This window comes from Burkholderia sp. MSMB1459WGS (genome assembly GCF_001534535.1).
Classification (GTDB): Bacteria; Pseudomonadota; Gammaproteobacteria; order Burkholderiales; family Burkholderiaceae; genus Burkholderia.
This window is the reverse complement of the sequence record NZ_LPMU01000005.1, coordinates 1-56,096: the sequence shown is the minus strand read 5'-3', so window position 1 is coordinate 56,096 and position 56,096 is coordinate 1. Positions and strand designations below refer to the sequence as shown.

Below are 56,096 nucleotides of genomic sequence, written 5' to 3'. Positions count from 1 at the left end.
TTCCCGACCACCAGCGAATACTCGTCGCTGCTGCTCACCACCGCGACGTTCGGCGTCGCGTTCTTCATGCGCCCGATCGGCGGCATCGTGTTCGGGCTGTACGCGGACCGCGCGGGCCGCAAGGCCGCGCTGTCGCTCGTGATCCTGTTGATGACGGCCGGCATCTTCCTGCTCGCGATCGCGCCGCCCTATGCGGCGATCGGCATCGGCGGGCCGCTCCTGATCGTGCTCGGCCGCCTGCTGCAGGGCTTTTCCGCGGGCGGCGAGTTCGGCAGCGCGACGGCGCTGCTGATCGAAGCCGCGCCGTTCTCGAAACGCGGTTTCTACGGCAGCTGGCAGATGGCGAGCCAGGCGGCCGCGCTGCTGATCGGCGCGCTCGTCGGCGCGGCCGTCACGCGCGGGCTGTCGCACGACGCGCTGCGCAGCTGGGGCTGGCGCGTGCCGTTCATCCTCGGGCTCGTGATCGGCCCGATCGGCTTCTACATCCGCCGCCATCTCGCGGATTCCGAAGCATTCCTGCATGCGCAGCAAAGTGCGCGCCGCGCGACGCTCGGCGAAGTGTTCACGCGCCACCCGCGCGAGGTGCTGTGCGGGCTCGGCTCGGTGATCGCGCTCACGGTGACGATCTACGTGCTGATCAGCTATCTGCCGACCTTCGCGGTGAAGCAACTGAAGCTGCCTTATGCGGAATCGTTCTACGCGGTGATCGTCGGCAACCTGCTGCTGATGGTGCTGTCGCCGGTCGCGGGCGCGTGGTCGGACCGCATCGGCCGAAAAGGGCTGTCGCTGTGGTCGCTCGTGCTGACGCTCGCGCTGATGTATCCGCTGTTCGCGTGGCTCGACGCGGCGCCGAGCATCGGGCGGCTGATCGCGGTACAGGCCGTGCTGTCGGTGACGCTCGCGGGCTACTACGGGCCGTTCGGCGCGATGATCGCCGAACTCTTTCCGGCCAACGTGCGCTCGACCGGGCTGTCGATCGCGTACAACGTCGCGGTGATGCTGTTCGGCGGCTTCGGCCAGTTCATCGTCACGTGGCTGATCAAGGTCACGGGCACACCGCTCGCGCCGACCTACTACGTGATGGCGGGGCTCGCGCTGTCGATCGTCGCGGTCGCGTTCGTGCCCGCGCGCAGCGCCGATCTCGATGCGCCGGCGTGACGACATGACGATTCGAAGACGGTCATCGCATCGTTTCGCAAAACGCAATGATGTGCTGCGGAACGCGGGGGAAACGGTGCGTCGCCCCCTTCGTGTTCGCACCCGAATTGTTTAGTCGTCGAACGAAACATGCCGCGAAATGAACGGAATCGTCGCTCGCGCGCGTTGTCGCATTTTTTACCCACACTAAAAATCGGCAAAAACCCGGCGGGCATCTAGAAGAGTTTTTTCTCCAGCTTGTTGCCACATCGTTAGCTCAAGTAATATCCGCGTACGCCGGACCCTGGCGGGACCGGTTCCGATCTGGAGACCTGGAGGAAACATGGAATACAACCGTCTGTTGCACACCCTGCGTGTTACCGCCATGGCAGGCGTGGCAGCGGCATCGCTCGGCGTCGCGGGCTCTGCATTCGCACAGATCCCGAACAAAACGCTCGTCTACTGCTCAGAAGGCAGCCCGGCGGGTTTCGATTCCGCGCAATTCACGACCGGCGTCGATTTCACCGCCGCCACGTTCACCGTCTACAACCGCCTCGTCGAATTCGAGCGCGGCGGCACGAAGGTCGAGCCCGGCCTCGCCGAGAAGTGGGACGTGTCGTCCGACGGCAAGGTATACACGTTCCACCTGCGCCATGGCGTGAAGTTCCACACGACCGACTTCTTCAAGCCTACGCGCGAGTTCAACGCGGACGACGTCGTGTTCTCGTTCGAGCGCATGCTCGATCCGAACAACGCGTTTCGCAAGGCGTACCCGGTGTCGTTCCCGTACTTCACCGACATGGGCCTCGACAAGCTGATCACGAAGATCGAGAAGGTCGACCCGTATACCGTGAAGTTCACGCTGGCCGAGCCGAACGCGCCGTTCATCCAGAACATGGCGATGGAATTCGCGTCGATCCTGTCGGCCGAATACGGCGACCAGTTGATGAAGGCCGGCAAGGCCGCCGACATCAACCAGAAGCCGATCGGCACGGGCCCGTTCATCTTCCGCAGCTACACGAAGGACGCGACGATCCGCTTCGATGGCAATCCTGATTACTGGAAGAAGGGCGCGGTGAAGCTGTCGAAGCTGATCTTCTCGATCACGCCGGATCCGGGCGTGCGCGTGCAGAAGATCAAGCGCAACGAATGCCAGGTGATGAGCTATCCGCGCCCGGCCGACATCGCGACGCTGAAGGCCGATCCGAACGTCGACATGCCGTCGCAGGCCGGCTTCAACCTCGGCTACCTCGCGTACAACGTCGAGCACAAGCCGGTCGACAAGCTCGAAGTGCGTCAGGCGCTCGACATGGCGATCAACAAGAAGGCGATCCTCGAATCCGTCTACCAGGGCGCCGGCCAGGCCGCGACCGCGCCGATGCCGCCGACCCAATGGTCGTACGACAAGAACCTGAAGATGGCTGCCTACGACACCGCGAAGGCGAAGGCGCTGCTCGCGAAGGCAGGCTATCCGAACGGTTTCGAGATCACGCTGTGGGCGATGCCGGTGCAGCGCGCGTACAACCCGAACGCCCGCCTGATGGCCGAGATGATCCAGGCCGACTGGGCGAAGATCGGCGTGAAGGCGAAGATCGTCACGTACGAGTGGGGCGAGTACATCAAGCGCGCGCACGGCGGCGAGCAGGACACGATGCTGATCGGCTGGACCGGCGACAACGGCGATCCCGACAACTGGCTCGGCACGCTGCTCGGCTGCGAGGCGATCAAGGGCAACAACTTCTCGCACTGGTGCTACAAGCCGTTCGACGACCTGGTCCAGAAGGGCCGCACGACGACGGGCCAGGACGCGCGCACGAAGCTCTACACGCAGGCGCAGCAGATCTTCGCGCAACAACTGCCGTTCTCGCCGATCGCGAACTCGACGGTCTATCAGCCGGTGCGCAAGAACGTGGTCGACATGCGTATCGAACCGCTCGGCTATGCCCGCTTCGACGGGGTTAGCGTGAAGTAACACGCCTGTCGTAAGCTGTCGCGAAGACCGGCTAACTCATCCGGCGGCGGGAGGCCAAAAGCTTCCCGTCGCCGGTCGCACATTTCCCACAAGAAAATACGAGACGCATCATGTTCAGATTCGTGTTGCGCCGCGTGGGGATGGTGATCCCGACCTTCATCGGCATCACCATCCTGGCGTTTGCGCTGATTCACCTGATACCGGGCGACCCCATCGAAGTGATGATGGGCGAGCGCGGCGTCGATCCCGCGATGCACGCAGAGGCGATGAAACGCCTCGGGCTCGACGAGCCGCTGCCGCTGCAGTACCTCCACTACGTCGGCCGGGCGCTGCACGGCGACCTCGGCACGTCGATCATCACCAACACGAGCGTCGCGGGCGAATTCTTCGCGCGCTTCCCGGCGACCGTCGAACTGTCGCTGTGCGCGCTCGTGTTCGCGCTCGTCGTCGGCCTGCCGGCCGGCGTGATCGCCGCGCTGCGGCGCGGCTCGGTCATCGACCACGGCGTGATGGGCACCGCGCTCACCGGCTACTCGATGCCGATCTTCTGGTGGGGGCTGATCCTCATCATGGTGTTTTCGTCGTACCTCGGCTGGACGCCCGTGTCGGGCCGCATCGCCGTCGAATACGACTTTCCGCATCCGACGGGCTTCATGCTGATCGACGCGCTGCTCGCGCCCGACGAAGGCTCGTTCAAGTCGGCGGTGAGCCACCTGATCCTGCCCGCGATCGTGCTCGGCACGATCCCGCTCGCGGTGATCGCGCGGATGACGCGCTCGTCGATGCTCGAAGTGCTGCGCGAGGACTACATCCGCACCGCCCGCGCGAAAGGGCTGTCGCCCGTGCGCGTGGTCGTCGTGCATGCACTGCGCAATGCGCTGATCCCGGTCGTCACCGTGATCGGCCTGCAGATCGGCACGCTGCTTGCGGGCGCCGTGCTGACCGAGACGCTCTTTTCGTGGCCCGGCATCGGCAAGTGGCTGATCGACGCGATCGGCCGCCGCGACTATCCGGTCGTCCAGGGCGGCATCCTGCTGATCGCGACGCTCGTGATCGTCGTGAACCTGGTCGTCGACCTGCTGTACGGCGTGCTGAATCCGCGCATCCGCCACACGAGGTAATTCCATGAGCAATCTGCAAAACACCCTGCCGAGCGAATCCGCGCCGGCCGGCGGCCGTGCGCTCGCGCTGCGCGAGTTCTGGGCCAACTTCTCGCGCAACCGCGGCGCCGTCGGCGCGGGCATCGTCGTGATCGTGCTGATCGTCGTCGCACTGTTCGCGCCGCTGATTGCGCCGCACAGCCCGGTCGAGCAATACCGCGACTACGTGAAGATTCCGCCCGCGTGGCTCGCCGGCGGCAACTGGCAATTCATCCTCGGCACCGACGAAGCGGGCCGCGACATTCTTTCGCGGCTGATGTTCGGCGCGCGGATGTCGTTCTGGATCGGCTTCGTGTCGGTCGTGCTCGCGCTGATCCCCGGCATCGTGCTCGGCCTGATCGCCGCGTTCTTCCAGAAATGGGCCGACACGCCGGTGATGCGCATCATGGACGTGCTGCTCGCGCTGCCGTCGCTGCTGCTCGCGGTCGCGGTCGTCGCGATCATCGGCCCGGGCCTCACCAACACGATGTTCGCGATCGCGATCGTCGCGCTGCCGGCCTACGTGCGCCTCACGCGCGCGTCGGCGCTCGGCGAGCTGCAGAAGGAATACGTGACCGCGTCGCGCGTGGCCGGCGCCGGCACGTTGCGCCTGATGTTCTCGCAGGTGCTGCCGAACTGCACGGCGCCGCTGATCGTGCAGGCGACGCTCGGCTTCTCGTCGGCGATCCTCGACGCGGCCGCGCTCGGCTTCCTCGGTCTCGGCGTGCAGCCGCCGACCGCCGAGTGGGGCGCGATGCTCGCGTCCGCGCGCGACTACATCGACAACGCGTGGTGGATCGTGACGATGCCCGGGCTGTCGATCCTGATTTCGGTGCTCGCGATCAACCTGCTCGGCGACGGGCTGCGCGACGCGCTCGATCCCAAACTGAAGCGGATGGCGTGATATGAAACGACCCCCACACTCTCTTCGTTCGTTGCCCCCCAAGGGGGCGGTCATCCTCCTTGGGGCGGCCCGGCGGAGGACGACATGACCCAAAATCTACTGACTATCCGCAATCTCGCGGTGAACTTCAACGGCCTGCCCGCGGTCGACCGGATCAACCTGTCGGTCGCGCCGGGCGAGGTGGTGGGCGTCGTCGGCGAATCGGGCTCGGGCAAGAGCGTGACGATGATGGCGCTGATGGGCCTGATCGACGCGCCCGGCAAGGTGACGGCCGACGAGGTCACGTTCGACGGCGTCGACCTGCTGAAAGCGTCGCCGAAGGCGCGCCGCAAGATCGTCGGCAAGGACATCGCGATGGTGTTCCAGGACGCGCTGACGAGCCTGAATCCGAGCTACACGGTCGGCTACCAGATCAAGGAAGTGCTGAAGCTGCACGAAGGCCTGCGCGGCGACGCGCTGCACCGGCGCGCGCTCGAACTGCTCGACCAGGTCGGCATTCCCGATGCGAAGAACCGCATCGCGTCGTTCCCGCACCAGATGTCGGGCGGGATGAACCAGCGCGTGATGATCGCGATGGCCGTCGCGTGCAACCCGAAGCTCCTGATCGCCGACGAGCCGACCACCGCGCTCGACGTGACGATCCAGGCGCAGATCATGGATCTGCTCGTGAAGCTGCAGAAGGAGCGCGGGATGGCGCTCGTGCTGATCTCGCACGATCTGGCGGTGGTATCCGAGGTCGCGCATCGCGTCGCGGTGATGTACGCGGGCGAGGTCATCGAGACCAACCGCGTGCCCGACATCTTCCGCGCGCCGCATCATCCGTACACCGAAGCGCTGCTCGCGGCGATTCCCGAGCACAATCGGGGGGCGCGTCGCCTTGCCGCATTGCCGGGCATGGTGCCGGGCCGCGATGATCGCCCGTCCGGGTGCCTCTTCGCGCCGCGCTGCAAGTACGTCGTCGACGATTGCCGCAAGGCGCGGCCGGCGCTCGACACGCTGGTGCCGGGCAACGATGCGATGCGCGCGCGCTGCATCAAGCCGCTCAATGTTTCCAACCTCGACCTGACGGGAGGCGCACGATGAATGCAGTCCAGGATACGCGCCACGTGTCGCACGACGAGGACGTCCTGGTGGCCGACGGCCTCGCGAAGCACTATTCGGTGAAGCGCGGGATGTTCGGGCAGGGCACGGTGAAGGCGCTGAACGGCGTGTCGTTCTCGCTGAAGCGCGGCAAGACGCTCGCCGTCGTCGGCGAGTCGGGCTGCGGGAAGTCGACGCTCGCGCGCCAGCTCACGATGATCGAGACGCCCACGTCGGGCAGCCTGACGATCGACGGCAAGAACGTGGCCGGCGCGAGCCGCGACACGGTCGCCGACCTGCGTCGCCGCGTGCAGATGGTGTTCCAGAACCCGTTCGCGTCGCTCAACCCGCGCAAGACCGTCGAGCAGACGCTCGCCGAGCCGCTCGAGATCAACGCGAACCTGACGGCAGCCGAGCGCGCCGCGCGCATCGCGCAGATCATGCGCACGGTCGGGCTGCGGCCCGAGCACGCGAAGCGCTATCCGCACATGTTCTCCGGCGGCCAGCGCCAGCGGGTCGCGATCGCGCGCGCGATGATCCTCGATCCGCGCATCGTCGTCGCCGACGAGCCGGTGTCTGCGCTCGACGTGTCGATCCAGGCGCAGATCCTGAACCTGTTCATGGATCTGCAGGAGCAGTTCAAGACGAGCTACGTGTTCATCTCGCACAACCTGTCGGTGGTCGAGCACGTCGCGGACGACGTGATGGTGATGTACTTCGGCAGCGTCGCCGAGCTCGGCGACAAGGCGACGATCTACGCACGGCCGCGCCATCCGTACACGCAGGCGCTGATGTCGGCGACGCCGGCGATCTTCGAGGAAGACCGCCGCGTGCAGATCAAGCTGCAGGGCGAGCTGCCGTCGCCGCTCAATCCGCCGTCGGGCTGCTCGTTTCACCAGCGCTGCCCGTACGCGGTCGAGCGGTGCCGCGTCGAGGAGCCGCAATTGCGTGAAGTGGACGGCCGGCGCGTGGCCTGCCATCGCGCCGAGGAGGTCGGGGAGGAGAATGCCTGAAGCGTTGGCGGCGCGCGTGTCCGGCGTGCGCCGTGCGGGGGCAGGCGGCGCGCGCGCAATGCGCGCATACCGCTACGCGCGGCGCTGGAGCGTGCGCACCGTCACGGGCGCGGCGCTGGCCGGCGCGTGCGTGGCGGCCAGCGTCGTGGTGCCCGTCGAGCCGGCGCGCGCCGAAGGGCGTGCGCCGGCGACTTCGCCGATTCATCCGTCGCAGGTTCCGCCGCCCGGCATGAGCCTGCCGGGCTTCCATGCGCCGGCCGGATCGGACGGCACGGTGTCGCGCGGCACCGTGCGCGTGCAGCCGGCGCGCATGCCGTTCTACGTCGCGACCAAGGGCAAGGTCACGCTCTACGTGCTCGGCACGCTGCACACGGGCGATCCGTCCGATTACCCGAGCGCGCAGCCGTTCCGGCCGCGCATCCTCGCGGCGCTCGCCGCGTCGCCGACGCTCGCGCTCGAACTTTCGCCCGACGACCTGCTCGAATCGCAGGACGACGTGTCGAAATACGGCGTGTGTCGCTACCCGTGCCTGCAGCGCCTGCTGCCCGAGCCGCTGTGGCAGCGGCTCGCGGCGCGCCTGCGCGGCAATCCGGCCGCGCTCGCCGAGATCCGCAAGATGCGGCCGTGGCTCGCGGCGCTCGTCGTCGAGACCTACGATTCGCTGTCGGCGGGCCTGCAGACCGAATACGGCACCGAGGCGCAACTGCAGAACGTGTTCCTGAAGAAGAAGGGCGGCCGCGTGATCGGACTCGAGACGCTCGCCGAACAGATGCGCGCGTTCACCGGGCTGACGCTCGCCGAGCAGCGCGAGATGCTCGCGCAGGACATGGTGCAGACGCCCGCGCAGAACGCCGACGACATCAAGGCGCTGCACCGGCTGTGGCGAATTGGCGACGCCGATGCGATCTCCGCATGGGCCGTCGCGAAGAGCGAGCGGCTCGCGCATTCGAAGGCGTTGTCGGCGTCGCTCGACAACAAGATCGTGTACGAACGCAACCGGCGCTTCGTTGCACGGATGACGGCAATCGCCGCGCCGAACCGGCCGCTGTTCGTCGCGATCGGCGCGCTGCATCTGGGTGGCCCGCGCGGCGTGCTCGAATTGTTGCGCCAGCAAGGATACCGGGTCGACGCGAACTGATCGCGCCCGCCTGCCCGCATCGATCTTCCCCTGTTTGATCGACGTCGCACGCACGGCGCGCAGCGCCTGCGCAGTGGCGTCGCTCGATAAGGAAAACCCTTGAATCGTCGGAAAATAGCGTTTAAAACGATTGACATCCCGTTCGGCCGATATCTATTCTTCACCCCACAAGTTGAAAAAATGAAAAGAATAGATAAGTTCTACGGGGTAGCAGAAATAAAGCGCGGGGTGAGCGTCGCCGGCACATGAAGCATGTGCCGGCCGCGGAGAGTCTGCATGCACGGCGGGGCCAATCGTCGTCGAAAACACATGCATGCAGGCCGACTTGCACATAAGCGACGTTCCGCCGTCTGACCGGGGAAGGCAGTGATCGGGCGGCGGCGGACGTTTTTTAATCCGGAATATTTTTCCGGTCACCGTCGAAAGACGGTTTCGGGGGGCGAATCGACAGACGGCGAAGCCGCAGCGATTGCGCCAACGGAAAAGCGCCACGAGGGCGCTTTTTTCTTTGGTGCGACAAAACGCGCGACACGCGGGCGATGCGCCGGATGCTTCGTTACGCGCCTTCGTCGGCCTGCAGCGCGCCGGGCGCCACGACGTCGACGCCGGCCGCCTCGAGCGCCGCGCGAATCCTTTTCGCGAACGCCAGCGCATGCGGCCCGTCGCCATGCAGGCAGACGGTCTGCGCATTGAGCGGCACCCATTCGCCGCTCAATGCGCGCACCTGCCGGTTGCGCACCATGTCGAGCGTGCGCGCGAGCACCGCATCTTCATCGTCGATCAACGCGCCGGGCAGGCTGCGCGGCACCAGCGAGCCGTCCGCGCGATAGCCGCGATCGGCGAATACTTCCTCCACCGCCGCGAGCCCCGCATGTCGCGCGGCCGCGATGAACACGCTGTTCGCGAGCCCGAACACCGCGAGCGACGGATCGAAGTCGTGGATCGCGGATACCACCGCGTCGGCGATCATCGGATCGCGCGCGGCCTGGTTGTACAGCGCGCCGTGCGGTTTCACGTGCGCGATGCGCCCGCCCTCGGCCTGCGCGATCGCAGACAGCGCGCCGAGCTGGTACAGCACGCCCGCGTAGATGTCGCCGGCCGGCAACTGCATTTCCTTGCGGCCGAAATTCTCCGGATCGTGAAAGCTCGGATGCGCGCCGATCGACACGCCTTTCTGCACGGCCCAGCGCACGCAGTCGCGCATCGCATTCGCGCCGCCCGCATGCCATCCGCATGCGATGTTCGCCGACGTGACGAGGTCGAGCAGCGCCTCGTCCGATCCGCATCCTTCGCCGAGATCGGCATTCAGATCGATTTCCATAACGTTCCTCGTCCACTGATTGCGTGGCGCGTCCTCCGTGCCGCTTCCGTCATTGTCACGCCGCGCGCGTTTGGGCGGCGCGGCGCGCTTCCTCGCGCATCTCGATCGCGACGTCGATCTGCCGCAAGTACGCCCGTTCCGCGACGAGGGCGGCGCGTGCGGCGTCGAGCGTCGTGCGCACGAAGCGGATCGGCAGGTTGAGCCGCGCCTGCGCGAGCTTCCACAGGTCGGCGCGGATCACCGTGCCGATCTTCGGGTAGCCGCCGGTGGTCTGGGCGTCGTGCATCAGCACGATCGGCTGGCCGTTCGGCGGCACCTGGATCGTGCCGGGCAGCACCGCGTGCGACAGCAGCTCGACCGGGCGCTCGCGCACGAGCTCGGCGCCGGCGAGCCGATAGCCCATCCGGTTGCTGTTCGCGGTGACGAGCCATTCCTCGTCCCAGAACGCCTGCTGCGAATCGGCCGCGAACGACGCGTAGTCGGGGCCCGGCAGCACGCGCACGGGCATCGCCCACGGTGCGTGCGCGGGGCGGTGACGGCGCGGCGGCTCGTCGACGCGCACGAACGCGCACCACGCCGGCGCCTTCACGCCGAATTCGGGCGCATCGGCCGCGAGGCAACCCGCGCCGGCCGGCGGCACGCCGACCGGGAGCCGGTCGCCGTCGCGCAGCGCGCGGCCGCCGAGACCGCCGAAGCGCGACGCGAGATCGGTGCTGCGCGAGCCGAGCATCGGCAGCACGTCGATGCCGCCCGCGATACACAGGTAGCCGCGCATGCCGCGTTTCGCGGCCGGCAGCACAAGCGTCTGCCCGGCGCGGACCGGCAGGCTCCACCATGAGTACACGGGCTTGCCGTCGAGCGTCGCGCCGAATTCGGTGCCGGCGATCGCGATGCGCGTCGCGCGCGTGAAGCGGAACGTGGCGGGGCCGATCGTGATTTCGACGGCCGCCGCGTCGGGGCGGTTGCCGACGAGCCGGTTGCCGACCTCGAGCGCGAGGCCGTCGAGCGCGCCGCCTTGCGCGACGCCGAGATGGCGCGTGCCGCGGCGCCCGAGATCCTGCACGGTCGACAGCGGGCCGGCCCGCACGACCTCGATGGTGCCCGGTGCGTGGCTCTGGGTCATCGTGGGTCGACTCCCGCAACGGTGAAGCGTACGCGGTCGCCGGGCAGCAGCAGCGTCGGCTGCGGCCGCGCCGGATCGAACAGCGACTGCGACGTGCGGCCGATCAGTTGCCAGCCGCCGGGCGACGTGGCCGGGTAGATGCCGGTTTGCGCGCCGCCGATGCCGACCGAGCCGGCCGGCACCTCCAGGCGCGGCGCCGCGCGGCGCGGCGTGTGCAGCGACGCGTCGAGGCCGCCGAGATACGCGAAGCCCGGCTGGAATCCGACGAAGAACACGACGTAGGTGCCGGCCGCGTGGCGCGCGACGACCTCGTCGGCCGACAGGCCCGTGTGGGCGGCGACGGCGGCCAGGTCGGGGCCGGCGGCCCCGCCGTACTCGACCGGGATCTCGACCTCTTGGCCGTCCGCGTGCTCGACGTCGGCCGTCTCCCACGCGTCGCGCAGCGCGGGCGTGAGCGAGTCGGCCGTCGCGGCGAGCGCGTCGAACACGATGGTCAGGTTGTTCATGCCGGGGACGACGTCGATCACGTCGGGCCACGCGCGCGCGGCCTCGGCCACGGCCCAGACGCGGCGCTGGCAATCGAGCGTGGCGGGCGGCGGCACCTCGCAGACGAGGGCGGCATCGCCGAGCGGATAAATGCGGGGTTGCGTCATCGGACTGGCACGGTTCGGACGGCAATGTTAGCGCACATTGTCGACAAAATATCGACAACTTATCAATAAGCGTTTTTGCCTAGCCCGAAGGCCGGGGCTTCTGGCGTACACTCGGGCACATCCTGTCATCCGGCTTGCGCCGCCTTTCCATGAAGCGTCCTGCGACCAAGATCGTGTCATCCGAACACCTCGTTTCCGATTCGAGCGCGGAGCTGTCGGAGCTCGAATACGGGCTCATCATGGCCGGCAACGCGTTCAACCGCTGGATGGTGCGCTGCATGTCGGCGGCGGGGGCGAAGGACATGACGGCGGTCGAGGTCTCGCTGCTGCATCACGTCAGCCATCGCGAACGCAAGAAGAAGCTCGCCGACATCTGCTTCGTGCTCAATATCGAGGATACGCACGTCGCGACCTATGCGCTGAAAAAACTGATCGCCCGCGGCTACGTGAAGAGCGAGAAAAGCGGCAAGGAAGTGTTCTTCTTCGCGACCGATGCGGGCCGCGACCTGTGCCTGAAGTACCGCGAGGTTCGCGAGCACTGCCTGATCGAGACGCTGAAGGACAGCGGCCTCACCAACGAGCAGATCGGCGACGCGGCGCAGTTGCTGCGCCACGCATCGGGCCTCTACGACACGGCCGCGCGCGCGGCGGCATCGCTGTAAGCGCTGGCGGAAACGCCCGGGCGCGGCGACGCGCCCTCGGGCCGGCGGCGACGATCGCGGCGCCGTGCGCGGCATTATCCGGCGGCCGGGTAAAGCGCCCCGTCGGTGACGATCCAGCGCAGCGCGAGATCGTGCGCTTCGGCCGGCAGCGCATCGACGCGGCACGCTTCGTACGCGATGCCGACCGTCACGGGCAGCGTGTCGCCCGGCCATGCGGCGAGCGTGCGGTCGTAGTAGCCGCCGCCGTAGCCGAGCCGGTAGCGCTGCGGATCGAATCCCACGCAGGGAATCAGCAAAAGATCGGGCACGACGACGATTCCCGACGCCGGTTCGGGAATCCGGTGATGGCCTTCGCGCATCGGCGTGTGCGTGTCCCACGCGTGGAACGCGAGCGGCGTGTGACGCTCGCCGATCACCGGCAACGCGGCGCACCGGCCGGCACCCGCCGCGCACCATGCGAGCACCGCGTCGCGCGCATCGAATTCGCCCGGCAGCGGCCAGTAGAACCCGACCGTGCGCGGCGCCAGACGGTCGAGCAGCGTGCGCAGCCGCGCGTCGAGCGCGGCGTTCGCGGCGGGCTGCGACGCGGCGTCGCGACGGGCGCCGGACAGCGTTTTGCGCAGCGCAACCTTCGGGTTCGGCACAGGGTTGCGTGCTATGCTTTCGCTCACTTCGTGCTCCATTCATAACGATGTCGAACAGCCTTTTTCGAGTATATCGCGCGGTCGCGCTGATGCTTTCGGCCGGCGCGCTCGTCGCGGGCACGGCCGCGTGCGCCGCACCGAACGACGACACGCTCCCCGGGGATGACCAGATCTTCGTGCAGCTTCGCGAAGCCGCACGCCGCAACGACGCCGCGAAGGCCGCGCAGCTCGCGTCGATGATCCCGAACTATCCGGTTCCGTCCTACGTCGAGTATTTCCAGATCAAGCCGCAGCTGTTCGATTCGACGGGCCGCGCGCGCGTCGATGCGCCGGATGCGCCCGTGCAGTCGTTCCTGCAGCGCTACGATGGCCAGGCGATCGCCGATCGCCTGCGCAACGACTACCTGCTCGTGCTCGGCGCGCGCCACGACTGGCGCAATTTCGACGACCAGTACAAGCGCTTCGTGCTCGACGACGACACGCAGGTCAAGTGCTATGCGCTCGAATCGCGCGCGGCGCGCAACGAGAACGTCGCCGACGCGGCGCGCGCGCTGCTCGTCGAGCCGAAGAACTACGGCGACGCGTGCGTCGACCTGATCACCGCGCTCGCCGTCAACCAGCAGTTCACGAGCGACGACGTGTGGCAGCAGGCGCGCCTCGCGTACGAGCAGAACTACACGACGCTCGGCGGCAAGATCGTCGATGCGCTCGGCCCGCGCCCGGCCGGTTTCGACCAGGCGACGAGCGCGCCGCCGCTGTATCTCGCGCGCGGCGTCGGCCCCGATGCCGCGTCGCATCAGCTCGCGCTGATCGCGCTCGGCCGCATGGCGCGCAACGATCCGGACGCCGCCGCCGGGATGCTGACGACGGTCGCGCCTTCGCTGACCAAGCAGGAACAGGCGATCGCGTGGGGCGCGATCGGCTACCAGGGCGCGATCAAGCGCTCGCCGATGGCGTCGGTCTGGTATGCGAAATCGGCGAACGCGCCGCTGTCGAACCCGGGCTACGAATGGCGCACGCGCGCCGCGCTGCTCGCCGGCAACTGGCCGATGGTGCGCTGGTCGATCGAGCAGATGCCGCCGTCGCTGCGCAACGATCCGGCGTGGATCTACTGGCATGCGCGCGCGCTCAAGCAGAGCGGCGACACGCTGCAGGCGAACCAGGAATTCGAGCAGGTCGCCGGCCAGTTCAACTTCTACGGGCAGTTGGCCGGCGAAGAGCTCGGCCAGCGCACGACGATCCCGCCGCGCACGAAGGTGAGCGACGCCGAGATCGATGCGATGGGCAAGATCCCGGGCTTCGCGCTCGCGCAGCGTTTCTACGCACTGAACCTGCGCCTCGAAGGCAATCGCGAATGGAACTGGCCGCTGCGCGGGATGACCGATCGCCAGCTGCTCGCGGCCGCCGAATACGGCAAGCGCGTCGAGCTGCTCGACCGCACGGTCAACACGGCCGACCGCACGAAGGCCGAGCACGACTTCACGCTGCGCTATCCGTCGCCGTACCGCACGACCGTCGAGCGCTACGCGCAGTCGACGGGCCTCGACGTCGAGTGGGCGTACGGGCTGATCCGCCAGGAATCGCGCTTCATCATCAGTGCGCGTTCGTCGGTGGGCGCGGGCGGCCTGATGCAGCTGATGCCGGCGACGGCGCAGATGGTCGCGAAGAAGCTCGGCATGGGCACGATCTCGCGTGCGCAGATGCACGACATCGACACCAACATCCAGCTCGGCACCTGGTATCTGGCGGACATCTACAACAACTTCGACAGCTCGCCGGTGCTCGCCACCGCCGGCTACAACGCGGGCCCCGGCCGGCCGCGCCAGTGGCGCCAGGTGTTGACGCAGCCGGTCGAAGGCGCGATCTTCGCGGAGACGATTCCGTTCAACGAGACGCGCGACTACGTGAAGAACGTGCTGTCGAACACCGTCTATTACGCGGCGCTCTTCGAGGGCAAACCGCAGTCGTTGAAGAAACGTCTAGGCATGATCTCGCCCTGATATACGAACTGCCGCGCGAGACGCGGCAGTGTTTAAGGGGCTGTTCACGCTAATAACGGGCTTGCGAACGAGGCTGGCCGGCTGCAGTGCAAGAAGCAAGGAGCGCCGTTTGGCCGAGCCAAACAAGCGACGCGCGACGCCGCAATGCGGCCGGCCAGCCTCGTTCCCCTGACCGGAAAAAATCATGAATGGGGCTGGCCGCCAGAAGGGCCGATCGCTGCGTCATGCTCCTTGCGAATACGTCGAGTATTCGCTGCGTCGCAATCCTTGCGCTCGGCCCTTCTGGTGGCCAGCGCAAGCCCGTTATTAGCGTGAACCGCCCCTTAGAGGTCCCGAACATGGATCGCCAGACCGTCGCGCTGCTGGGTGGCACCGGCTTCATCGGCAGCCGGCTCGTCAATGCGCTGATTGACGCCGGCAAGCACGTGCGGATCGGCACGCGGCGGCGCGACCACGCGCGCCACCTGCAGATGCTGCCGGTCGACATCGTCGAACTCGACGCGCTCGATACGCGCACGCTCGCGCGCTTCGTCGCCGGCGCGCACGCGGCGATCAACCTGATCGGCGTGCTGCACGGCGGCCGCGGCACGCCGTACGGGCCGGGCTTCGAGCGTGCGCACGTCGCGCTGCCGGCCGCGCTGGCCGCGGCATGCGTCGAGGTCGGCGTGCGGCGCGTGCTGCACATGAGCGCGCTCGGCGCCGATTCGCGCGGCGCGAGCATGTACCAGCGCTCGAAGGGCGACGGCGAAGCCGCGTTGCATGCGGTCGCGGCCACCGATTCGCTCGCGCTGACGATCTTCCGTCCGTCGGTCGTGTTCGGCCCGGGCGACGCATTCCTCAACACGTTCGCGAAGCTGCAGCGCATGGCGCCCGTGCTGCCGCTCGCGATGCCCGACGCGCGCTTCCAGCCGGTGTTCGTCGGCGACGTCGTACGCGCGTTCGTCAACACGCTCGATCTCGCGGCCGCGCGCGGCAAGACTTACGAACTCGGTGGCCCGACCGTCTACACGCTCGAGCAACTGGTGCGCTATTGCGGCACACTGGTCGGCCGCCAGGCACGCATCGTGCGGCTGCCCGACGCGCTTGCGCGGCTGCAGGCGAGCGTGTTCGAATGCCTGCCCGGCGAGCCGGTGCTCACGCGCGACAATCTCGCGACGATGTCGGTGCCCAATGTGCTGTCGGGGCCGCTCGCGCCGGAACTCGGGATCTCGCCCGCGAGTCTGGAAAGCATTGCACCCGCGTATCTCGGCGAAGCGACCGGGCGCTCGCGGTTCGACTGGTTCCGCTCGCGTCGCTAGCATCCGCACGGGGCGCCGCGGGTCGGCCCTTTTCTTTTTTTACGTTTTTCGGAACCCCATCATGAAGCTCGTCATCGGAGACAAGAACTACTCGTCGTGGTCGATGCGGCCGTGGCTGCTGCTCGCGCATTTCGGCATCCCGTTCGACGAGATCGTGGTCGAACTGCGCCGCGACGACTCGGCCGCGCGCATCCGCGAATACTCGCCGACCGGCAAGGTGCCGTGTCTGGTCGACGATCACGGCATGGCGATCTGGGATTCGCTCGCGATCGCCGAGACGCTCGCCGAGCGCTATCCGCAATTCCCGATGTGGCCGGCCGACCCGCTCGCGCGTGCGCATGCACGCTGCGTATCCGCCGAGATGCATTCGGGTTTCGCGGCGCTGCGCACGCAGATGGGTATGAACATCCGCGCGTCGATGCCGGGGCGCGGCGCGACGCCCGAGGCGCTCGCCGACGTCGCGCGCATCGACGCGCTGTGGAGCGAATGCATCGAGGCATCGGGCGGCCCGTTCCTGTTCGGCGAATTCGGGATCGCCGATGCGATGTATGCGCCCGTCGTGATGCGCTTCAACACGTATGCGCCGGCGCTGTCGCCGGAAGCGGCCGGCTATGCGGCGCGCGTGACGGCGCTGCCGGCGGTGCAGCGCTGGATCGACGCCGCGCGCCGCGAAACCAACGTGATCGCCGACTACGAACCCCAGCCATGAACATCTACGCAGTAGGCGGAGCGATCCGCGACGAATTGCTCGGCGTGCCGGTGCAGGACCGCGACTACGTGGTGGTCGGCGCGACGCCCGAGCAGATGACCGCGCAGGGCTTCCGGCCGGTCGGCAAGGATTTCCCGGTGTTCCTGCATCCGCAGACGCAGGAGGAATACGCGCTGGCGCGTACCGAGCGCAAGACGGCGGCCGGCTATCACGGCTTCCAGTTCCATTACGCGCCGGACGTGACGCTCGACGAGGATCTCGCGCGGCGCGATCTGACGATCAACGCGATGGCGCGCGAAGTGAGCCCGGAGGGCGCGCTGGTCGGCCCGGTGATCGATCCGTTCGACGGGCAGGCCGACCTGCGCGCGCGCGTGTTCCGGCACGTGAGCGACGCGTTCGTCGAGGATCCGGTGCGGATCCTGCGCATTGCGCGCTTCGCCGCGCGGTTCGCGGAATTCACGGTCGCAAACGAAACGCTCGCGCTGATGCGGCGGATGGTCGACGCGGGCGAGGTCGACGCGCTCGTGCCCGAGCGCGTGTGGCAGGAAATCGCGCGCGGGCTGATGGAGGCGAAGCCGTCGCGGATGTTCGCGGTGCTGCGCGACTGCGGCGCGCTCGCGCGCATCCTGCCCGAGGTGAACGCGCTGTGGGGCGTGCCGCAGCGCGCCGATTACCACCCGGAAGTCGACACCGGCGTGCACGTGATGATGGTCGTCGACTACGCGGCGAAGCAGGGCTATTCGCTGGCGGTGCGCTTCGCGGCGCTCACGCACGATCTCGGCAAGGGGACGACGCCCGCGGACGTGCTGCCGCGCCACGTCGGCCACGAAAGCCGCAGCGTCGAGCTGCTCAAGCCGTTGTGCGAGCGGCTGCGCGTGCCGAACGAATGCCGCGATCTCGCGCTGGTGGTCGCGCGCGAGCACGGCAACCTGCATCGCGTGATGGAGATGGGCGCGGCCGCGCTGGTGCGGCTCTTCGAGCGCAGCGACGCGCTGCGCAAGCCGGCGCGCTTCGCCGAGCTGCTGCAGGCCTGCGAAGCGGATGCGCGCGGCCGGCTCGGGCTCGATGCGCAGCCGTATCCGCAGGCCGAGCGGTTGCGCGTCGCGCTCGCGGCGGCGCGTAGCGTCGACGCCGGCGCGATCGCGCGCGGCATCGGCGCCGACACGGAGAAGATCAAGGAAGCCGTGCATCGCGCGCGGATCCAGGCCGTCGCGCAGGCGCTCGCGATCGGCGACGAGTAGAGAGGAACAGCGCGCGCGGCGTGCGCGCCCGCCAGCGGTTACGGTTTCTTCGTGCGCTTCGACGTGGCGGCCGCCGGGCGCTTGCCGGCGGCGGCGTGCGGCTTCGCCGCCCCCTTCCTTTCGGCCGCGCCAACCGTGGACGGCCGCGCTGCGGCGGCGTCGCGCTCATCCCGTTCGGACGCCGGCGCACGGCGGCGCCCGCGCGGCTCGCCGGGCTTCGACTGCCTGATTTCCGCCGTCGCGGACACGGATTCCGCCGAACTGTCGTCGAACAGCGGCAGCGTGCTGACGGTGATCAGCTCGGCCGGCCCGTCGCCGACATTGGCTACGCGATGCCGCTTGCGCGCGTCGAAGTGCAGCGAGTCGCCGGGCGCCAGCGGGTAATTCTTCTTGCCGACCGTGTAGCAGATGCGGCCGGCCAGCACGTACACGAATTCGTCGCCGCCGTGCGCGACCCATTCCGACCGGTAGCCTTCCATCATCTGCACCTTCAGTGCGTTGATCTGGCTGCCGTCGAACGTGGTGGAGAGCCGCTCGTACCACTGCGACGCGGCGTCGAGCGCATAGGGCTTGCGACTGCCCTCGTGCGAATCGGGCTGCGTCTGGCGCGGCTGCGCGATCAGCGTGCCGAGCGGCACGCCGAGCGCCTTCGCGACGTTGACGAGCGACGACAGCGAGATGCCCGTCAGATGGCGCTCGACTTGCGACAGGAACCCGACCGACAGTTTCGCCTCGGTCGCGACTTCCAGCAGCGTCTTCTTCGCTTCCCGGCGCAGGCGGCGAATGCGCTGGCCGATACGCATGAGGTCTGAATCCATGAATCTCTTTCGTGGCAACGAGTCGGGGCGCGGGCGCAGCGACGGGGCGGTCGCCGGGGCGGAGGCCGGCGCATTGTACCGCGCGGTGTCGCCGGGCGAATCGGCGTTGTGCCGGGATCCGCAGGCTACGCGCCGATTTTAGTCCTACGAAAATTTTGGCTTGACCTCGATTTCGGCCTGCTCTAGATTCTGTCGCGCATCAAACAAAGTTAAGTGAGACGAAAATTTCCCGAGGGCGGGCCGCTGGAACCGCGGCGCGGCCCGGCCGCGCGTCGCGCCATGCGCGGGCCGCGGCGACGTGTGCGGGCGAGCAGGCGCGATGCCGCGACGCGCCGCCGGCCGCCGACAACAATGAATAACGGGCATCCGATGATCGATCGACTGAAATACAGCTTTTCCGGCCTTCCCCCGTACGACGCGTCCGTCGCCGAGACCCAGGCCGGCCTGTCGCGCCTGCTCGATGCCGCGCGACTCGACGCGGTGCTGATCACGTCGCAGGACGAATACGTGACCGAGTACCTGCCGCGCAGCAACAACCCGCGCTACGCGGTGTCCGGCTTCGACGGCTCGGCCGGCTGCGGGATCTTCCTGAGCGCGGCGACCGCGCAGGCGCTCGGCGTGCCGCCGTTCGTGCTGTTCGTCGACGGCCGCTATCACTTCCAGGCCGACGAGCAGTGCGATCCGGCGCGCGTGCGGGTGGAGAAGCTCGGCATCGACGTGACGATCTGGCAGGCGATGGCCGACTGGCTGGTCGTGCACGCGAGCCGGCTCGCGCGGGTCGGCTACGACGCGCGACGGATCAGCGTCGCGCAGCGCAACCGGCTGTTCGATGAGACGCAGGCCGCGTCGCTCGACTGGGCGAGCCTCGCCGATCGCGAGATCGATCGCGCGATCGCGCTGCCGGGCTGGAACGTCGAGCGGCCGATCTTCGAGATCCCGGCAACGGTGACCGGCCTGAGCGTCGCGCAAAACCTCGACGCGCTGAACCGCCGGCTCGCCGCGCATACCGGCGCGGCCGACGGCAGGACGGCGTTCTTCACCTGCGCATCGGACGATCTCGCGTATCTGCTGAACAGCCGCGGCTATCACATCCCGAATGCGTCGTCGCACCTCGGCTTCCTGTTCGCGATCGGCGACCAGGTGGCGCTGTTTTTGCCGGAAGGCTGCGACCGCTGCGAGGTCGCGCTCGCTTCGTATCCGGCGCTGCACGTGATCCGGCGCGACGTCGCGGCGCTCGAGCGCTTCCTCGCGCAGTTCGCGGTCGAGCACGTGTGCTATGGCTTCGAATCGGTGAACTGCGCACTCGTCGACGCGGTGAAGCGGGTGTGGCCGCACGCGCGGCACGCCGATTTCAACCCGGTCGAGGCGATGCGCGCGAGCAAGACGCCGGCGGTGCTCGAGCGCTTTCGCGACGCGTTCGCGCGCAGCTCCGCGGCGATCGCCGAAACGATGCGCTGGGCGAAGGCCGGCGAGCCGGGCGTGCGTCACACCGAGTACGATCTCGCACGCACGATCAACGACGCGTACGGCGCACGCTCGGCGGTCGCGCTGTCGTTTCCGTCGATCGCGGCGAATGGCGCGAACAGCGCCTTCGCGCATTACACGGCGGCGAGCGCCGACGTCGAGCTGACCGAAGGCGAACTCGTGCTGCTCGACAGCGGCGCGTATTACGAAGCCGGCTTCGCGACGGACTGCACGCGCGTGGTGCTGCGCCGCACGCGGCCGGACACGGTCGCGCAGCCGTGGCAGCGCGAGATTTACACGGTCGCGCTGAAGGCCTGCATCAAGGGGCTCGTCGCGCGCTTTCCGGCCGCCGCGACGGGCGGCGACGTCGATGCGCTGGTGCGGCAGGTGTGTCGCGATCATGGCTACGATTTCGGCCACGGCACCGGGCACGGCGTCGGGATTCACGTACACGAGGGCGGCGTGCGATTCGCGCCGGGCGCCCGGTACGGGCTGGTGCCGAATGCGGTGATTTCGGTCGAGCCGGGCATCTACCTGCCGGGCAAGGGCGGCGTGCGGATCGAGAACATCGTGATCGTGCGGCCGGACGACGCGCAGCCGGGCACCGTGACGTTCGAGAACATCGTGACGGTCGGCTACGACTGGGATCTGATCGATCTCGACCTGCTGGACGACGCCGAGCGTGCGTATCTGCGCGACTACGAGCGGCTGTGCGTGGAGCGCGGCACGCAGGTCACCGCGTGTCCGCTGCTGTAACGACGGGCAAGGCAGGGGCGCGGCCGCCGGGCGGCCGCGCGGCGCGACGTCAGCGCGTCAGCGCCGAGACGCGTCCGTCGGGGCCGTACACGCCGGCCGGCGCGGGCGCCGAGCGCAGCACCGCGAGCGCGCGCTCGTTGTAGTCCATCCGGATCCGGATCAGCATCCCGTTGTTCGCATTGGCCTGGCGCGCGCGTTCGGCGGCCTGTTGCAGCAGTTGCCAGCGGCTCGCGAGGCGCGCATCGCGTTCGGCCGCCTGGTCCATGCCTTTCTTGCCGGCCGGAAAGCCGAGCGCGGAAAGTTGCGTGTCGCGCGTGCGTTCGAGCTGCGCGAGCCGGTCGATCAGCGCGCTTTTCTTCTCGACGATCCCGGGCAGCATCTCGAGCGGCTCGGCCGTCGTCAGCGCCTTTTCCTCGTAGACGAGCAGGGACGCGAACGCTTCGACCGTCGCGTGTTCGTCGTTGACCGTGGCCAGCAGCTCTTCTCTCATCGCGTCATGCTCGTCACGCCGGTGCGTGCAGTGCTGCGCGCGCCGGCAAACCGGGTGAACCGGCCACGAGGCCGGGATTAGCTGCCCTGCGGGCGCTGCTGCTGCAGCAGTTCGCGGGCGGTGTTCAGTACGCCGTCGGCAATCTTGTTCGCGTCGATCGTCAGCGTGCCGTCGTTCAGCGCGTCCTTGATCGACTGGACCAGGCCCGTGTCGATATCGGCGTCGCCCGACGCGGATATCGAACGCAGCTGGCCCGACAGACCCGACAGGTTCACGGTCGTGTCGCCGCCGGTCGATCCTGCGTCGGCTGCCTGCCCGGACGACTGGGCCGTGCCGGACTGCGCACGGGCCGCGCCGGTGCCGGTCGGCGCGAGGGGGCTCGGTTTCGGAGTGGAATCGATCTTCACGATGGGTTTCCTGTACGGTTTGACCCAGATAACGGCCGGGTCGGCCCGAACTTTAGCATCGCGAGCCCGAAATGCTCCGAATAAACAATTCTTTACATTCTTGCGGCCGATCCGTCCCTACAGCGGGATTTCGACGGTGCCGGCGTCCTTGACGATCGCCGTGACGATCTGCCCGGCCGCCATCCGCACCCGCACCGACTGGCCCGGCGCCGCATTCGCGAGCGCGCTGCCCTCGGCCGAAATCGTGAAGCCGGGGCCGGCCGCGACGACCCGCACCGTCTGGCCGGCCGACACCGATGCCGCGCTCTTCAGCATGTCCTGCCGCAGCGGCAGTCCGGCCGAGATGCGTGCGAGCGCGGTCGCGCCGATCGCCTGCGCCGGATCGGTGATCACCGCGAGCGGCAGCACCGTCAGGTCGCCGTCGCGCGCGACCAGGTCGGCCGCGGACAGCGGCTCGCCGGGCGCGATCTGGCGCGCGGCGACGTAATAGGTGGCCTGCACGGCGACCTTCGCCTGCAGGTAGACGGTCCACGGCCGCTCGCCGGCGCAGCGCACGCCGACCGTCGTGCGGCCCCACAGGCGCGCGCCGGTCGGCAGGAACGGTTCGAGCGTCGTGCACGCGGCGAGCCCGCGCGGAAAGGCGGTCGTGACGGTCGCGGTGGTCTTGCCGGGCAGGCCGGCGATCTGCTGCTGCAGGAACGCGAGCGCCGCGCGCCGGATCGTTTCGGGGTCTTGCCGGCCGGGCGGCGTCGGCTGTGCCGCGGGCTCGGCCGCCGCCGGCGCACGCGGTGCCGGCGCGGATGAAGCGGCGCGCGCCGCGGCGATACGGGCGGCAAGCGCCTGCCGGGGATTCGACGCGGCTTCGGCGGCACCGGTGCCGGCAACGACGGTCGCGACGCCGCCGGGATCGACAGCGCGTGGCGCGCCGTAAGCGGCGTTTGCGGCATTCGCGCGGGCTGCTGCGTAGACGGGGCGTGGTGCTGGCACCGGTACCGGTGCAGGTGCCGGAACGCTCGTCACCCCCATCGATCCGGCCGGCTGCGCCGTGTAGCCGTTGGCGGCCATGCCGACGGCGCCGGGCATGCCCGAAGCGCCGCCAGCGGCTGCACCGGCCATGCCGACCATGCCGACCATGCCGACCATGCCGCCGGCACCGCCCGCCGCACCACCCATGGCCGCATCCGCGCCCGTACCCGCTTTCCCGCCGAACTGCCCGCCGCTCGCCGCATTCGCATGCGCGAGCGCGGTCTCTGCCGTCTCGCCGCGGCCGGGAATCACGATCATCCCGTCGTCCGCGTGCGCGGCCGGCACCGCGGCCCACAGCGCCGCGGCGAGCGCGAGCGCACGGCGCAGGCGTGTGCCGCGTCCGGCGTATTCGCGAAATGCGCTGTGTGCCATCGCCGTGTCCTCGAAGCCGTTGATCCGCTTCGCATTCTAGGGAGCGGGGGCGGCGCGCAAACGATGAATAGAGGGGGGCTTTGCCGCGTTATTCGTCCGATTGCCGGTTGCGTCCCGCGCCTACCATCGCTGTCATGGAAAAAAGCCTCTCGTGTCGCCATCCGGCGCGAGGGGCGTGCAGCGCTTCATACGGAGAGACGCACACATGCTGGACAAACTCGATGCGGAATTCGCGTTCGGCCGACAGGCGCTCGACGTGCGCGCCTACCGGCAGGAACTGCTGTCGTCGAACATCGCGAACGCCGACACGCCCGGCTACCAGGCCCGCGACGTCGATTTCGCGTCGACGCTCGCGCGCTCGCTGAAGCAGGCGAGCGGCGGTCTGGCGCCGAGCAATGCCGCGCAACTGCCGATGGCGCAGCCGGCCGGCGTGACGAGCGGCATGTCGATGGTGTCGACGGCGCCGGGCCACATGGCCGGCACCGCGAAGCTGATCCCGACCGGCGGCCCGTCGGACGACTACGGCCGCGCGCAATACCGGATGCCGTTGCAGCCGTCGCTCGACGGCAACACGGTCGATCTCGACGTCGAGCGCGTGCAGTTCGCGAACAACGCGCTGCACTACGAAACCGGGATGACCGTGATGACCCAGCAGATCAAGGCGATGATCGCCGCGATCACGACGAACTCGTAAGCGCCGTTTCCGAATCCGGACCCCAGCACAAGGAGCCTCCATGCCTTCGTTGATGAACATCTTCGGCGTCGCCGGTTCGGCGCTGTCCGCGCAATCGCAGCGCCTGAACGTCACCGCGTCGAACCTCGCGAACGCCGACAGCGCGACCGGCCCCGACGGCAAGCCGTACAAGGCCAAGCAGGTCGTGTTCGCGACCGATCCGCTCGGCGGCGCGCGCACCGCGTCCGGCCAGGGCGTGGGCGGCGTGCGCGTGACCAAGGTGATGGACGACCCGTCGCCGATGAAATCGACGTACGACCCGGCGAACCCGGCCGCCGACGCGAACGGCTACGTGCAGATGCCGAACGTCGATCCGGTGCAGGAGATGGTGAACATGATCTCGGCGTCGCGCTCGTACCAGGCCAACGTCGAGACGCTGAACACCGCGAAGACGCTGATGCTCAAGACGCTGACGATCGGCTCGTAAGCCGCGCGCCGCCCGACTTTCCATACCGAGAACCGGACCGACAGTTCCGACACAAGGCCACCCAGGATGACTTCCTCCAACACGACGATCGGCGGCAACGGCACCAGCGTGTCGACGCTGCCGACCGACACGATGAACACCAACAACGTGTCGTCGACCAACGGCACGTCGGCGAGCGACCTGCAGGCGACGTTCCTGAAGCTGCTCGTCACGCAGCTGCAGAACCAGGATCCGACGAGCCCGGTGGACAGCTCGCAGATGACGTCGCAGCTCGCGCAGATCAACACGGTGAGCGGCATCGCGCAACTGAACACGTCGCTCACGTCGCTGTCGACGCAACTCGCGGCCGGCCAGCAGACGCAGGCCGCGCTGCTGATCGGCACGAACGTGCTCGCGCCGGGCAACGGCGTCACGGTGAAGAGCGGCGCGGCGTCGCCGTTCGGCGTGTCGCTCACGAGCAGCGTGTCGAACCTGACGATCACCGTGAAGAACTCGGCGGGCGCCGTCGTGAACACGATCAACGCGGGCGCGCAGTCGGCCGGCACCGTGCCGTTCAACTGGACGCCGACCGACGCGGCCGGCAACGCGCTGCCGGACGGCAACTACACGGTCAGCGCGCAGTACACCGGCACCGACGGCAAGACCTACGCGCCGACCGTGCTGGCCGCGTCGCAGGTGCAGAGCGTGATCAAGCAGGCGGACGGCACCGCGGGGCTCGTGCTGTCGAACGGCACGACGGTGGGGCTCACCCAGGTTGCGTCGATCTTCCCGAACACCCGGTCGTCCTCGTCCGGCGACACCACCACCAACTGATCGAGCTTTCTCGTAACGGAGACCGAAATGGGTTATCAACAGGGTCTGAGCGGCCTCGCCGGCGCATCGAACGCGCTCGACGTGATCGGCAACAACATCGCGAACGCGAACACGGTCGGCTTCAAGTCGAGCACCGCGCAGTTCGCCGACATGTACGCGAACTCGGTCGCGACGTCGGTCAACACGCAGATCGGCATCGGCACGACGCTGAACTCGGTGCAGCAGCAGTTCGGCCAGGGCACGATCAATACGACGAACTCGTCGCTCGACGTCGCGATCAACGGCAACGGCTTCTTCCAGATGTCGAACAACGGCGTGACGACGTACTCGCGCGACGGCACGTTCCAGCGCGACAAGAACGGCTACATCGTCAACGCGCAGGGCATGAACCTGATGGGGTACATGGCCGACAAGAACGGCGTGATCAACACCGCGCAGACCGTGCCGCTGCAGGCGCCTACCACCAACATCGCGCCGACCGCCACGACCAGGATCAACGGCCAGTTCAACCTGAACTCGCAGGATACGGTGCCGGCCAAGACGCCGTTCAGCGCGACCGACAACACGACGTACAGCTACTCGACGTCGATCCAGGTGTACGACTCGCTCGGCGGTTCGCAGGCGGTCAACATGTATTTCGTGAAGTCGGCGGCCGGCACGTGGGAAGCGTACGCGGGCGTGCAGGGCGGCACGACGACCGATCTCGGCACGATCACGTTCAATTCGGCGGGGGCGATCTCGAGCACGACGACCGGCACGCCGGCCGCGCCGACCGCATCGCTCGGCCAGTTCCAGTTCACCGTGCCGAACACCGACGGCTCGGCGACGCCGCAACAGCTCACGCTCGACCTGACCGGCACGACGCAGTACGGCGGCAAGGACGGCGTGAACAACCTCGCGCAGGACGGCTACGCGAGCGGCACGCTGACGACCTACTCGATCGGCACCGACGGCAAGCTGACCGGCAACTACTCGAACGGCCAGACCGCCGTGCTCGGCCAGATCGCGCTCGCGAACTTCAACAACCCGAACGGGCTCGTGAACCTCGGCGGCAACCAGTACGCGGAATCCGCCGCGTCGGGCGTGCCGCAGATCTCGGCGCCGGGCAGCACGAACCACGGCACGCTGCAGGGCAGCGCGCTCGAGAACTCGAACGTCGACCTCACGTCGCAGCTCGTCAACCTGATCACCGCGCAGCGCAACTACCAGGCGAACGCGCAGACGATCAAGACGCAGCAGACCGTCGACCAGACGCTCATCAACCTGTAAGCGCGGATAACCGGCAGCCATGGACCGACTGATCTATACGGCGATGACGGGCGCGTCGCAGTCGCTCGACCAGCAGGCGATCGTCGCGAACAACCTCGCGAACGCGTCGACGACGGGCTTTCGCGCGCAGCTCGCGACGTATCGCGCGGTGCCGATGAATTTCGGCGACGGCAGCAACATCGACCCGGCGACGACGCGCACCTACGTGCTGTCGTCCACGCCCGGCGCCGATTACGCGCCGGGCCCGATCACGCGCACCGGCAATCCGCTCGACGTCGCCGTGCAGGGCCCCGGCTGGCTGTCGGTGCAGACGGCCGACGGCAGCGAGGCGTACACGCGCGCCGGCAACCTGCACGTCGACGAAAACGGCCAGCTCGTCAACGCGAGCAACCTGCCGGTGGTCGGCAACGGCGGCCCGATCTCGGTGCCGCCGAACGCGGAAGTGACGATCGGCAAGGACGGCACGGTGTCCGCGCTGATGCCGGGCGACCCGCCGACGGCGGTCGCGATCGTCGACCAGCTGAAGCTCGTGAACCCCGATCCGGCCACGCTCACGCGCGGCAACGACGGGCTGTTCCGCACCGCCGACGGCAATCCGGCCGACGTCGACCCGAACGTGGTCGTCACGCCGAATTCGCTCGAAGGCAGCAACGTGAATCCGGTGACCGCGATGGTCGCGATGATCGACAACGCGCGCGCGTTCCAGCTTCAGTCGAAGCTGATCCAGACGGCCGACCAGAACGAGCAGACGGCGAACCAGCTGCTCAACTTCAGCTGAGCGGCCAGGCCGTAGCTACCAGGAGAAGATTTAACATGAACCGTTCGCTCTACATCGCCGCCACCGGCATGAATGCGCAGCAGGCGCAGATGGACGTGATTTCGAACAACCTCGCGAACACCAGCACGAACGGCTTCAAGGCGTCGCGCGCGGTGTTCGAGGATCTGCTGTACCAGACCATCCGCCAGCCCGGCGCGAATTCGACGCAGCAGACCGAGCTGCCGTCGGGCCTGCAGCTCGGCACCGGCGTGCAGCAGGTCGCGACCGAGCGCCTGTACACGCAGGGCGGCCTCACGCAGACCGGCAACTCGAAGGACGTCGCGATCAACGGCGCGGGCTTCTTCCAGGTGCTGATGCCGGACGGCACCAACGCGTACACGCGCGACGGCTCGTTCCAGACCAACGCGCAGGGCCAGCTCGTCACGTCGAGCGGCTACCAGGTGCTGCCGGCGATCACCGTGCCGCAGAACGCGCAGTCGCTGACGATCGGCAAGGACGGCGTCGTGTCGGTCACGCAGCCGGGCTCGAACAACGCGGTCCAGATCGGCTCGCTGCAGATCGCGACCTTCATCAACCCGGCCGGCCTCGAGGCGAAGGGCGAGAACCTGTTCGCGGAAACGACGTCGTCGGGCGCGCCGAACGTGTCGCAGCCGGGGCTGAACGGCGCGGGCGTGCTCAACCAGGGCTACGTCGAGGCGTCGAACGTGAACGTCGTGCAGGAACTCGTCAACATGATCCAGACCCAGCGTGCCTACGAGATCAACAGCAAGGCCGTGACGACGTCCGACCAGATGCTGCAGACCGTCACGCAGATGAAGAGCTAACCGGAACGTCCCGTCGTCGCCATGAAGCAGGTTCGCCTCCCCTCGTCAGCCACCGTCCGCGCCGCCTGCGCGGTCGCGGTGGCGGCGCTCGCCGGTTGCGCGCAGATCCCGCGCGATCCGATCATCCAGCAGCCGATGACGGCGCAGCCGCCGATGCCGATGTCGATGCAGGCGCCCGGCTCGATCTACAACCCCGGCTACGCTGGGCGGCCGCTGTTCGAGGATCAGCGGCCGCGCAACGTCGGCGACATCCTGACGATCATGATCGCGGAGAACATCAACGCGACCAAGTCGTCGGGCGCGAACACGAACCGGCAGGGCAACACCGACTTCAACGTGCCGACGGCCGGCTTCCTCGGCGGGCTGTTCGCGAAGGCGAACCTGTCGGCCACCGGCGCGAACAAGTTCGCGGCCACCGGCGGCGCGAGCGCGGCGAACACGTTCAACGGCACGATCACGGTGACCGTCACCAACGTGCTGCCGAACGGCAACCTCGTGGTGAGCGGCGAGAAGCAGATGCTGATCAACCAGGGCAACGAATTCGTGCGCTTCTCGGGGGTCGTCAACCCGAACACGATCTCGGGCGCGAACTCCGTCTATTCGACGCAGGTCGCCGACGCGAAGATCGAATACTCGTCGAAGGGCTACATCAACGAAGCCGAGACGATGGGCTGGCTGCAGCGGTTCTTCCTCAACATCGCGCCGTGGTGACGACGATGCAGACGACCCTGTTCGGCCGCCTGTCGGCCCGCGCGCAGACGGCCGCGCGGCTCGCCGTCGCGTTCGCGGCCGTGGCTGCCTGCATGCTCGGCGCCGCGCCCGCGCAGGCGGAACGCCTGAAGGATCTCGCGCAGATCCAGGGCGTGCGCGACAACCCGCTGATCGGCTATGGCCTCGTCGTCGGCCTCGACGGCACGGGCGACCAGACGATGCAGACGCCGTTTACGACGCAGACGCTCGCGAACATGCTCGCGAACCTCGGCATCTCGATCAACAACGGTTCGGCCAACGGCGGCCCGTCGTCGCTGAACAACATGCAGTTGAAGAACGTCGCGGCGGTGATGGTGACGGCCACGCTGCCGCCGTTCGCGCGGCCGGGCGAGGCGCTCGACGTGACCGTGTCGTCGCTCGGCAACGCGAAGAGCCTGCGCGGCGGCACGCTGCTGCTCACGCCGCTGAAGGGCGCGGACGGCCAGGTGTACGCGCTTGCGCAGGGCAACATGGCGGTCGGCGGCGCGGGCGCCAGCGCGAACGGCAGCCGCGTGCAGGTGAACCAGCTCGCGGCCGGCCGGATCGTCGGCGGCGCGATCGTCGAGCGCGCGGTGCCGAACGCGGTCGCGCAGATGAACGGCATGCTGCAACTGCAACTGAACGACATGGATTACGGCACCGCGCAGCGGATCGTGTCCGCGGTCAATTCGAGCTTCGGCCCGGGCACCGCGACGGCGCTCGACGGCCGCACGATCCAGCTCGCGGCGCCGGCCGACTCCGCGCAGCAGGTCGCGTTCATGGCGCGGCTGCAGAACCTCGACGTGAGCCCGGACAAGGCCGCCGCGAAGGTGATCCTGAACGCGCGCACCGGCTCGATCGTGATGAACCAGATGGTCACGCTGCAAAGCTGCGCGGTCGCGCACGGCAACCTGTCGGTGGTCGTCAACACGCAGCCGGTGGTGTCGCAGCCCGGGCCGTTCTCGAACGGGCAGACGGTGGTGGCGCAGCAGTCGCAGATCCAGCTCAAGCAGGACAACGGCGCGCTGAAGATGGTGACGGCCGGCGCGAATCTCGCCGACGTCGTGAAGGCGCTGAACACGCTCGGCGCGACGCCCGCGGACCTGATGTCGATCCTGCAGGCGATGAAGGCGGCCGGCGCGCTGCGCGCCGATCTGGAGATCATCTAAATGGCAGCCACGCTCCCCAACGCAAACGACCTCACGCAGCGATTCGCGCTCGACGTGCAGGGTTTCGATGCGCTGCGCGCGCAGGCGAAGCAGTCGCCGCAGGCCGGCGCGAAGGCGGTGGCCGGCCAGTTCGACGCGATGTTCACGCAGATGATGCTCAAGAGCATGCGCGACGCGTCGCCCGACGGCGGGCTGTTCGATTCGCATACGTCGAAGATGTACACGTCGATGCTCGACCAGCAGCTCGCGCAGCAGATGTCGACGCGCGGAATCGGCGTCGCCGACGCGCTGATGAAGCAGCTGCTGCGCAATGCGGGCGCCGGCGCGGGCAGCGACACGGCGGCCGACGTCGGCGCGGGTGGCCTGGGCGCCGGCGGCCTCGGCACGGCCGGCAACGAAGGCAGTCTCGCCGCGATGAACGCGATGGCGAAGGCGTATGCGAACGCGGCGAACAACGGCGGGCTCGCCGGCGCGCGCGGCTATTCGGCCGGCAGCGCGCTGACGCCGCCGCTGAAGGGCGCGAGCGGCGTGCAGGACGCGGATGCGTTCGTCGACCGGCTCGCGGCCCCCGCGCAGGCGGCCAGTGCGACGACCGGCATCCCGGCGCGTTTCATCGTCGGGCAGGCCGCGCTCGAATCGGGCTGGGGCAAGCGCGAGATCCGCGCGGCGGACGGCTCGACCAGCTACAACGTGTTCGGCATCAAGGCGAACAAGGGCTGGACCGGCCGCACCGTGTCGGCGCTGACCACCGAGTACGTGAACGGCACGCCGCGCCGCGTGGTCGCGAAATTCCGCGCGTACGACTCGTACGAGCACGCGATGACCGATTACGCGAACCTGCTGAAGAACAATCCGCGCTACGCGGGCGTGCTGAGCGCGAGCCGCAGCGTCGAAGGCTTCGCGCACGGCATGCAGAAGGCCGGCTACGCAACCGACCCCAATTACGCGAAGAAGCTGATCTCGATCATGCAGCAGATCGGCTGACGGGCTCGCCCGCCACCGGTTCGCCCTTTCGGACCGCGCCCGGCACCCCGCCGCGCGCGGTTTCAACGTTTGCGCGAAATAAATCGCCGTTTCGATCTAAACTTTCGGTCAGCACTGCCGCTAAGTGTGAGAGACCTGCGACCGGGCCCCCGTTCTGGCCCGGTTTTATCGCGCACCGGTTGCCCCGGGCGCCCATGACAAGAAAGACCGGCTAGCCATGAATATCGAAACGTCGACGGACCCCAGCCTGGATGCAGGCCACTCCGGGCCCGACTATGCCCGCCGCAATCCGCTGGAAATCGGCGTGCAGCTGCGCAACCTCGTGAATCGCGGCGATTTCCTGACCGTCCAGTACCCGGGCGGCCAGCTCGTCACGCGCCTGCTCGAGGTCGACGTCGGCGCGCGGACGTTCACGTTCGACTGGGGCGCGCTGTCTGAGCAGAACGCCGGCATCCTCGGCGCGTCGCACTGCACGTTCGCGGCCGCGCCGGAAGGCGTGCGCGTCGAATTCGCCACGGGCACGCCGCGCGAGACGCGCTACGAGGGGCTGCCCGCGTTCGTCGCCGATTTCCCCGACGTGCTGGTCTGCATCCAGCGCCGCGAGTATTTCCGCGTCGACGCGCCAATCGTCGATCCGTTCCTGTGCCGCGGCAAGCTGCCGGACGGCGAAAGCTTCCTGTTCGAGGTGCACAACCTGTCGCTCGGCGGCGTGGGGCTGCGCACGGCCGACGAGCGTGTCGAGGCGCTCGAGGTCGGCACGCTGCTGCCGGACGTCGAGCTCGAGCTGACCGGCCACGGCAAGCTGTCGCTCGACCTGCAACTGGTGTCGCAGCGTTCGACGCAGATGCCGAACGGGTCGCGGCGCTACCAGCTCGGCTTTCGCTACATGTCGCTGCCGGGCAGCGCGGAGAACACGCTGCAGCGGCTGATCACGCAGCTCGAAATGAAGCGCCGCTCGCTCGCGCGGGCCTGACGCGCAGTTGGCGGGCGGCCCCGCACGGGCCGCTCGCACGGCGCGACCGGCGGGCTCGCCGGCCGCCTCGACCGGCGCCGCACGCCCGTGCGTCGCGCGTGCATTTTTTCCTCAATTTTCTCGATCCGCGGCCGTTATACCGGGAGTCACGCAACCCGGCGGCCGCAGCGCGGCCGGCTCATCAGGATCGCGCATGTCCAACACACTCATGAACCTCGGCGTCAGCGGCCTGAATGCCGCGCTCTGGGGCCTCACGACGACCGGCCAGAACATCAGCAACGCCGCGACGCCGGGCTATTCGGTCGAACGCCCCGTCTATGCCGAGGCAAGCGGGCAGTACACCAGCAGCGGCTACATGCCGCAGGGCGTGAACACCGTCACCGTGCAGCGGCAGTACAGCCAGTACCTGAGCGACCAGCTGAACGGCGCGCAGACGCAGGGCGGCGCGCTGTCGACGTGGTACTCGCTCGTCACGCAGCTGAACAACTACATCGGCAGCCCGACGGCCGGCATCTCGACCGCGATCACGAGCTACTTCACCGGCATGCAGAACGTCGCGAACAGCGCGTCCGACTCGTCGGTGCGGCAGACCGCGATGAGCAATGCGCAGACGCTCGCGAACCAGATCACGGCGGCCGGCCAGCAGTACGACGCGCTGCGCCAGAGCGTGAACACGCAGCTCACGAGCACCGTCACGCAGATCAACGCGTACACCGCGCAGATCGCGCAACTGAACCAGCAGATCGCCGCGGCGAGCAGCCAGGGCCAGCCGCCGAACCAGCTGATGGACCAGCGCGACCTCGCGGTGTCGAACCTGTCGAATCTCGCGGGCGTGCAGGTGGTGCGCAACAGCGACGGCTACAGCGTGTTCATGTCGGGCGGCACGCCGCTCGTCGTCGCGGACAAGAGCTACCAGCTCGCGACCGTCACGTCGCCGTCCGATCCGAGCGAGCTGACCGTCGTGTCGCAGGGCATCGCCGGCGCGAACCCGCCGGGGCCGAACCAGTTCCTGTCCGACGCGTCGCTGTCGGGCGGCACGCTCGGCGGCCTGCTCGCGTTCCGCAGCCAGACGCTCGATCCGGCCGAGGCCCAGCTCGGCGCGATCGCGACCAGTTTCGCCGCGCAGGTCAACGCGCAGAACGCGCTCGGCATCGACCTGTCGGGCAAGGTGGGCGGCAACCTGTTTTCGACCGGCGCGCCGATCACGTACGCGAACCAGGGCAATACCGGCAACGCGGCGCTGTCCGTGTCGTTCGCGAACGCCGCGCAGCCGACCACCAGCGACTACACACTCGCGTACGACGGCACGAACTACACGCTGACCGACCGCGCGAGCGGCACGGTGGTCGGCACGTCGACGTCGATGCCGGCATCGATCGGCGGCCTGAACTTCTCGTTCTCGTCCGGCTCGATGAGCGCCGGCGACAAGTTCACCGTGCAGCCGACACGCGGCGCGCTGAACGGCTTCGGCCTCGCGACGTCGAACGGCTCCGCGATCGCGGCGGCCGCGCCGTACGTGCCGTCGGCCACGACGACCAACACCGGCAACGGCACGATCGGCGGGCTGTCGGTCACGAGCGCGACGGCCGCGGCCAACGCGCACAACTACACGATCACGATGGGCGGCACCGCGGCCGCGCCGACCTATACGGTCACCGACAACACGGCCGTGCCGCCGACGACCAGCGCCGCGCAGCCGTACCAGTCCGGCTCGCCGATCACGCTGACGGCGGGTGTCACGGTCACGGTATCGGGCACGCCGGCGGTGGGCGACACGTTCAAGGTCGCGCCGAACACGGGCGGCACGAACGACGGAAGCAACGCGCTCGCGCTGTCGAAGCTCGTCAACTCGAAGGCGTTCGGCAACGGCTCGACCACGTTGACGGGCGCGTACGCGAACTACGTGAACGGCATCGGCAACACGGCGAGCCAGCTGAAGTCGTCGAGCGCCGCGCAGACCGCGCTGGTCGGCCAGATCACGCAGGCGCAGCAGTCGGTGTCGGGCGTGAACCAGAACGAGGAAGCGGCCAACCTGATGCAGTACCAGCAGCTCTACCAGGCGAACGCGAAGGTGATCCAGACCGCGTCGACGCTGTTCCAGACCGTGCTCGGCCTGTTCAACTAATTTCGGAACCGAAGCGATGCGGATTTCCACTGCGCAGTTCTACCAGATGAACGTCGCTCAAATGAGCGACCAGCAGGCGCAGCTCTCGCAGCTGTACCAGCAGATCTCCAGCGGCGTGAGCCTCGCGACGCCGGCCGACAACCCGCTCGGCGCGGCGCAGGCCGTGCAGCTGTCGATGACGTCGGCGACGCTGTCGCAGTACGCGTCGAACCAGAACGCCGCGCTGTCGTCGCTGCAGAAGGAAGACCAGACGCTCATCAGCGTCAACAACCTGCTGAACAGCATTCACACGGTCGTGATCCAGGCCGGCGACGGCTCGCTGTCGGACAGCGATCGTTCCGCGCTGTCGACGCAACTGCAGGGCTATCGCGACCAGTTGCTGACGCTCGCGAACTCGACCGACGGCGCGGGCAATTACCTGTTCGCCGGCTTCAAGACGGCCACTGCGCCGTTCTCGAACGCGCCGGGCGGCGGCGTGACCTACAGCGGCGACACCGGCTCGCGCGAGGTGCAGATCGCCGACACGCGTTCGATCGCACAGGGCGACAACGGCGCGAACGTGTTCCTGTCGGTGCCGATGCTCGGCAGCCAGCCGGTGCCGCTTGCCGGCGCGGGCAACACGGGCACGGGCACGATCGGCGGCGTGACGATCACGAGCCCGTCGGCCGCGACCAACGCGCACCAGTTCACGATCGCGTTCGGCGGCACGGCCGCGGCGCCCACGTACACGGTGACCGACAACACCGTCGTGCCGCCGACCACGACCCCCGCGCAGCCGTATTCGGACGGCGCCGGGATCGCGCTCGGCAACGGCCTGTCGGTGCCCGTGTCGGGCAAGCCGGCGCCGGGCGACACGTTCACGGTCACGCCCGCGCCGCAGGCCGGCACCGACGTGTTCGCGGCGCTCGACACGATGATCGCCGCGCTGAAGGTGCCGATCAGCAGCAACACGGCCGCCGCGACCGCGCTCGCGAACGCGATGACCACCGGCACGACGAAGCTGAACAACATGATGACGAACGTCCTCACCGTGCAGGCGTCGGTGGGCGGCCGCGAGCAGGAAATCAAGGCGATGCAGGCCGTAAACCAGACCAATACGCTGCAGGTCAGCAGCAACCTGGCCGACCTCACGAGCACCAACATGGTCGCGACGATCAGCCAGTTCCTGCAGATGCAGAACGCGCTGACGGGCTCGCAGAAGGCGTACGCGCAGTTGCAGAACCTGTCGCTGTTCCAGTACATCAACCCCTGATGCACGATACGCCGGCCGCGATGTGAGCGCACGCTTACCTCGCAGCCGGCGCTGGCCGCCCCGCGCGCATCGCGCCCGGGCGGGCACTTCGCCGGGCCGCGCGGTCGCGCGCCGGTTCTCTCGCGCGGCCGGACGTTTGCGCACCTTGCTGCACCGCTTGCCGATTCCGCGTACCGGTTCGCTTGCCAGCCCCATTTCCGCTCCGTAAACTCGCGCCAGATTCCAGACCGGCGCATCCCTGGCAGCCGGCGACCGACGACCGACAGGAGCGCTTTCCCCATGTCCGATTCCTATTTCCCGCGCTGGCGGGTCCGACCGACCGGCGCGGCCTCGCGCGTGGTCGGCCCCGACGAGCGCCTCGCGTGGCCGCAGATGGTCGCGATGGGCGTGCAGCACGTCGTCGCGATGTTCGGCTCGACCGTGCTCGCGCCGCTGCTGATGGGCTTCGACCCGAACCTGTGCATCTTCATGTCGGGCATCGGCACGCTGCTGTTCTTCGTGCTGGTGGGCGGCCGCGTGCCGAGCTATCTCGGCTCGAGCTTCGCGTTCATCGGCCTCGTGATCGCGGTGACGGGCTACGGCGGCAGCGGGCCGAACCCGAACATTCCGGTCGCGCTCGGCGGGATCGTCGCGTGCGGCGTCGTGTACGTCGCGCTCGGCGCGCTGGTGCAGGCGATCGGCACGCGCTGGATCGAGACGCTGATGCCGCCCGTCGTGACCGGCGCGGTGGTTGCGGTGATCGGGCTGAACCTCGCGCCGATCGCGGTCAAGGGCGTGTCGGGCTCGACCTTCGAATCGGTGATGGCGCTCGTCACGGTGCTGTGCGTCGGCGGCGTCGCGGTGTTCGCGCGCGGGATGATGCAACGCCTGCTGATCCTGGTCGGGCTCGCGATCGCCTACGTGATCTACGCGATCGCGACCAACGGGATGGGCCTCGGCAAGCCGATCGATTTCGCGATCGTCGCGCAGGCCGCGTGGTTCGGCGTGCCGAGCTTCCGCGCGCCGGTGTTCGATCCGCACGCGATGCTGATGCTCGCGCCGATCGCGGTGATCCTGGTCGCGGAGAACCTCGGCCACATCAAGGCCGTCAGCGCGATGACGGGCACCAACCTCGACCGCTACGTCGGCCGCGCGTTCATCGGCGACGGGCTCGCGACGATCGTGTCGGGCAGCGTCGGCGGCACGGGCGTGACCACGTACGCGGAGAACATCGGCGTGATGGCCGTCACGCGGATCTATTCGACGCTGGTGTTCGCGCTCGCCGCGCTGATCGCGATCGGGCTCGGCTTCTCGCCGAAGTTCGGCGCGGTGATCCAGACGATTCCCGGCCCCGTGCTCGGCGGCGTGTCGATCGTCGTGTTCGGGCTGATCGCGGTGACGGGCGCGCGGATCTGGGTCGTCAACAAGGTCGACTTCTCCGACAACCGCAACCTGATCGTCGCGGCCGTCACGCTGGTGCTCGGCGCCGGCGACTTCTCGCTGAAGATCGGCGGCTTCGGGCTCGGCGGGATCGGCACCGCGACCTTCGGCGCGATCATCCTGTACGCGATCCTGCGCAAGGAAAAGGAACCGGGGCCGGTGGTGTGATTCGACAGCGGGCGGTGCAATGCCGCCCGCCCGCGCGCCTTCATGCGCCGGTATTCGACTGCCCCTGCAGCCACGCACAGAATTGCGCGACGAGCGGATCGTCGGCCGGCGCGCCCGGCGTGATCCACCAGTAGCTGCGCGTCGCGATGCGTGGCCCGTCGAGCGGCATCACCAGGCGCCCGCTCGCGAGCTCGTCGTCGATCAGCGGCAACGGGCCGAGCGCGACGCCGAGCCCGTCGACGGCCGCCTGCAGCGCCAGGTAGAAGTGGTCGAACGACTGCCGCTTGCGCCCCTTCATCGCGACGCCGGCCGCCGCGAACCAGTCGCGCCAGCCTTCCGGCCGCGTATCCGAATGCAGCAGCACGTGCCGCGCGAGATCGTCCGCGCGGCTGATCGGCGCGCGCTTGAGCAGTGCCGGGCTGCACACCGGAATCACGCTTTCGTCGAGGAAGTGGCCGCTCGTGCAGTTCGGCCAGTGGCCGGGGCCGCGGCGGATCGCGACGTCGAAGCCGTTCAGCGTGTCGAGCGGCGCGTTCGACGTCGACAGCTTCAGCTCGACGTTCGGCACGTCGCGCTGGAACCGCGACAGCCGCGGCAGCAGCCATTTCATCGCGAAGGTCGGCAGCGCGTTGATGCGCAGCACGCGCGCCGCGCCGGTGTTGCGCAATTGCTCGGTCGCGTGCGCGATGCTGTCGAACGCCGCGCGCACGGTGTCCAGGTAGCGGCGGCCTTCGTCGGTGAGCTTCACGCGCTTGCCGTAGCGGTGGAACACCGGCTTGCCGAGCCACGCCTCGAACCCGGCAATCTGCCGGCTGATGGCACCGTGAGTCACATGCAGCTCGTCGCCGGCGGCGCTGAAGCTTTCATGTCGTGCCGCGGCTTCAAAGGCCCGAAGCGCGGAAAAGGGCGGGAGATCGCGTGCCATGCTTGTGATTCTAGATCACAAGGGCGCGCCGATAAAATCGTTTTGCCGGAATCCCGAACGGCGGTAACCTCGATTCATCGTTTGATGAGGAGCCCCATGCAATCCGCTTTGCCGCCTGCCTCCCCGCCGCCTGCCGCATCTTCGCGCGGCGTCGGCCTCGCCGAGCTGTTCACAGGTTTCCTGTCGCTCGGCCTGATGTCGTTCGGCGGCGCGTTGCCGTTCGCGCGGCGCACGATCGTCGACGAGCGCAAGTGGCTCTCCGCCGACGAATTCACCGATCTGCTCGGCCTGTGCCAGTTCCTCCCCGGCGGCAACGTGATCAATCTGTCGGTCGCCGTCGGCATGCGCTTTCGCGGCGTCGCCGGCGCGTTCGCCGGCATTCTCGGGCTGATCGCGGGCCCGACGCTCGTCGTCGTCGCGCTCGGCGTGCTGTACGCGAAGACCCAGAGCGATCCGCGCGTGCAGCACCTGTTCGCGGGGCTCGCCGCCGCGGCGGCCGGCCTGCTCGTCGCGATGGCCGTGAAGGTGGCGAAGCCGCTGCTCCGGGAGCCGCGCACGGCCGCTGCGATTGCGGTCGTTGCGTTCGTCGCGATCGCGGTGCTGCGCATGCCGCTGCTGACCACGATGCTCGTGTTGACGCCCGTCAGCATCTGGCTCGCGTCGCGCCGCCGCGACGCGGGCACGCCGCGGCCGGCGCCGGCCGCCGCGCCCGGCACGTCCGACTCGCCCGACTCGCAACGGAAGGGCCGGCCATGAGCGACACGCTGATCGCCATCGCGACGATCTTCAGCCAGTTGTCGCTGCTCGCGTTCGGCGGCGGCAACACGATCCTGCCGGAGATGCAGCGGCAGGTCGTCGACGTGCATCACTGGATGAGCGCGCACGAGTTCACCGCGCTGTTCGCGCTGGCCCAGGCGGCGCCGGGGCCGAACATGATGATCGTGTCGCTGGTCGGCTGGCACGTGGCCGGCTGGGCCGGGCTGCTCGTCGCGTCGCTCGCGAAGTTCGGGCCGTCGTCGATCGTCACCGTGCTCGTGCTGCATGCGTGGGAGCGCTTTCGCGACCGGCCGTGGCGCCGCTACGTGCAGCAGGGGATGATGCCGGTGACGGCCGGGCTCGTCGCGGCGAGCGCGGTGCTGATTTCCGAGGCGTCGAACCGCACCGCGATCCAGTGGGGCGTCACGGCCGCGTGCGCGGTGCTGGCATGGCGCACGCGCATCCATCCGCTGTGGCTGCTCGCGGGCGGCGCGCTGATCGGGCTCACGGGCATCGGGCAGTGAGCGGCTTATCGTGTCGCAGCCCGTAGCCCGTAGCCCGTAGCCCGTAGCCCGTAGCCCGCAACCCGCAACCCGCAGCCCGCAGCCCGCAACCCGCAACCCGCAGCCCGCAACCCGCAACCCGCTGTGGCCGCAGGCTACCGCGATGCGGGCAGGTCACGATTCACGAGGCCGAGCAGTCGGCCGCGTTCGCTGCCGACGTCGTCCGTCGGGGCCGGCCAGTCGACCACGAACCCCGCGTCGAGCGCGTCGCGCATGATCGTGCCGTAATCGGCCTTCGCAAGCCTGCCGCCGCGCAACGCGTCGGCCACCTCGTGCTTCAGCTTCGGCGTGAACGACGGATACGCGGCCACCAGCGCCGCATACTGGCGCGCATCGATCTCGCCCGATTCGCGGTTGAACGTCCAGACGGCCACCAGCACGATCGCGGCGAACGGGATGACCGTGTAGCGCAGGAAGAACTTCGCGGGTGTCATTCGAAGGCCCGTTGAAGAAAGGCGGCGCGGCGCGCGTGGCGCAGCCGGCGCCGGTCGGCCCGGTATACTCGGCCGGTCTTGCGGCGGCGGAAATCGCGCGGTCGGCACGCTTCGGCCGGCTGCGATGCGCGGCGCTCGCCCGTCCCCCGACGGCAAACATTATATTGACGCGCGGCATGCGGCGAAGCCGGGCCGCGCAGTGCCGGTGGCGCACCTGCCGGCACGGCCGACATTCGCACCGCCCGCCGCGCGCGGCCGGGCGGCGCCCACCACGGAGGATCGATGGATCTCGACGGCGCCAGCCGCAATCTCACTGTCGCCGCATTGCTGACGCTGTCCGGCGGCTATCTCGACGCGTATACGTACGTCGGCCACGGCCACGTGTTCGCGAACACGATGACCGGCAACGTCGCGCTGCTCGGCATCAACCTGTCGGCCGGCGAATGGGCCGCCGCGCTGCATCACGTGCCGCCGCTCGTCGGCTTCGTGATCGCGGTGTTTGTCGCGCACCTGCTCGGCCTCGCCGCGCAGCGCGGCTGGATGCGGCATACGGCGTTCGCGAGCCTGATCGTCGAAATCGCGTTTCTCGGGGTCGCCGCGAGCGGCCTCGTCGGCGTGTCGAGCGCATGGCTGATTCCGGGCATCTCGTTCGTCGCGACGCTGCAGACGCTGTCGTTTACCCATCTCGAGGAACTGTCGTACACGTCGGTGATGACGACCGGCAACCTGCGGCGTGCCGCGCAGAAGCTGTTCGTCGGGCTGATTCCGCGTTACGACGCGGGGGCGCTGCACGATTCGGCGCTGCTCGCGACGATCAGCTTCTGTTTCCTGGCCGGCGCCGTGGTCGGCGGGCTCGTGACGCGGCTCGCGCCGGACATCGCGCTGTGGGGCGCCGTGCTGCTGCTCGTCGGTGCATTCGCGGAGATCGTGCGACGTGCATGGCGTCGCGCGGGGAACGGCGGTGCAGGCGACGCGGGCGGCAACGGCGGCGCGGGCAACGGCAGCGACGGGGCGACGCAAACGGTCTGACGGCAGGGCAGGGCAGGCGTGGCAAGCGGCTGGCCGCAGGCCGCCGCACCGAGCGCACCGAGCGCACCGAGCGCACCGAGCGCACCGAGCGCACCGAGCGCACCGAGCGCACCGAGCGCACCGAGCGCACCGACCACACCGACCACACCGACCATTTCGCCACGATCCGCGTGAGCGCGCCGCACCATCGAACCTTACAGCGCCGCGCGTGCCCGCCGGCGCCGCCGCGCCCCGTCCCGCCGCCGGGCGAACGAGACCTGGCGCGGGAAACGTTGTTCCCGGACGACAATCGTGCGATTGCCGCGTATTTCAATTTCTTTCAGCGTTCGCACTCGTCTTATGATTCAGCCCACATCGCGCCCGCCATGAACGTTCGCGATCGCCACCCGGCTGCGCACGCGGCCGGTCATGAATGGAGACACCTAAAAAAGGAAAGCTCATGAAGCAGACCACCCGACTCGCAGTCATCGCAGGGGGCGCGGCGCTGGCCTTCGCCAGCCAGTACGCATCGGCACAAAGCTCGGTCACGCTCTGGGGCGTCGCCGACGCCAGCATCCGTTACCTGACCAACGCCAACGCGAAGAACGACGGCCTGCTGTCGATGACCAACGGCGCGATCACGAACAGCCGTTTCGGCATCTACGGCACGGAAGACCTCGGCGGCGGCCTGAAGGCCGTGTTCAACCTCGAGAGCGGCGTGAACCTGCAGAACGGCGCGTTCGCCGACAGCGGCCGCCTGTTCAACCGCGCGGCGTACGTCGGCCTGCAGAGCCCGTACGGCACGGTGACCCTCGGCCGCCAGAAGACGCCGCTGTTCGACCTGCTGTCGGATACCTACGATCCGCTCACCGTCGGCAACTACCTCGAAAACGCATGGCTGCCGGTCGCACTCGGCGCCGGCCTGTATGCGGACAACCAGATCAAGTACACGGGCAAGTTCGAGGGTCTGACGGCGAAGGCGATGTACTCGACCGGCACCAACTACGAATCGACCGGCGCGGGCGGCTTCTCGGGCCAGATCCCGGGCTCGCTCGGCAAGGGCAATGCGTGGGGCGTGTCGCTGTCGTACGTGATGGGCCCGCTCAGCATCGCGGCCGGCGCGCAGCAGAACAGCGACAACTCGGCGCGCAAGCAGACGATCTACCACGCGAACGTCGTGTACGCGTTCAGCAAGGCGAAGATCTACGCGGGCTACCTGCGCTCGAAGGACGATACGGGCTTCGTCGACAGCCTGCTCGCGCAGCAGACGATTCCGGTCGCGAAGGGCACGGGTCGCATCGACGACGGCCCGTTCGCGGGCGTGAGCTGGCAGGTCAGCGCGCCGCTGACGCTGACGGGCGCGTTCTACTACGACCACATGCGCAACGCGATGACCACGAACGGCACGCTCGCGAGCGGCAACCGCTATGCGATCGTCGGCATCGCCGAGTACGCGCTGAGCAAGCGCACCGAGATCTACGGCACCGTCGACTTCAACAAGACGAACGGCGCGGCGAACGTGGAGCTGCCCGGCCGCAGCAACCAGACGGGCATCGCGATCGGCCTGCGCAATATCTTCTGACGAACGCCGGAACGCATGCGCCGGCTTCGTCCGGCGCGCATCGAAGAGGCTCCGCGAGGAGCCTCTTTTTTTTCGTCCCGCGACCTTCATACGCGCACCCGACTATTCGGCAGGCGCTCCATTGCGGAAGTCCCGCACCGTAAGCGATCCGTCGGCAATCCAGAACATACTTTTACAGTGCGCGCGCATGCTTTCCGCTACGCTGCGTGCATCGCTCGTGGCATGCCGTCTGGCGTGCGCGTGCGTCGTTCCGATGGCGCTCGGCGCGCGCTGCCGGCCTGGTGCGTAACTTGTGTATCCGGCGATGACAAACGCGGTCCGCCGGTTTCTTTCGTGGGACGATGCGCTCACGATTTTCTTGAAAGGGGATGACGATGGGTATCCTGAACACCGTGGGTGAAATCGCCGGCGCGATCGCCGCCGTCGAAGGCGCGGAAAAGCTGGATCCGGACGCGGGCCTGCTGACCAAGGCGGCCGCGGCCGTCGCGGGTTTCAAGGGCGCCGAGGCGATCGAAGGCATGCTCGAGAAGAAGGAAGAGAAGCCCGAACAGGCAGCGGACGATACGCAGGCGACGGACGGCAGCGACACGTCGCAGGCATGAGCATGGCGGCCGGTCCGGCCGCGGGTGCGCCCTTCGCGCGCTCGGGTCGACCGGTGCCGCGCAATCGGCAGGTCGGGCATGCGGTCGATCGGTGACGCATGGCACAACCGCCGGCCGGTTTGACCGGCGAGAGGCGTCGTCTCTCGCCGTTTTTTATTGGGCGCGCGACGCGAGCCATGCGCCGCACGAATTCCCGAATCTTGCTATCGTGCCTCCATTCGAACTGCGATGAGGGGATGCGATGGATTTCGACTACGACCTGTTCGTCATCGGCGCCGGCTCGGGCGGCGTGAGGCTCGCGCGCATGTCCGCGTCGTACGGCGCACGCGTCGGCATCGCGGAAGAAGAGCAGATCGGCGGCACCTGCGTGCTGCGCGGCTGCATCCCGAAGAAACTGCTGGTCTACGCATCGCACTACCCGCACGAAGTCGACGACGCGAAGGGCTTCGGCTGGACCTTCGGCGCCGGCACGCTCGACTGGCCGGCGCTGATCGCCGCGAAGGATCGCGAGATCAACCGGCTGAGCGACATCTACATCAACCTGCTGCTGCAATCGGGCGTCGAGATGCACGCCGGCCGCGCGACGCTCGTCGACGCGCACACGGTCGCGATCGGCGCACGCACGTTCCGCGCGCGCCACATCGCGATCGCGACCGGCTCGCGGCCGTCGCTGCCGCCGCGGCCCGGCATCGAGCATGCGATCACGTCGCGCGAGGCGTTGTCGCTCGCGGCGCTGCCCAGGCGTATCGCGGTGGTCGGCGGCGGCTATATCGCGGTCGAGTTCGCGGGCATCTTCAACGGCTTCGGCAGCCACGTCGACGTGTTCTATCGCGGCGACCAAATCCTGCGCGGTTTCGACGACGACGTGCGCCGGTTCCTGACCGACGAGATGACGAAGCAGGGCGTCGCGATTCATGCGCGCGCGGTGATCGGATCGATCGAGCGCGCGAGCGACGGCACGCTGTTCGTGCACGTCGGCGACGTGCGGCACGGGCCGTACGATCAGGTGCTCTATGCGACGGGCCGCGTGCCGAACGTCGACGGGCTCGGGCTCGAGCAGGCGGGCATCCTGCTCGATGCGCGCGGCGCGATTGCCGTCGATGCGTATTCGGCGACGTCGGTGCCGTCGATCCACGCGATCGGCGACGTCACGTCGCGGCCGCAGCTCACGCCGGTCGCGACGCGCGACGCCGGGCTGCTCGCGCGCACGCTGTTCGGCGGATCGCGCGTCGCGGTCGATCACGCGTACGTGCCGTCGGCCGTGTTCAGCCAGCCGGAGGTCGCGACGGTCGGCCTGAGCGAAGCCGATGCGCGGCACGCGCATGGCGACGTCGATATCTACCGCACGTCGTTCAAGGCGCTGCGCCACACGCTGTCGGGCCGCGACGAACGCACGCTGATGAAGCTCGTCGTCGCGCGCGACAGTCAGCGCGTGGTCGGTGCGCACATGGTCGGCCGCGATGCGGGCGAGATCATCCAGGGCATCGCGATCGCGATCCGCGCGGGCGCGACGAAGGCGCAGTTCGACGACACGATCGGCATTCATCCGACCGCGGCCGAGGAATTCGTGACGATGCGACAGAAAGTGGCCGATTAGCGGAAACCGTATGCGCGTGTGCGGCTGGAATGCCGGACGGCTTATTGTCGGGATATCGGCCGTTCGGATCGACGGCGCGAATGACGTGTGTCGATATCGCCGGATCGATCGTCAATCCGGCGATATCGACACGGAAGACCGGCGCAGACCGGTCGCGTGCCGCGCGAGCCCACGCGTGCAACGCTTCGCGCACGAATAAGCGGCGTATTTAATATAAGTGCGAAAATCGTCAATTATTATCAAGATACTCCGTCTTGATAAACAGGCTTGATATGATCGCGAAAAATCATATACGGGGCCGACCATGCGCGATCAACAGTGCAGTAACCAGAATAACGAAATCATTCGTGTGCGCGATCCAGGCGCGCATCGCATTCCCCACCGTCTTTTGCCGTAACGCACCCGTTGCGCGCCCCCTTCCCTGACTTGCCGCGATCGCCGAACCGGCGATGAGCGCGTGCATGAGCCTCGCGCAGCGGCATCTTTTCCAGCAAGGAGACCAGCAGTGAACATTCAGACACGACGCACCGTCCTCGTGGCGGCAGCGGTCGTCGCGGCGCTGTCCGGCTGCGCGACCGAATCGTCGCGCACGCTCGACGTGCCGGCCGTCAGCAGCGCGCAGAAGCCGTACGCGGGCAAGCCCGTCGCGATCGCCGTCGGCAAGTTCGACAACCGCTCGAGCTACATGCGCGGCATCTTCTCCGACGGCATCGACCGCCTCGGCGGACAGGCGAAGACGATCCTCGTCACGCGCCTGCAGCAGAGCCGCCGCTTCAACGTGCTCGATCGCGAGAACCTCGACGAGATCAAGCAGGAAGCCGGCTTCATGAAGAAGGCGCAGGCCGTGAAGGGCGCGAACTACGTGGTGACGGGCGACGTGACCGAGTTCGGCCGCAAGGACGTCGGCGATCATCAATTGTTCGGCATTCTTGGCCGCGGCAAGACACAGGTCGCGTACGCGAAGGTCAACCTGAACATCGTCGACACGACCACGTCGGAAGTCATCGCATCGAGCCAGGGCGCAGGCGAGTTCAGCCTGTCGAACCGCGAGGTGATCGGCTTCGGCGGCACGGCCGGCTACGACTCGACGCTCAACGGCAAGGTGCTGGACCTCGCGATCCAGGAGGCCGTGAACCATCTCGTCGACCAGGTCGACGCCGGCGCGCTGAAGGCGGCGCAGTAAATGCCGCGCGCGATACGACACGTACGAATCATTTCACTCACCAGAAGAGACAAGACCATGAAACGGGGAATCTGGCTGCCGGCGACGGCGGCTGCATTGCTGCTCGCGGGCTGCGCGGCGCCGACCACGCCGCCGCTGTATCAGTGGACTGGCTATCAGCCGCAGGTGTACGAATACTTCAAGGGGCAGCAAGCGCCGCAGCAGCAGATCGATGCGCTCGAAAAAGCGCTGCAGGAGATCCGCGCGAAGGGCCATACGCCGCCGCCGGGTTTCCATGCGCATCTCGGGATGCTGTATGCGAGCGTCGGCAACGAGCAGCAGGCCGAGCAGGAGCTGCAGGCCGAGAAGCAACTGTTCCCGGAATCCACGGCGTTTATGGATTTCCTGATGAAGAAGAAGGCCGGTGCATCGAAAACCGCGAATCCGGCCGCCGCCGGCCAGACCGTTGCCGGTCAGAAGAATGCCGATTCGAATTCCGCCAAACAGTGACACGCCTGCCATGTTCAAGACACTTTCATTCAAGCTCCTGTCCGTGCTGTCGATCGCCGCGCTGCTGAGCGCGTGTGCGCAGCCGGTACAACGTCCCGACTACACGGCGTTCAAGAAGAGCCAGCCGCGTTCTATCCTCGTGCTGCCGCCGGTCAACGAAACCACCGACGTCGGCGCGACTTACGGCGTGCTGTCGCAGATGACGCTGCCGCTCGCCGAGTCCGGCTACTACGTGGTGCCCGTTGCGGTGATGGACGAGACGTTCAAGCAGAACGGCCTGACGAACGCGACCGACATCCAGGCTACGTCGCCGGCGAAACTGCGCGAGATCTTCGGCGCGGACGCCGCGCTGTATTCGAAGGTCACGCAGTACGGCTCCGTCTATCAACTGATCGACAGCACGACGATCGTTTCCGCGTCGGCAAAGCTCGTCGACCTGAAGAGCGGCGACGTGCTGTGGCAGGGCGAGGGCCGGGCGACCGGCAAGGAAGTCGGCAACAACATGAGCGTCAATACGTTCGGGATCGTCGGGGCGCTCGTGCAGGCGGCCGTCAAGCAGGTCGCGCATTCGCTGACCGACGAAGCGCATGACGTCGCCGGGCTGACGAGCACGCGGCTGCTGTCGGCCGGGCCGCCGAACGGGCTGCTGTACGGGCCGCGCTCGCCGAAGTACGGTACCGACTGACGCGCGGCGGCGTCACACCACGCCTGTCGTCCGGACGGCCGCTCGAAACGAGCGGCCGTTTTGCTTCTGCGCGGCAATGCCGCGCGCCGCTCAATGCACGCCGAACGCGTCCAGCAGCCGGTACCAGCTCATCGCGAGCACCAGCGCCGGCGTGCGCAGCGCCTCGCCGCCGGGGAAGTCGCGATGCCGGATCCTGTCGAACAGGTCGAAGCGGCTCGCCTGGCCGTCGATCGCCTCGGCGATGAGCTTGCCCGCGAGCGCGGTCGTGTTCACGCCGTGCCCCGAAAACCCCTGCGCGAAGTACGTCGTCGGCGCGATGCGGCCGAAATGCGGCGCGCGGTTCATCGTGATGTCGACGAAGCCGCCCCACGCATAGTCGACCTTCACGTCCGCGAGCTGCGGGAACGTCTTCAGCATGTCGGCGCGCATCGCCGCCGCGAGGTCGCGCGGCTCGCGCGTCGAATAGCTGACCTTGCCGCCCCAGACGAGCCGCGTGTCGGGCGCCGGCCGGAAATAGTCGAGCACGAAGCGGCTGTCGCAGATCGCCGCGCGCGCGGGCATCAGCGCGGCGGCGCGCGCTTCGCCGAGCGGCTCGGTGGCGATCACGTAGGTGCCGACCGGCATGATCTTCCTCGCCAGCGCAGGCGCGAGCGTGCCGACGTAGGTGTTGCAGGCGAGCACCACGAAGCGCGCCCGCACGTTGCCGCCGCTCGTCTCGACGACGTGGCCGCCGGACACGTCGCGCACGCGCGTCACGCAACTGTCCTCGTGGATGCGCACGCCGGCAGCGGTGGCCGCCCGCGCGAGGCCGAGCGTGTAGTTGAGCGGATGGAGGTGGCCGCTGTCGGGGTCGTACAGGCCGCCGCAATAGCGGGCCGACTGCACGTAGTCGCCGAGTTCGTCGGCTTCGACGAAGTGGAAGCGGTCGTAGCCGAAGCGCTTCGCGGCTTCGTCGCGCCACCGTTTCAGCGCATCGGCGTCGCGTTCGGTGTTGGCCGCGGTCAGGTAGCCGGGCACCAGCGCGCAGTCGATGTGGTGTTGCGCGATGCGCGACTTCACGAGCGACAGCGTTTCGAGCCCCATGTCCCAGATCCGCTTCACGTCGGCTTCCGGCATGAACTGCGCAAACGTGTCGATGTCGCACGCGAAGCCGCCGATCAACTGGCCGCCGTTGCGGCCGCTCGCCGCCCAGCCGACGCGCGACGCTTCGAGCACGACCACCGAATGGCCGCGCTCGGCGAGATTGAGCGCGGCGGACAGGCCCGTGAGGCCCGCACCGATCACACACACGTCGGCGTCGGTCGTGCCGGCGAGCGGTGCGTGGCGGGTCGTGTCGTTGGCGGTCGCCGCGTAGTACGACGCGACGTGCGGCTGGTTGGCGAATGTCTGCATGGGGAACACGTATCAAGAGGGTTCAGAACAGCTCGCGCACGCGGTGGTACAGCATCCCGAGTTCGAGTGCGGGTTGCCGCCATGCGTCGCTGCCGGGAAAGCGCCGATGGCGCAAGCGGGCGAACAGGTCGAACGCGCGCGTGTCACCCGCGATTGCGCCGGCGACCGCGCGCCCGGCGATTCCCGTGAGCGCGACGCCGTGTCCGCTGAAACCCTGGACGTAGAAGAAGTTCGGATCGATCGCGCCGAAGTCCGGCGCGCGGTTGCGCGTGACGTCGACGAAGCCGCCCCACGCGTGCTCGACGCGCACGTCGCCGAGCTGCGGGAACACGCCGACCATGCGCTGCCGGATCGCTTCGGCGAGCGCGGCGGGCGACGCGCCGGCCGAATTCGCGCGGCCGCCGAACAGCATCCGGTGGTCGGCCGACAGCCGGAAGTAGTCGAGAAAGAAGTTGTTGTCGCACACGGCCTCGCGCCGCGCGATCAGCGCGTCGGCGCGCGCGCGGCCGAGCGGCTCGGTCGCGATGATGTACGACGCGATCGGCGCGATGCGTGCGGCGGTCGCGGCGGGCAGCACGCCGCCGGGCCCGGCGTTGCAGCACGACACGACGAAACGGCAGCGCACTTCGCCCGACGGCGTGCGCACGACGGGCCGCGCGCCGCGCACGACGTCGAGTGCCGGCGTGTGCGCGTACAGCGCGACGCCTTCGCGGCGCGCGGCATCCGCGAGGCCGAGGCAGTACTTGAGCGGATGCAGATGGCCCGACAGCGGATCGTGCACGCCGGCCAGGTACCGCGTCGATGCAATGCGCGCCTGGATCTCGCCGGTATCGAGCCACGCGAGCGACGGATGGCCCCAGCGCGACGTCGCGGCGTTCATCCATGCGCGCAGATCGTCGATGCGGCGCGGCTTCGTCGCCACCGTCAGGTAGCCGCGCGTGAAGTCGCAATCGATCCCGTAGCGCGCGATGCGCTCGGCGATCAGCGCGACGCCGTCGAGCGACAGCGACCACGCGGCGCGCGCGCCGTCGGCGCCGAGCTGTTTCTCGATCACCTCGTCTTTCGCGAAGCCGGTGATCGCCTGGCCGCCGTTGCGGCCCGATGCGCCCCAGCCGGGCCGGTGTGCATCGAGCACGGCGACGGACAGCCCGTGCGCGCGACAGTCGAGCGCCGTCGACAGGCCCGCGAAGCCGGCGCCGATCACGCAGACGTCGACGTCGATCGCCGCGTCGAGCATCGGATCGTCGGCGACGGGCCGCGTGGCCGTGGCTTCGTAGTACGAGTCGCGCGCGAGCGCATCGGCGCGGCGGGTGAAAGACTGCGTCATGAAACCGACTCCCTCGACAAGGCTGCAACGGCGCGCAGCCATTCGCAATACGGCGCGGGACGCCGTGCGTGCGGCACGGCGCCCCGCGCGTCCTGCATCAGAACGAATAGATGAACTGCGTCGCGAGCAGATCGTTGGACTTGCCGTACGAGCCGTCGTTGCGCAGGAACACCTTGTTGTTCGCCCAGTCGTGCCGGTATTCGACCTTCACGGTGATCTGCTGGGTCGGATAGAACAGCAGGTCGAGCGCGACGTCCTGGCGCACCGCGCCCTTGCACTCGAAGCCCAGGCCGCCGCCGGCCTTCGACATCGCGAGGCAGTCCGCATCGACGCCGAAGCCGTTGCTCGGGTCCATCCCGTTGCCGTTCAGCGCGATGCCGCCGCCGCCGCCGCCGTTCTTCGAGTTCGCGAGCAGGTCGTAGCGCAGCGTCACGCCCATGCGGCCGACCACCGGCGCGTTGAACTTGCGGTGCGCGAGCAGCGACAGCCCGTACCACTGCGCGAGCCCGCCGTTGAACGCCGCATGCTGCTGCCGGCCGTAGTCGACTTCGGCGTTGTACTGCACGTCGGCGAGCGTGTAGGTCGCATCGAGTTCGCCGAAGAAGAACGAGCCGTAGCCGCTCGGCGCCGCGCCGCCCGGGCCGTAGTGGACGACGCCGTTCTCGTCGATCGCGCTCGACAGCGTCTGGCGGCCGATGTTGAACGAGCCGCCGAGATCGAGCGCGCTCGACCACGTGTAGTCCGCACGCGCGGTGAAGGTCGGCACCTTGTTGCTGGTGGTGATCGGGTCGCCGAGCGCATTGGTGCCCGTCTGCGTGACCGAACCGTACGTGCGGTACTGCTCGTTGCCGAGGAAGAACTTCCACGCCCAGTTGCCCTTCGTGTAGTTCGCGCCGACACCGACGTAGCTGCCCGGATCGGAGAAATCGTACAGCAGGTTGTGCGTGAGCGTGAGCATCTGGTTCGACTGCTGCACTTCGTAGCCGCCGAAGCTCGGGATCAGGCCGGCGACCAGCGTCGTTTCCGCGGTGATCGGCACGTTGACGACCGCCGTGTTCAGCAGGTTGTCGGTGATCGAGCCGCGCGAGTTCTGTAGCAGCGTGATGCCGTTGCCGCGGTTCGGCATCAACGTGATTTCGGCCGACGGCGCCATCGGGCCGACGCCGAACGTCTTCTTGATGTCGAGGTAGAGATCGCCGAACGTGCTGTTGAAATAGTTGTACGCGTTCTCGTGGTTCGCGAACAGGAACGACGACGTGCCGGCCGCGCGGTTGTAGATGTAGGTCGGATCGATGTAGCCGGTGACCGACAGGCCGGCGAGCGGGCCCGTGGTGGCCGCGTCGGTCAGTGAGTCGACCTTCAGTTGCTGGTTCGCGATCTGCTGCTTCATTTCGCTGACCTCGTCGTTGGTCAGCGTCGCGCGTGCCTTGCCGTAATCCGGCGAACCCGGGTCGGCGGCGACCGCGACGGCGCCGCCGCCGGCCATGCCGCCGCTCGCGCCGGGCGTCGCGACCGCCGTGCCGCCCGGCTTCGCGGCGAGTTGCGCCTGCATGGCCTTCATCTGTTTCTGCAGTGCCGCGACCTGCGCCTGCAGCGCCTTGATTTCGGCGGAGGTGGAACCGGCCAGCGCGATGCCCGGCAACGCGCCGGCCACCAGCAGGCAGATCAGTTTCTTCTTCATTGCGGATTCTCCTAGTCGTGCGCCTGTCAAATCGGGATAGAATCGCGCGCCCCCCTGAGGCCGCGCGTCATGCTTGTCTGCAGTGCTTGTTGTCTTCGAAGCGGAGGCGGCCCGTCACGCCGCCGCAAACGCCGCCTTCAAGTCGGCCATCCGGCGCCGCTCGCGCGCGATCATCGTCCGGTTCACGACGATCACGCCGATCGTCACGGCGGTGATGAACAGCGTCGCCAGCGCATTCATCTCCGGGTTCAGCCCCAGCCGTACGCGCGAGAACACCACCAGCGGCAGCGTCGTCGACCCCGGCCCGGACAGGAACGCCGACAGCACCAGATCGTCGATCGACAGCGTGAACGACAGCAGCCACCCCGACAGCAGCGCCTGCGAGATCAGCGGCAGCGTCACCACGAAGAACACCTTCAGCGGCGTCGCGCCCAGGTCGAGCGCGGCCTCCTCGAGCGACTTGTTCATCTCCTTCACGCGCGACTGCACGATGATCGCCACGTACGACACGCACAGCATCACGTGGCCGATCCAGATCGTCGCCATCCCGCGCCCCTTCGGCCAACCGAACATCTGTTCCAGCGCGACGAACAGCAAGAGCAGCGAGATCCCCTGGATCACCTCCGGAATCACCAGTGGCGCGTTGATCATCCCCGTGTACAGCGTGAAGCCCTTGAAGCGGCCGAAGCGCGCGAGCACGAAGCCCGCCCACGTGCCGATCACGACCGACGCGGTGGCCGTCAACAGGCCGATCTTCAGCGACAGCCAGGCGGCGGTCAGCAGCTCGTCGTCGTCCAGCAGCGCCGCGTACCACTTCAGCGAGAAGCCCGACCACACCGTCACCAGCTTCGACTCGTTGAACGAGTACACGACGAGGCTGACGATCGGGATGTACAGAAACAGGAAGCCGAAGGCGAGAACGCCCGTCGACAGCGGTTTGCTCGGCTTGATCATTTCGCGTCCTCCAGTTCCTTGACCTGGTAGTACTGGAACAGCGCCATCGGCACCAGCAGCAACAGCACCATTGCGACCGTCACCGCGGACGCCATCGGCCAGTCCATGTTGTTGAAGAATTCATCCCACATCACGCGGCCGATCATCAGCGTGTCGGCGCCGCCGAGCAGCTCCGGGATCACGTACTCGCCCACCGCCGGGATGAACACCAGCAGGCTGCCGGCGATGATCCCGTTCTTCGACAGCGGCAGCGTGATGCGCGTGAACGCGACCCACGGCTTGGCACCCAGGTCGTACGCGGCTTCGAGCAGCGTCAGGTCCATCTTCACGAGGTGCGCATAGAGCGGCATCACCATGAACGGCAGGTACGAATAGACCATCCCGATGTAGACGCCCGCATCGCTGTGATAGAGCCGCAGCGGCGTGTGGATGATGCCGAGCGCGATCAGCGTGTGGTTCAGGAGGCCGTCGTCCTTCAGGATGCCGATCCATGCGTACACGCGGATCAGGAACGACGTCCAGAACGGCAGCATCACGGCCATCATCAGCACGTTGCGGCGGTTCGGCTCCGAACGCGCGATGTAGTACGCCATCGGATAGCCGATCAGCAGGCACAGCACCGTCGACACGGCGGCCATCTTCAGCGAGCTGAGATAGGTCGCGATGTACAGGTCGTCCTGCAGCAGGAACGCGTAGTGCGACAGTTGCAGCGCGAAGTGCACGACGCCGTCCTTGATCTCGACGAGCGACGTGTACGGCGGGATGCCCATCACCTGGTCGGCGAAGCTGATCTTCAGCACCAGCACGAACGGCAGCGCGAAGAATACGGCGAGCCACAGGAACGGCACACCGATCGCGACGCTGCGGCCCGACGGCAGGAAGCGCGACAGCGCGGCGAAGCGGTTGCCGCGCCGGGAAGCCGGCGTGGCGGCGGGCGCCCCGGTCGACACCGGCGCGGAAGGCGTGGAAGCGGAGGTTCTCATCGCGGCGTCCTCACTGCGTCAGCACGACGCCGCTGGCCGGCGACCACGACACGAACACGTCGTCGTTCCATGCCGGCGCGCCGTCGTTCATCAGGTGCGAGCTCGACAGGTTCGACACCACCGTCTTGCCGCTCGGCAGACGCACGTGGTACAGCGAATAGCTGCCCATGTACGCGATGTCGGTGACGACGCCGCGCGCCCAGTTGTGCTTCGAGCCCGGCTTCTCGCGCGACACGTGCACGCGCTCCGGGCGCACCGAGATGCCGACCGGCATCCCGAGCGGGCCGGTCACGCCGTGGCTCACGTACATGCGGGCTTCGAGGTCGTCGCTTTCGACGAAGATGTGATCGGGCTCGTCCTCGACGACGCGGCCCTCGAACAGGTTGGTCGAGCCGATGAATTCGGCCGAGAAGCGGCTGTTCGGGTATTCGTAGACTTCGCCGGGCGAGCCGATCTGCACGATCTTGCCTTCGCTCATTACCGCGAGGCGGCTCGCCATCGTCATCGCCTCTTCCTGGTCGTGCGTGACCATCACGCAGGTCACGTCGACCTTCTCGATGATGTTCACGAGTTCGAGCTGGGTCCTCTGGCGAATCTTCTTGTCGAGCGCGGACATCGGCTCGTCGAGCAGCAGCAGCTTCGGGCGCTTCACGAGCGAGCGGGCCAGCGCGACGCGCTGCTGCTGGCCGCCCGAGAGCTGATGCGGCTTGCGCTTCGCGTATTTGCTCATCTGCACGAGCGCGAGCGCGTCGGCCACGCGCTCCCTGATCTCGTGCTTCGGCGTGCCTTCCTGCTTCAGCCCGAATGCGACGTTCGATTCGACCGTCATGTGCGGGAACAGCGCGTACGACTGGAACATCATGTTGACGGGGCGGCGGTACGGCGGCAGCGACGCGAGATCCTCGCCGTCGACGAAGATCTTGCCGGAGGTGGCCGTTTCCAGCCCGGCAAGCATGCGCAGCAGCGTGGACTTGCCGCAGCCCGAGCTGCCGAGCAGCGCGAACAGCTCGTTCTTCGCGATCGTCAGGTTCACGTTGTCGACGGCCGTGCTGTCGCCGAATTTCTTCACGACGTTTTCGATGCGCACGAACGCGTCGTTTTGCGTACGGGGCGCTGTGGCCGGTTGGATCTGTCGTGCGGCAGCGGAAGAGGGTATCGATTGCATGGGAGTCACCATTCGTTCTTCACGGATTGCAGGCGTGAGCGTCCCCGCGCGAGACGCGCAACGCGACTCGCGGACGACGGCTCGTGCCGGATGGAACAGCGCGCGCGGCGCGCGGGCGGACGGAGGTCCGCGAATGTCAGGCGGGCAGGCGTACCGCGATGCCTGCGCCGCCGCGATGCACGGCGATCAGTGGCCCGTCTTCAACTGAGCCCACAGACGGTTCTCGAGGCGCAGGATGTCGGCCGGCATCGGCTTCATCAGCACCATCTTCTTCAGCACGTCTTCGGGCGGGTAGACGGTCGGGTCCTGCGCGACGGCCGGCGTGACGAATTGATGCGCGGCCTTGTTCGCGGTCGGGTAGAACACCGTGTTGGTGATCGCCGCGTTGACCTTCGGATCGGACACGTAGTTGATCCACTTCATCGCGGCTTCCGGGTGCGGCGCATCCTTCGGGATCACCATCACGTCGAACCACAGCAGCCCGCCTTCCTTCGGGTTCGCGAACTTGATGTCGTACGAGCGCTTCGCTTCGGCCGAACGACGGTGTGCGATGCCGACGTCGCCGGACCAGCCGAGCACGACGCACACGTCGTTGTTCGCGAGGTCGTTGATGTAGCCGGACGAGTTGAACTGGGTGATGTACGGGCGGACTTTCTTCAGGACTTCGAAAGCTGCCTGGTAATCGCCCGGGCTCTTGCTGTTCGGATCCTTGCCCATGTATTGCAGCGTGGCGGCGAACACGTCGACGGCCTGGTCGAGGAACGACACGCCGCAGCTCTTCAGCTTCTCCATGTTGGCCGGATCGAACACCAGCGCCCAGCTGTCGACGGGCGCCTTGTCGCCGAGCACCTTCTTCACCGCCTGGGCGTTGTAGCCGATGCCGTCCGTGCCGTACGCCCAGGGTACGCCGTACTGGTTGCCAGGATCGGCGTCGGCGATCATCTTCATCAGCAGCGGGTCGAGGTTCGCGAGGTTCGGAATCTTCGACTTGTCGAGCTTCTGGTACACGCCGGCCTGGATCTGCTTGGCCATGTAGTTCGACGTCGGCACGACGATGTCGTAGCCGGAGCTGCCGGCCAGCAGTTTCGCCTGAAGCGTGTCGTCGCTGTCGTAGTTGTCGTACTTGACGTGAATGCCCGTCTGCTTCTGGAAGTTCGGGATCGTGTCCGGCGCGATGTAGTCGGACCAGTTGTAGACGTTCAGCTCGTCGGCATGCGCCGACGGGCTGGCGACTGACGTGAGCGCGGCCGCGGCGGCGAGGGCGGCGACGGAGCAGGCTTGGCGAAGAATACAGGCACGCATGGTGGAGTTCCCCTGGTTGTGGCGGCGTGCGGCGCCCGCCGCACGCCCGTAGGCAAGGCCGTTACGAAATACCCAGTTGCTGGGCGGTTGCATCGACGGCCTTCTTCGCCTTCGACACGAGTTCATCGATTTCCTGGCGCGAGATCACGAGCGGCGGCGACAGCAGCATCCGGTCGCCGGTCGCGCGCATGATCAGGTTGCCGTTGAAGCAGAAGTCGCGGCAGATCGTGCCGACGTCGCCGCCGTTCGCGAAGCGGCGGCGTTCGGCCGGCGCTTCGGCCAGTTGCAGGCTCGCGACCATCCCGTGGCCGTGCACTTCGCCGACGATCGGATGACGCGCGAAGGTTTCGCGCATCAGCGCCTGGAAATACGGTCCGATGTCGGTCTTCACGCGCTCGACGATGCCTTCGTCGCGCAGCAGCTTCAGGTTCGCGACCG

Annotated in this window: 53 protein-coding genes and 1 pseudogene (1 of these 54 running past the window's edge); 36 read left to right on the top strand and 18 right to left on the bottom strand. The window is 68.0% G+C overall.

Annotated features, from left to right (window positions below; genetic code table 11):
* From WT97_RS01895 to WT97_RS01865, 7 genes are all read left to right on the top strand, one after another.
* Positions 1-1,158, top strand: partial view of an MFS transporter gene (locus WT97_RS01895; protein WP_034208629.1) — the 3' portion only. 150 nt of this gene lie to the left of the window's left edge; only the last 1,158 of its 1,308 coding nucleotides appear in the window; its start codon lies off the left edge, out of view; it ends in the stop codon at positions 1,156-1,158.
* A 322-nt stretch (positions 1,159-1,480) separates the two neighbouring features.
* Positions 1,481-3,109 carry an ABC transporter substrate-binding protein gene (locus WT97_RS01890; RefSeq protein ID WP_059500617.1) on the top strand — a complete coding sequence of 543 codons (1,629 nt, stop codon included), beginning with the start codon at positions 1,481-1,483 and terminating at the stop codon, positions 3,107-3,109.
* Between the two features lie 110 nt (positions 3,110-3,219).
* The gene (locus WT97_RS01885; RefSeq protein ID WP_059500618.1) at positions 3,220-4,230 is read left to right on the top strand and encodes an ABC transporter permease subunit; all 1,011 of its coding nucleotides are present in this window, start codon (positions 3,220-3,222) and stop codon (positions 4,228-4,230) included.
* A gap of 4 nt (positions 4,231-4,234) precedes the next feature.
* A complete protein-coding gene (locus WT97_RS01880) occupies positions 4,235-5,152 on the top strand; it encodes an ABC transporter permease subunit (RefSeq protein WP_059500619.1) in 918 nt (305 codons plus the stop codon).
* Positions 5,153-5,236: 84 nt separating this feature from the next.
* Complete coding sequence (locus WT97_RS01875) at positions 5,237-6,235, top strand: ABC transporter ATP-binding protein (protein WP_059500620.1); 999 nt, start codon at positions 5,237-5,239, stop codon at positions 6,233-6,235.
* Entirely contained in the window at positions 6,232-7,245 is a 1,014-nt protein-coding gene (locus WT97_RS01870; protein ID WP_059500621.1) for a peptide ABC transporter ATP-binding protein, read from the top strand. The genes WT97_RS01875 and WT97_RS01870 overlap by 4 nt, the downstream gene beginning before the upstream one ends.
* Entirely contained in the window at positions 7,238-8,383 is a 1,146-nt protein-coding gene (locus WT97_RS01865; RefSeq protein ID WP_059500622.1) for a TraB/GumN family protein, read from the top strand. The genes WT97_RS01870 and WT97_RS01865 overlap by 8 nt, the downstream gene beginning before the upstream one ends.
* A 556-nt stretch (positions 8,384-8,939) precedes the next feature.
* On the opposite strand, the gene pxpA is transcribed toward WT97_RS01865, so the two are convergent.
* The 3 genes from pxpA to pxpB are packed head-to-tail and all read right to left on the bottom strand — an operon-like array spanning position 8,940 to position 11,480.
* On the bottom strand, positions 8,940-9,704 hold the full coding sequence (gene pxpA / locus WT97_RS01860) for a 5-oxoprolinase subunit PxpA (protein ID WP_059791022.1): 765 nt from the start codon (positions 9,702-9,704) through the stop codon (positions 8,940-8,942).
* 55 nt (positions 9,705-9,759) lie between these two features.
* On the bottom strand, positions 9,760-10,827 hold the full coding sequence (locus WT97_RS01855) for a biotin-dependent carboxyltransferase family protein (protein ID WP_059500624.1): 1,068 nt from the start codon (positions 10,825-10,827) through the stop codon (positions 9,760-9,762).
* The gene (pxpB, locus tag WT97_RS01850; protein WP_059791018.1) at positions 10,824-11,480 is read right to left on the bottom strand and encodes a 5-oxoprolinase subunit PxpB; all 657 of its coding nucleotides are present in this window, start codon (positions 11,478-11,480) and stop codon (positions 10,824-10,826) included. Before pxpB ends, WT97_RS01855 begins: the two co-directional genes overlap by 4 nt.
* A gap of 149 nt (positions 11,481-11,629) precedes the next feature.
* Between pxpB and WT97_RS01845 the strand changes: the two genes are divergently transcribed.
* Positions 11,630-12,142, top strand: a complete 513-nt coding sequence (locus tag WT97_RS01845; protein WP_011546427.1) for a winged helix DNA-binding protein — start codon at positions 11,630-11,632, stop codon at positions 12,140-12,142.
* A 74-nt stretch (positions 12,143-12,216) separates the two neighbouring features.
* On the opposite strand, the gene WT97_RS01840 is transcribed toward WT97_RS01845, so the two are convergent.
* A complete protein-coding gene (locus tag WT97_RS01840; protein ID WP_059500626.1) occupies positions 12,217-12,825 on the bottom strand; it encodes a 5-formyltetrahydrofolate cyclo-ligase in 609 nt (202 codons plus the stop codon).
* An 8-nt stretch (positions 12,826-12,833) separates the two neighbouring features.
* Between WT97_RS01840 and WT97_RS01835 the strand changes: the two genes are divergently transcribed.
* From WT97_RS01835 to WT97_RS01820, 4 genes are all read left to right on the top strand, one after another.
* A complete protein-coding gene (locus tag WT97_RS01835; RefSeq protein ID WP_059500627.1) occupies positions 12,834-14,786 on the top strand; it encodes a lytic transglycosylase domain-containing protein in 1,953 nt (650 codons plus the stop codon).
* A gap of 338 nt (positions 14,787-15,124) precedes the next feature.
* The gene (locus WT97_RS01830; RefSeq protein ID WP_060352710.1) at positions 15,125-16,084 is read left to right on the top strand and encodes a complex I NDUFA9 subunit family protein; all 960 of its coding nucleotides are present in this window, start codon (positions 15,125-15,127) and stop codon (positions 16,082-16,084) included.
* A 61-nt stretch (positions 16,085-16,145) separates the two neighbouring features.
* The gene (locus WT97_RS01825; protein ID WP_059791012.1) at positions 16,146-16,793 is read left to right on the top strand and encodes a glutathione S-transferase family protein; all 648 of its coding nucleotides are present in this window, start codon (positions 16,146-16,148) and stop codon (positions 16,791-16,793) included.
* On the top strand, positions 16,790-18,034 hold the full coding sequence (locus WT97_RS01820) for a multifunctional CCA addition/repair protein (RefSeq protein ID WP_060352709.1): 1,245 nt from the start codon (positions 16,790-16,792) through the stop codon (positions 18,032-18,034). Before WT97_RS01825 ends, WT97_RS01820 begins: the two co-directional genes overlap by 4 nt.
* Positions 18,035-18,072: 38 nt before the next feature.
* Here the strand turns inward: WT97_RS01820 and WT97_RS01815 are convergent, their stop codons facing one another.
* Positions 18,073-18,852: a helix-turn-helix domain-containing protein gene (locus WT97_RS01815; protein ID WP_060352708.1), complete on the bottom strand. Its 780-nt coding sequence runs from the start codon at positions 18,850-18,852 to the stop codon at positions 18,073-18,075.
* 369 nt (positions 18,853-19,221) lie between these two features.
* Here WT97_RS01815 and WT97_RS01810 point away from each other — a divergent pair, with 369 nt between their 5' ends.
* Complete coding sequence (locus WT97_RS01810) at positions 19,222-21,072, top strand: M24 family metallopeptidase (RefSeq protein ID WP_059791008.1); 1,851 nt, start codon at positions 19,222-19,224, stop codon at positions 21,070-21,072.
* 49 nt (positions 21,073-21,121) lie between these two features.
* Here the strand turns inward: WT97_RS01810 and WT97_RS01805 are convergent, their stop codons facing one another.
* The 3 genes from WT97_RS01805 to flgA form a co-directional block, all read right to left on the bottom strand.
* The gene (locus tag WT97_RS01805; RefSeq protein WP_006477557.1) at positions 21,122-21,562 is read right to left on the bottom strand and encodes a flagella synthesis protein FlgN; all 441 of its coding nucleotides are present in this window, start codon (positions 21,560-21,562) and stop codon (positions 21,122-21,124) included.
* Positions 21,563-21,639: 77 nt separating this feature from the next.
* Positions 21,640-21,969: a flagellar biosynthesis anti-sigma factor FlgM gene (flgM, locus tag WT97_RS01800; protein WP_059791006.1), complete on the bottom strand. Its 330-nt coding sequence runs from the start codon at positions 21,967-21,969 to the stop codon at positions 21,640-21,642.
* 117 nt (positions 21,970-22,086) lie between these two features.
* Entirely contained in the window at positions 22,087-23,367 is a 1,281-nt protein-coding gene (flgA, locus tag WT97_RS01795) for a flagellar basal body P-ring formation chaperone FlgA (protein WP_060352707.1), read from the bottom strand.
* 205 nt (positions 23,368-23,572) lie between these two features.
* Between flgA and flgB the strand changes: the two genes are divergently transcribed.
* From flgB to WT97_RS01730, 13 genes are all read left to right on the top strand, one after another.
* The gene (flgB, locus tag WT97_RS01790) at positions 23,573-24,061 is read left to right on the top strand and encodes a flagellar basal body rod protein FlgB (RefSeq protein WP_034208605.1); all 489 of its coding nucleotides are present in this window, start codon (positions 23,573-23,575) and stop codon (positions 24,059-24,061) included.
* Between the two features lie 40 nt (positions 24,062-24,101).
* Positions 24,102-24,527 (top strand): flagellar basal body rod protein FlgC, encoded by a 426-nt coding sequence (flgC, locus tag WT97_RS01785; RefSeq protein ID WP_006477560.1) that lies wholly within the window; start codon positions 24,102-24,104, stop codon positions 24,525-24,527.
* 66 nt (positions 24,528-24,593) lie between these two features.
* On the top strand, positions 24,594-25,340 hold the full coding sequence (locus WT97_RS01780; RefSeq protein WP_059500637.1) for a flagellar hook assembly protein FlgD: 747 nt from the start codon (positions 24,594-24,596) through the stop codon (positions 25,338-25,340).
* A 27-nt stretch (positions 25,341-25,367) separates the two neighbouring features.
* Positions 25,368-26,609 carry a flagellar hook protein FlgE gene (gene flgE, locus WT97_RS01775; protein ID WP_060352706.1) on the top strand — a complete coding sequence of 414 codons (1,242 nt, stop codon included), beginning with the start codon at positions 25,368-25,370 and terminating at the stop codon, positions 26,607-26,609.
* A 19-nt stretch (positions 26,610-26,628) separates the two neighbouring features.
* Positions 26,629-27,387: a flagellar basal-body rod protein FlgF gene (gene flgF, locus WT97_RS01770; protein ID WP_059500639.1), complete on the top strand. Its 759-nt coding sequence runs from the start codon at positions 26,629-26,631 to the stop codon at positions 27,385-27,387.
* Between the two features lie 35 nt (positions 27,388-27,422).
* On the top strand, positions 27,423-28,211 hold the full coding sequence (gene flgG, locus WT97_RS01765; protein WP_034208601.1) for a flagellar basal-body rod protein FlgG: 789 nt from the start codon (positions 27,423-27,425) through the stop codon (positions 28,209-28,211).
* 21 nt (positions 28,212-28,232) lie between these two features.
* On the top strand, positions 28,233-28,922 hold the full coding sequence (gene flgH, locus WT97_RS01760) for a flagellar basal body L-ring protein FlgH (protein ID WP_034208600.1): 690 nt from the start codon (positions 28,233-28,235) through the stop codon (positions 28,920-28,922).
* Between the two features lie 5 nt (positions 28,923-28,927).
* Entirely contained in the window at positions 28,928-30,109 is a 1,182-nt protein-coding gene (locus WT97_RS01755; protein ID WP_059500665.1) for a flagellar basal body P-ring protein FlgI, read from the top strand.
* Positions 30,110-31,093, top strand: coding sequence for a flagellar assembly peptidoglycan hydrolase FlgJ (gene flgJ, locus WT97_RS01750; protein ID WP_059833283.1), 984 nt, complete (start codon positions 30,110-30,112; stop codon positions 31,091-31,093).
* Positions 31,094-31,310: 217 nt separating this feature from the next.
* Positions 31,311-32,066 (top strand): flagellar brake protein, encoded by a 756-nt coding sequence (locus WT97_RS01745; protein WP_034208598.1) that lies wholly within the window; start codon positions 31,311-31,313, stop codon positions 32,064-32,066.
* Positions 32,067-32,259: 193 nt separating this feature from the next.
* Positions 32,260-34,191 (top strand): flagellar hook-associated protein FlgK, encoded by a 1,932-nt coding sequence (flgK, locus tag WT97_RS01740; protein ID WP_060032263.1) that lies wholly within the window; start codon positions 32,260-32,262, stop codon positions 34,189-34,191.
* A 16-nt stretch (positions 34,192-34,207) separates the two neighbouring features.
* On the top strand, positions 34,208-35,443 hold the full coding sequence (gene flgL / locus WT97_RS01735; protein ID WP_059500643.1) for a flagellar hook-associated protein FlgL: 1,236 nt from the start codon (positions 34,208-34,210) through the stop codon (positions 35,441-35,443).
* 279 nt (positions 35,444-35,722) lie between these two features.
* On the top strand, positions 35,723-37,030 hold the full coding sequence (locus tag WT97_RS01730) for a solute carrier family 23 protein (RefSeq protein WP_059500644.1): 1,308 nt from the start codon (positions 35,723-35,725) through the stop codon (positions 37,028-37,030).
* 40 nt (positions 37,031-37,070) lie between these two features.
* On the opposite strand, the gene WT97_RS01725 is transcribed toward WT97_RS01730, so the two are convergent.
* Entirely contained in the window at positions 37,071-37,955 is an 885-nt protein-coding gene (locus WT97_RS01725) for a transcriptional regulator GcvA (protein WP_059790997.1), read from the bottom strand.
* A gap of 108 nt (positions 37,956-38,063) precedes the next feature.
* On the opposite strand from WT97_RS01725, the gene WT97_RS01720 reads away from it, so the two are divergent.
* Positions 38,064-38,711, top strand: coding sequence for a chromate transporter (locus WT97_RS01720; RefSeq protein WP_373558386.1), 648 nt, complete (start codon positions 38,064-38,066; stop codon positions 38,709-38,711).
* Positions 38,708-39,235, top strand: coding sequence for a chromate transporter (locus WT97_RS01715; RefSeq protein WP_060352705.1), 528 nt, complete (start codon positions 38,708-38,710; stop codon positions 39,233-39,235). The genes WT97_RS01720 and WT97_RS01715 overlap by 4 nt, the downstream gene beginning before the upstream one ends.
* A 134-nt stretch (positions 39,236-39,369) precedes the next feature.
* On the opposite strand, the gene WT97_RS01710 is transcribed toward WT97_RS01715, so the two are convergent.
* Positions 39,370-39,708, bottom strand: a complete 339-nt coding sequence (locus WT97_RS01710) for a hypothetical protein (RefSeq protein ID WP_059790991.1) — start codon at positions 39,706-39,708, stop codon at positions 39,370-39,372.
* A gap of 282 nt (positions 39,709-39,990) precedes the next feature.
* Between WT97_RS01710 and WT97_RS01705 the strand changes: the two genes are divergently transcribed.
* The 8 genes from WT97_RS01705 to WT97_RS01675 all read left to right on the top strand — a co-directional run bounded on the left by WT97_RS01705 (position 39,991) and on the right by WT97_RS01675 (position 46,854).
* A complete protein-coding gene (locus tag WT97_RS01705; protein WP_059500648.1) occupies positions 39,991-40,737 on the top strand; it encodes a YoaK family protein in 747 nt (248 codons plus the stop codon).
* Positions 40,647-41,180 carry a hypothetical protein gene (locus tag WT97_RS34470; RefSeq protein ID WP_179949740.1) on the top strand — a complete coding sequence of 178 codons (534 nt, stop codon included), beginning with the start codon at positions 40,647-40,649 and terminating at the stop codon, positions 41,178-41,180. The genes WT97_RS01705 and WT97_RS34470 overlap by 91 nt, the downstream gene beginning before the upstream one ends.
* Complete coding sequence (locus WT97_RS01700; protein WP_059790990.1) at positions 41,177-42,298, top strand: porin; 1,122 nt, start codon at positions 41,177-41,179, stop codon at positions 42,296-42,298. The genes WT97_RS34470 and WT97_RS01700 overlap by 4 nt, the downstream gene beginning before the upstream one ends.
* Before the next feature lie 374 nt (positions 42,299-42,672).
* Positions 42,673-42,900: a hypothetical protein gene (locus WT97_RS01695; protein WP_034208778.1), complete on the top strand. Its 228-nt coding sequence runs from the start codon at positions 42,673-42,675 to the stop codon at positions 42,898-42,900.
* A 241-nt stretch (positions 42,901-43,141) separates the two neighbouring features.
* Positions 43,142-44,497: a glutathione-disulfide reductase gene (gor, locus tag WT97_RS01690; RefSeq protein WP_060352704.1), complete on the top strand. Its 1,356-nt coding sequence runs from the start codon at positions 43,142-43,144 to the stop codon at positions 44,495-44,497.
* 511 nt (positions 44,498-45,008) lie between these two features.
* Complete coding sequence (locus tag WT97_RS01685) at positions 45,009-45,680, top strand: CsgG/HfaB family protein (protein ID WP_208449968.1); 672 nt, start codon at positions 45,009-45,011, stop codon at positions 45,678-45,680.
* A gap of 57 nt (positions 45,681-45,737) precedes the next feature.
* A complete protein-coding gene (locus WT97_RS01680; protein WP_059500653.1) occupies positions 45,738-46,169 on the top strand; it encodes a DUF4810 domain-containing protein in 432 nt (143 codons plus the stop codon).
* Between the two features lie 10 nt (positions 46,170-46,179).
* Positions 46,180-46,854: a DUF799 domain-containing protein gene (locus WT97_RS01675; protein ID WP_059500654.1), complete on the top strand. Its 675-nt coding sequence runs from the start codon at positions 46,180-46,182 to the stop codon at positions 46,852-46,854.
* 90 nt (positions 46,855-46,944) lie between these two features.
* On the opposite strand, the gene WT97_RS01670 is transcribed toward WT97_RS01675, so the two are convergent.
* The 8 genes and pseudogenes from WT97_RS01670 to WT97_RS01635 form a co-directional block, all read right to left on the bottom strand.
* Positions 46,945-48,246 carry an FAD-binding oxidoreductase gene (locus WT97_RS01670; protein ID WP_060352703.1) on the bottom strand — a complete coding sequence of 434 codons (1,302 nt, stop codon included), beginning with the start codon at positions 48,244-48,246 and terminating at the stop codon, positions 46,945-46,947.
* A gap of 22 nt (positions 48,247-48,268) precedes the next feature.
* Complete coding sequence (locus tag WT97_RS01665; protein WP_060352702.1) at positions 48,269-49,573, bottom strand: FAD-binding oxidoreductase; 1,305 nt, start codon at positions 49,571-49,573, stop codon at positions 48,269-48,271.
* A 97-nt stretch (positions 49,574-49,670) separates the two neighbouring features.
* On the bottom strand, positions 49,671-51,254 hold the full coding sequence (locus tag WT97_RS01660) for a DUF3138 family protein (RefSeq protein ID WP_059790981.1): 1,584 nt from the start codon (positions 51,252-51,254) through the stop codon (positions 49,671-49,673).
* Positions 51,255-51,368: 114 nt separating this feature from the next.
* On the bottom strand, positions 51,369-52,208 hold the full coding sequence (locus WT97_RS01655; protein ID WP_034208583.1) for an ABC transporter permease subunit: 840 nt from the start codon (positions 52,206-52,208) through the stop codon (positions 51,369-51,371).
* Positions 52,205-53,191, bottom strand: a complete 987-nt coding sequence (locus WT97_RS01650) for an ABC transporter permease subunit (RefSeq protein ID WP_060352701.1) — start codon at positions 53,189-53,191, stop codon at positions 52,205-52,207. Before WT97_RS01650 ends, WT97_RS01655 begins: the two co-directional genes overlap by 4 nt.
* Before the next feature lie 10 nt (positions 53,192-53,201).
* Positions 53,202-54,356: an ABC transporter ATP-binding protein gene (locus WT97_RS01645; protein WP_060352700.1), complete on the bottom strand. Its 1,155-nt coding sequence runs from the start codon at positions 54,354-54,356 to the stop codon at positions 53,202-53,204.
* A 186-nt stretch (positions 54,357-54,542) separates the two neighbouring features.
* The gene (locus tag WT97_RS01640) at positions 54,543-55,658 is read right to left on the bottom strand and encodes a polyamine ABC transporter substrate-binding protein (RefSeq protein WP_060352699.1); all 1,116 of its coding nucleotides are present in this window, start codon (positions 55,656-55,658) and stop codon (positions 54,543-54,545) included.
* Positions 55,659-55,719: 61 nt separating this feature from the next.
* Positions 55,720-56,096, bottom strand: a pseudogene (locus tag WT97_RS01635) (aspartate aminotransferase family protein); the annotation flags it as partial.

Coding starts and splice junctions, on each gene's coding strand:
- WT97_RS01890 (WP_059500617.1), top strand. CDS start 1,481: ATGGAATACAACCGTCTGTTGCACACCCTGCGTGTTACCGCCATGGCA.
- WT97_RS01885 (WP_059500618.1), top strand. CDS start 3,220: ATGTTCAGATTCGTGTTGCGCCGCGTGGGGATGGTGATCCCGACCTTC.
- WT97_RS01880 (WP_059500619.1), top strand. CDS start 4,235: ATGAGCAATCTGCAAAACACCCTGCCGAGCGAATCCGCGCCGGCCGGC.
- WT97_RS01875 (WP_059500620.1), top strand. CDS start 5,237: ATGACCCAAAATCTACTGACTATCCGCAATCTCGCGGTGAACTTCAAC.
- WT97_RS01870 (WP_059500621.1), top strand. CDS start 6,232: ATGAATGCAGTCCAGGATACGCGCCACGTGTCGCACGACGAGGACGTC.
- WT97_RS01865 (WP_059500622.1), top strand. CDS start 7,238: ATGCCTGAAGCGTTGGCGGCGCGCGTGTCCGGCGTGCGCCGTGCGGGG.
- pxpA (WP_059791022.1), bottom strand. CDS start 9,704: ATGGAAATCGATCTGAATGCCGATCTCGGCGAAGGATGCGGATCGGAC.
- WT97_RS01855 (WP_059500624.1), bottom strand. CDS start 10,827: ATGACCCAGAGCCACGCACCGGGCACCATCGAGGTCGTGCGGGCCGGC.
- pxpB (WP_059791018.1), bottom strand. CDS start 11,480: ATGACGCAACCCCGCATTTATCCGCTCGGCGATGCCGCCCTCGTCTGC.
- WT97_RS01845 (WP_011546427.1), top strand. CDS start 11,630: ATGAAGCGTCCTGCGACCAAGATCGTGTCATCCGAACACCTCGTTTCC.
- WT97_RS01840 (WP_059500626.1), bottom strand. CDS start 12,825: ATGGAGCACGAAGTGAGCGAAAGCATAGCACGCAACCCTGTGCCGAAC.
- WT97_RS01835 (WP_059500627.1), top strand. CDS start 12,834: ATGTCGAACAGCCTTTTTCGAGTATATCGCGCGGTCGCGCTGATGCTT.
- WT97_RS01830 (WP_060352710.1), top strand. CDS start 15,125: ATGGATCGCCAGACCGTCGCGCTGCTGGGTGGCACCGGCTTCATCGGC.
- WT97_RS01825 (WP_059791012.1), top strand. CDS start 16,146: ATGAAGCTCGTCATCGGAGACAAGAACTACTCGTCGTGGTCGATGCGG.
- WT97_RS01820 (WP_060352709.1), top strand. CDS start 16,790: ATGAACATCTACGCAGTAGGCGGAGCGATCCGCGACGAATTGCTCGGC.
- WT97_RS01815 (WP_060352708.1), bottom strand. CDS start 18,852: ATGGATTCAGACCTCATGCGTATCGGCCAGCGCATTCGCCGCCTGCGC.
- WT97_RS01810 (WP_059791008.1), top strand. CDS start 19,222: ATGATCGATCGACTGAAATACAGCTTTTCCGGCCTTCCCCCGTACGAC.
- WT97_RS01805 (WP_006477557.1), bottom strand. CDS start 21,562: ATGAGAGAAGAGCTGCTGGCCACGGTCAACGACGAACACGCGACGGTC.
- flgA (WP_060352707.1), bottom strand. CDS start 23,367: ATGGCACACAGCGCATTTCGCGAATACGCCGGACGCGGCACACGCCTG.
- flgB (WP_034208605.1), top strand. CDS start 23,573: ATGCTGGACAAACTCGATGCGGAATTCGCGTTCGGCCGACAGGCGCTC.
- flgC (WP_006477560.1), top strand. CDS start 24,102: ATGCCTTCGTTGATGAACATCTTCGGCGTCGCCGGTTCGGCGCTGTCC.
- WT97_RS01780 (WP_059500637.1), top strand. CDS start 24,594: ATGACTTCCTCCAACACGACGATCGGCGGCAACGGCACCAGCGTGTCG.
- flgE (WP_060352706.1), top strand. CDS start 25,368: ATGGGTTATCAACAGGGTCTGAGCGGCCTCGCCGGCGCATCGAACGCG.
- flgF (WP_059500639.1), top strand. CDS start 26,629: ATGGACCGACTGATCTATACGGCGATGACGGGCGCGTCGCAGTCGCTC.
- flgG (WP_034208601.1), top strand. CDS start 27,423: ATGAACCGTTCGCTCTACATCGCCGCCACCGGCATGAATGCGCAGCAG.
- flgH (WP_034208600.1), top strand. CDS start 28,233: ATGAAGCAGGTTCGCCTCCCCTCGTCAGCCACCGTCCGCGCCGCCTGC.
- WT97_RS01755 (WP_059500665.1), top strand. CDS start 28,928: ATGCAGACGACCCTGTTCGGCCGCCTGTCGGCCCGCGCGCAGACGGCC.
- flgJ (WP_059833283.1), top strand. CDS start 30,110: ATGGCAGCCACGCTCCCCAACGCAAACGACCTCACGCAGCGATTCGCG.
- WT97_RS01745 (WP_034208598.1), top strand. CDS start 31,311: ATGAATATCGAAACGTCGACGGACCCCAGCCTGGATGCAGGCCACTCC.
- flgK (WP_060032263.1), top strand. CDS start 32,260: ATGTCCAACACACTCATGAACCTCGGCGTCAGCGGCCTGAATGCCGCG.
- flgL (WP_059500643.1), top strand. CDS start 34,208: ATGCGGATTTCCACTGCGCAGTTCTACCAGATGAACGTCGCTCAAATG.
- WT97_RS01730 (WP_059500644.1), top strand. CDS start 35,723: ATGTCCGATTCCTATTTCCCGCGCTGGCGGGTCCGACCGACCGGCGCG.
- WT97_RS01725 (WP_059790997.1), bottom strand. CDS start 37,955: ATGGCACGCGATCTCCCGCCCTTTTCCGCGCTTCGGGCCTTTGAAGCC.
- WT97_RS01715 (WP_060352705.1), top strand. CDS start 38,708: ATGAGCGACACGCTGATCGCCATCGCGACGATCTTCAGCCAGTTGTCG.
- WT97_RS01710 (WP_059790991.1), bottom strand. CDS start 39,708: ATGACACCCGCGAAGTTCTTCCTGCGCTACACGGTCATCCCGTTCGCC.
- WT97_RS01705 (WP_059500648.1), top strand. CDS start 39,991: ATGGATCTCGACGGCGCCAGCCGCAATCTCACTGTCGCCGCATTGCTG.
- WT97_RS34470 (WP_179949740.1), top strand. CDS start 40,647: ATGGCGTCGCGCGGGGAACGGCGGTGCAGGCGACGCGGGCGGCAACGG.
- WT97_RS01700 (WP_059790990.1), top strand. CDS start 41,177: ATGAAGCAGACCACCCGACTCGCAGTCATCGCAGGGGGCGCGGCGCTG.
- WT97_RS01695 (WP_034208778.1), top strand. CDS start 42,673: ATGGGTATCCTGAACACCGTGGGTGAAATCGCCGGCGCGATCGCCGCC.
- gor (WP_060352704.1), top strand. CDS start 43,142: ATGGATTTCGACTACGACCTGTTCGTCATCGGCGCCGGCTCGGGCGGC.
- WT97_RS01680 (WP_059500653.1), top strand. CDS start 45,738: ATGAAACGGGGAATCTGGCTGCCGGCGACGGCGGCTGCATTGCTGCTC.
- WT97_RS01675 (WP_059500654.1), top strand. CDS start 46,180: ATGTTCAAGACACTTTCATTCAAGCTCCTGTCCGTGCTGTCGATCGCC.
- WT97_RS01670 (WP_060352703.1), bottom strand. CDS start 48,246: ATGCAGACATTCGCCAACCAGCCGCACGTCGCGTCGTACTACGCGGCG.
- WT97_RS01665 (WP_060352702.1), bottom strand. CDS start 49,573: ATGACGCAGTCTTTCACCCGCCGCGCCGATGCGCTCGCGCGCGACTCG.
- WT97_RS01660 (WP_059790981.1), bottom strand. CDS start 51,254: ATGAAGAAGAAACTGATCTGCCTGCTGGTGGCCGGCGCGTTGCCGGGC.
- WT97_RS01655 (WP_034208583.1), bottom strand. CDS start 52,208: ATGATCAAGCCGAGCAAACCGCTGTCGACGGGCGTTCTCGCCTTCGGC.
- WT97_RS01650 (WP_060352701.1), bottom strand. CDS start 53,191: ATGAGAACCTCCGCTTCCACGCCTTCCGCGCCGGTGTCGACCGGGGCG.
- WT97_RS01645 (WP_060352700.1), bottom strand. CDS start 54,356: ATGCAATCGATACCCTCTTCCGCTGCCGCACGACAGATCCAACCGGCC.
- WT97_RS01640 (WP_060352699.1), bottom strand. CDS start 55,658: ATGCGTGCCTGTATTCTTCGCCAAGCCTGCTCCGTCGCCGCCCTCGCC.